Source organism: Phenylobacterium sp. (assembly GCF_004299445.1).
Classification (GTDB): domain Bacteria; phylum Pseudomonadota; class Alphaproteobacteria; order Caulobacterales; family Caulobacteraceae; genus Phenylobacterium.
The window spans coordinates 1-53,769 of sequence record NZ_SCTC01000052.1 but is presented as its reverse complement, the minus strand read 5'-3'; the positions used below and the strand labels follow the sequence as shown (position 1 = coordinate 53,769).

The 53,769-nt window shown below is 66.9% G+C and carries 59 protein-coding genes, 1 tRNA gene and 1 riboswitch (1 of these 61 only partly in view); of the genes, 29 read left to right on the top strand and 31 right to left on the bottom strand.

The window, feature by feature from the left end; translation table 11 throughout:
• Window positions 1-820 carry the 3' portion of an MFS transporter gene (locus EPN98_RS14355; protein WP_293363520.1) on the top strand. The gene continues 446 nt to the left of window position 1, outside the view, so only the last 820 of its 1,266 coding nucleotides appear in the window; its start codon lies off the left edge, out of view; its stop codon occupies window positions 818-820.
• On the opposite strand, the gene EPN98_RS14350 is transcribed toward EPN98_RS14355, so the two are convergent.
• Complete coding sequence (locus EPN98_RS14350) at window positions 805-1,992, bottom strand: calcium-binding protein (protein ID WP_293363518.1); 1,188 nt, start codon at window positions 1,990-1,992, stop codon at window positions 805-807. The genes EPN98_RS14355 and EPN98_RS14350 overlap by 16 nt on opposite strands.
• Before the next feature lie 154 nt (window positions 1,993-2,146).
• Window positions 2,147-3,811, bottom strand: coding sequence for an energy-dependent translational throttle protein EttA (gene ettA / locus EPN98_RS14345; protein WP_293363517.1), 1,665 nt, complete (start codon window positions 3,809-3,811; stop codon window positions 2,147-2,149).
• A 135-nt stretch (window positions 3,812-3,946) separates the two neighbouring features.
• Here ettA and EPN98_RS14340 point away from each other — a divergent pair, with 135 nt between their 5' ends.
• Window positions 3,947-6,343 (top strand): PAS domain S-box protein, encoded by a 2,397-nt coding sequence (locus EPN98_RS14340; protein WP_293363516.1) that lies wholly within the window; start codon window positions 3,947-3,949, stop codon window positions 6,341-6,343.
• Between the two features lie 163 nt (window positions 6,344-6,506).
• Here the strand turns inward: EPN98_RS14340 and EPN98_RS14335 are convergent, their stop codons facing one another.
• The gene (locus tag EPN98_RS14335; RefSeq protein WP_293363515.1) at window positions 6,507-6,854 is read right to left on the bottom strand and encodes a hypothetical protein; all 348 of its coding nucleotides are present in this window, start codon (window positions 6,852-6,854) and stop codon (window positions 6,507-6,509) included.
• An 87-nt stretch (window positions 6,855-6,941) separates the two neighbouring features.
• Here EPN98_RS14335 and EPN98_RS14330 point away from each other — a divergent pair, with 87 nt between their 5' ends.
• Both EPN98_RS14330 and EPN98_RS14325 read left to right on the top strand, forming a co-directional pair.
• The gene (locus EPN98_RS14330; RefSeq protein WP_293363513.1) at window positions 6,942-7,544 is read left to right on the top strand and encodes a TetR/AcrR family transcriptional regulator; all 603 of its coding nucleotides are present in this window, start codon (window positions 6,942-6,944) and stop codon (window positions 7,542-7,544) included.
• A gap of 56 nt (window positions 7,545-7,600) precedes the next feature.
• Window positions 7,601-7,783, top strand: a complete 183-nt coding sequence (locus EPN98_RS14325; RefSeq protein ID WP_293363512.1) for a CsbD family protein — start codon at window positions 7,601-7,603, stop codon at window positions 7,781-7,783.
• 8 nt (window positions 7,784-7,791) lie between these two features.
• On the opposite strand, the gene EPN98_RS14320 is transcribed toward EPN98_RS14325, so the two are convergent.
• Complete coding sequence (locus EPN98_RS14320) at window positions 7,792-9,177, bottom strand: MFS transporter (protein ID WP_293363511.1); 1,386 nt, start codon at window positions 9,175-9,177, stop codon at window positions 7,792-7,794.
• A gap of 151 nt (window positions 9,178-9,328) precedes the next feature.
• Here EPN98_RS14320 and EPN98_RS14315 point away from each other — a divergent pair, with 151 nt between their 5' ends.
• Complete coding sequence (locus tag EPN98_RS14315; protein WP_293363509.1) at window positions 9,329-9,883, top strand: DUF882 domain-containing protein; 555 nt, start codon at window positions 9,329-9,331, stop codon at window positions 9,881-9,883.
• A gap of 15 nt (window positions 9,884-9,898) precedes the next feature.
• Here the strand turns inward: EPN98_RS14315 and EPN98_RS14310 are convergent, their stop codons facing one another.
• Window positions 9,899-10,813 carry a mechanosensitive ion channel family protein gene (locus EPN98_RS14310; protein ID WP_293363508.1) on the bottom strand — a complete coding sequence of 305 codons (915 nt, stop codon included), beginning with the start codon at window positions 10,811-10,813 and terminating at the stop codon, window positions 9,899-9,901.
• A 152-nt stretch (window positions 10,814-10,965) separates the two neighbouring features.
• On the opposite strand from EPN98_RS14310, the gene EPN98_RS14305 reads away from it, so the two are divergent.
• Entirely contained in the window at window positions 10,966-11,493 is a 528-nt protein-coding gene (locus EPN98_RS14305; RefSeq protein WP_293363507.1) for a DUF1993 family protein, read from the top strand.
• Here EPN98_RS14305 and EPN98_RS14300 read toward each other — a convergent pair whose 3' ends face one another.
• Entirely contained in the window at window positions 11,494-11,661 is a 168-nt protein-coding gene (locus EPN98_RS14300; protein WP_293363506.1) for a hypothetical protein, read from the bottom strand.
• A 78-nt stretch (window positions 11,662-11,739) separates the two neighbouring features.
• A complete protein-coding gene (locus EPN98_RS14295) occupies window positions 11,740-12,687 on the bottom strand; it encodes a hypothetical protein (RefSeq protein ID WP_293363505.1) in 948 nt (315 codons plus the stop codon).
• Between the two features lie 198 nt (window positions 12,688-12,885).
• Between EPN98_RS14295 and EPN98_RS14290 the strand changes: the two genes are divergently transcribed.
• The 3 genes from EPN98_RS14290 (at window position 12,886) to EPN98_RS14280 (ending at window position 15,506) form a co-directional block, all read left to right on the top strand.
• On the top strand, window positions 12,886-13,239 hold the full coding sequence (locus EPN98_RS14290) for a hypothetical protein (protein WP_293363504.1): 354 nt from the start codon (window positions 12,886-12,888) through the stop codon (window positions 13,237-13,239).
• 517 nt (window positions 13,240-13,756) lie between these two features.
• Window positions 13,757-14,140 carry a glycine zipper 2TM domain-containing protein gene (locus EPN98_RS14285; RefSeq protein WP_293363503.1) on the top strand — a complete coding sequence of 128 codons (384 nt, stop codon included), beginning with the start codon at window positions 13,757-13,759 and terminating at the stop codon, window positions 14,138-14,140.
• 805 nt (window positions 14,141-14,945) lie between these two features.
• The gene (locus EPN98_RS14280; RefSeq protein WP_293363502.1) at window positions 14,946-15,506 is read left to right on the top strand and encodes an HNH endonuclease; all 561 of its coding nucleotides are present in this window, start codon (window positions 14,946-14,948) and stop codon (window positions 15,504-15,506) included.
• Here EPN98_RS14280 and EPN98_RS14275 read toward each other — a convergent pair.
• The 6 genes from EPN98_RS14275 to EPN98_RS14250 form a co-directional block, all read right to left on the bottom strand.
• The gene (locus EPN98_RS14275; RefSeq protein ID WP_293363501.1) at window positions 15,503-16,960 is read right to left on the bottom strand and encodes a cobyric acid synthase; all 1,458 of its coding nucleotides are present in this window, start codon (window positions 16,958-16,960) and stop codon (window positions 15,503-15,505) included. The two genes, EPN98_RS14280 and EPN98_RS14275, sit on opposite strands and share 4 nt — an antisense overlap.
• Window positions 16,960-17,736, bottom strand: coding sequence for an ABC transporter ATP-binding protein (locus tag EPN98_RS14270; protein WP_293363500.1), 777 nt, complete (start codon window positions 17,734-17,736; stop codon window positions 16,960-16,962). The genes EPN98_RS14275 and EPN98_RS14270 overlap by 1 nt, the downstream gene beginning before the upstream one ends.
• Window positions 17,733-18,722 carry an iron ABC transporter permease gene (locus EPN98_RS14265; protein ID WP_293363498.1) on the bottom strand — a complete coding sequence of 330 codons (990 nt, stop codon included), beginning with the start codon at window positions 18,720-18,722 and terminating at the stop codon, window positions 17,733-17,735. The genes EPN98_RS14270 and EPN98_RS14265 overlap by 4 nt, the downstream gene beginning before the upstream one ends.
• On the bottom strand, window positions 18,719-19,546 hold the full coding sequence (locus EPN98_RS14260) for an ABC transporter substrate-binding protein (RefSeq protein WP_293363496.1): 828 nt from the start codon (window positions 19,544-19,546) through the stop codon (window positions 18,719-18,721). The genes EPN98_RS14265 and EPN98_RS14260 overlap by 4 nt, the downstream gene beginning before the upstream one ends.
• A 128-nt stretch (window positions 19,547-19,674) precedes the next feature.
• Entirely contained in the window at window positions 19,675-21,681 is a 2,007-nt protein-coding gene (locus tag EPN98_RS14255; protein ID WP_293363495.1) for a TonB-dependent receptor, read from the bottom strand.
• 191 nt (window positions 21,682-21,872) lie between these two features.
• A riboswitch (cobalamin riboswitch) is annotated at window positions 21,873-22,085 on the bottom strand.
• Between the two features lie 76 nt (window positions 22,086-22,161).
• The gene (locus EPN98_RS14250) at window positions 22,162-22,773 is read right to left on the bottom strand and encodes a TetR family transcriptional regulator (protein ID WP_293363493.1); all 612 of its coding nucleotides are present in this window, start codon (window positions 22,771-22,773) and stop codon (window positions 22,162-22,164) included.
• A 100-nt stretch (window positions 22,774-22,873) separates the two neighbouring features.
• Here EPN98_RS14250 and EPN98_RS14245 point away from each other — a divergent pair, with 100 nt between their 5' ends.
• The 3 genes from EPN98_RS14245 to EPN98_RS14235 all read left to right on the top strand — a co-directional run bounded on the left by EPN98_RS14245 (window position 22,874) and on the right by EPN98_RS14235 (window position 24,921).
• Window positions 22,874-23,776 (top strand): haloalkane dehalogenase, encoded by a 903-nt coding sequence (locus EPN98_RS14245; RefSeq protein ID WP_293363492.1) that lies wholly within the window; start codon window positions 22,874-22,876, stop codon window positions 23,774-23,776.
• Window positions 23,777-23,895: 119 nt separating this feature from the next.
• Window positions 23,896-24,312, top strand: a complete 417-nt coding sequence (locus EPN98_RS14240) for a DUF1330 domain-containing protein (protein WP_293363491.1) — start codon at window positions 23,896-23,898, stop codon at window positions 24,310-24,312.
• Window positions 24,313-24,408: 96 nt separating this feature from the next.
• Entirely contained in the window at window positions 24,409-24,921 is a 513-nt protein-coding gene (locus EPN98_RS14235; RefSeq protein ID WP_293363489.1) for a hypothetical protein, read from the top strand.
• 6 nt (window positions 24,922-24,927) lie between these two features.
• On the opposite strand, the gene EPN98_RS14230 is transcribed toward EPN98_RS14235, so the two are convergent.
• The 5 genes from EPN98_RS14230 to EPN98_RS14210 form a co-directional block, all read right to left on the bottom strand.
• Window positions 24,928-25,347 (bottom strand): hypothetical protein, encoded by a 420-nt coding sequence (locus EPN98_RS14230; protein WP_293363488.1) that lies wholly within the window; start codon window positions 25,345-25,347, stop codon window positions 24,928-24,930.
• A 2-nt stretch (window positions 25,348-25,349) separates the two neighbouring features.
• Window positions 25,350-27,029: a sulfatase-like hydrolase/transferase gene (locus EPN98_RS14225; RefSeq protein ID WP_293363487.1), complete on the bottom strand. Its 1,680-nt coding sequence runs from the start codon at window positions 27,027-27,029 to the stop codon at window positions 25,350-25,352.
• A gap of 129 nt (window positions 27,030-27,158) precedes the next feature.
• Window positions 27,159-28,637: a HAMP domain-containing sensor histidine kinase gene (locus EPN98_RS14220; protein WP_293363486.1), complete on the bottom strand. Its 1,479-nt coding sequence runs from the start codon at window positions 28,635-28,637 to the stop codon at window positions 27,159-27,161.
• A gap of 13 nt (window positions 28,638-28,650) precedes the next feature.
• Entirely contained in the window at window positions 28,651-29,382 is a 732-nt protein-coding gene (locus EPN98_RS14215; protein ID WP_293363485.1) for a response regulator, read from the bottom strand.
• A 69-nt stretch (window positions 29,383-29,451) separates the two neighbouring features.
• Entirely contained in the window at window positions 29,452-29,997 is a 546-nt protein-coding gene (locus tag EPN98_RS14210) for a Spy/CpxP family protein refolding chaperone (RefSeq protein ID WP_293363484.1), read from the bottom strand.
• Between the two features lie 621 nt (window positions 29,998-30,618).
• Between EPN98_RS14210 and EPN98_RS14205 the strand changes: the two genes are divergently transcribed.
• A complete protein-coding gene (locus EPN98_RS14205; protein WP_293363541.1) occupies window positions 30,619-31,431 on the top strand; it encodes a PEPxxWA-CTERM sorting domain-containing protein in 813 nt (270 codons plus the stop codon).
• A gap of 73 nt (window positions 31,432-31,504) precedes the next feature.
• Here EPN98_RS14205 and EPN98_RS14200 read toward each other — a convergent pair whose 3' ends face one another.
• The 4 genes from EPN98_RS14200 to EPN98_RS14185 form a co-directional block, all read right to left on the bottom strand.
• Window positions 31,505-31,792: a hypothetical protein gene (locus tag EPN98_RS14200; protein WP_293363483.1), complete on the bottom strand. Its 288-nt coding sequence runs from the start codon at window positions 31,790-31,792 to the stop codon at window positions 31,505-31,507.
• Between the two features lie 123 nt (window positions 31,793-31,915).
• Complete coding sequence (locus EPN98_RS14195; RefSeq protein WP_293363482.1) at window positions 31,916-32,476, bottom strand: demethoxyubiquinone hydroxylase family protein; 561 nt, start codon at window positions 32,474-32,476, stop codon at window positions 31,916-31,918.
• Entirely contained in the window at window positions 32,473-32,985 is a 513-nt protein-coding gene (locus EPN98_RS14190) for a disulfide bond formation protein B (protein WP_293363481.1), read from the bottom strand. Before EPN98_RS14190 ends, EPN98_RS14195 begins: the two co-directional genes overlap by 4 nt.
• A 30-nt stretch (window positions 32,986-33,015) precedes the next feature.
• Window positions 33,016-33,594 (bottom strand): YqaA family protein, encoded by a 579-nt coding sequence (locus EPN98_RS14185; RefSeq protein WP_293363480.1) that lies wholly within the window; start codon window positions 33,592-33,594, stop codon window positions 33,016-33,018.
• Window positions 33,595-33,769: 175 nt separating this feature from the next.
• On the opposite strand from EPN98_RS14185, the gene hppD reads away from it, so the two are divergent.
• The 6 genes from hppD to EPN98_RS14155 are packed head-to-tail and all read left to right on the top strand — an operon-like array spanning window position 33,770 to window position 38,819.
• A complete protein-coding gene (gene hppD, locus EPN98_RS14180; RefSeq protein WP_293363478.1) occupies window positions 33,770-34,876 on the top strand; it encodes a 4-hydroxyphenylpyruvate dioxygenase in 1,107 nt (368 codons plus the stop codon).
• Between the two features lie 3 nt (window positions 34,877-34,879).
• Window positions 34,880-35,872, top strand: coding sequence for an isoaspartyl peptidase/L-asparaginase family protein (locus EPN98_RS14175; RefSeq protein WP_293363477.1), 993 nt, complete (start codon window positions 34,880-34,882; stop codon window positions 35,870-35,872).
• Window position 35,873: 1 nt separating this feature from the next.
• Complete coding sequence (locus tag EPN98_RS14170; RefSeq protein WP_293363475.1) at window positions 35,874-37,007, top strand: homogentisate 1,2-dioxygenase; 1,134 nt, start codon at window positions 35,874-35,876, stop codon at window positions 37,005-37,007.
• Window positions 37,004-37,273 carry a hypothetical protein gene (locus EPN98_RS14165; protein ID WP_293363474.1) on the top strand — a complete coding sequence of 90 codons (270 nt, stop codon included), beginning with the start codon at window positions 37,004-37,006 and terminating at the stop codon, window positions 37,271-37,273. The genes EPN98_RS14170 and EPN98_RS14165 overlap by 4 nt, the downstream gene beginning before the upstream one ends.
• Complete coding sequence (locus EPN98_RS14160; RefSeq protein WP_293363472.1) at window positions 37,270-38,274, top strand: fumarylacetoacetate hydrolase family protein; 1,005 nt, start codon at window positions 37,270-37,272, stop codon at window positions 38,272-38,274. The genes EPN98_RS14165 and EPN98_RS14160 overlap by 4 nt, the downstream gene beginning before the upstream one ends.
• Entirely contained in the window at window positions 38,271-38,819 is a 549-nt protein-coding gene (locus tag EPN98_RS14155) for a MarR family winged helix-turn-helix transcriptional regulator (protein WP_293363471.1), read from the top strand. Before EPN98_RS14160 ends, EPN98_RS14155 begins: the two co-directional genes overlap by 4 nt.
• On the opposite strand, the gene EPN98_RS14150 is transcribed toward EPN98_RS14155, so the two are convergent.
• From EPN98_RS14150 to EPN98_RS14140, 3 genes are all read right to left on the bottom strand, one after another.
• Window positions 38,816-39,139 (bottom strand): hypothetical protein, encoded by a 324-nt coding sequence (locus EPN98_RS14150; RefSeq protein WP_293363470.1) that lies wholly within the window; start codon window positions 39,137-39,139, stop codon window positions 38,816-38,818. The two genes, EPN98_RS14155 and EPN98_RS14150, sit on opposite strands and share 4 nt — an antisense overlap.
• Before the next feature lie 106 nt (window positions 39,140-39,245).
• Window positions 39,246-41,120, bottom strand: coding sequence for a ferrous iron transporter B (locus EPN98_RS14145; RefSeq protein WP_293363469.1), 1,875 nt, complete (start codon window positions 41,118-41,120; stop codon window positions 39,246-39,248).
• Complete coding sequence (locus EPN98_RS14140; RefSeq protein WP_293363468.1) at window positions 41,117-41,437, bottom strand: FeoA family protein; 321 nt, start codon at window positions 41,435-41,437, stop codon at window positions 41,117-41,119. The genes EPN98_RS14145 and EPN98_RS14140 overlap by 4 nt, the downstream gene beginning before the upstream one ends.
• 285 nt (window positions 41,438-41,722) lie before the next feature.
• Here EPN98_RS14140 and EPN98_RS14135 point away from each other — a divergent pair, with 285 nt between their 5' ends.
• The 6 genes from EPN98_RS14135 to EPN98_RS14110 all read left to right on the top strand — a co-directional run bounded on the left by EPN98_RS14135 (window position 41,723) and on the right by EPN98_RS14110 (window position 46,541).
• Window positions 41,723-43,009, top strand: coding sequence for a site-specific integrase (locus tag EPN98_RS14135; protein ID WP_293363466.1), 1,287 nt, complete (start codon window positions 41,723-41,725; stop codon window positions 43,007-43,009).
• Window positions 43,010-43,065: 56 nt separating this feature from the next.
• Window positions 43,066-43,150, top strand: a tRNA-Leu gene (locus EPN98_RS14130).
• A 187-nt stretch (window positions 43,151-43,337) separates the two neighbouring features.
• Window positions 43,338-44,543, top strand: a complete 1,206-nt coding sequence (locus EPN98_RS14125; protein WP_293363465.1) for an HNH endonuclease — start codon at window positions 43,338-43,340, stop codon at window positions 44,541-44,543.
• A gap of 778 nt (window positions 44,544-45,321) precedes the next feature.
• Complete coding sequence (locus EPN98_RS14120) at window positions 45,322-45,543, top strand: hypothetical protein (RefSeq protein WP_293363463.1); 222 nt, start codon at window positions 45,322-45,324, stop codon at window positions 45,541-45,543.
• Window positions 45,540-45,848, top strand: coding sequence for a DUF3768 domain-containing protein (locus EPN98_RS14115; RefSeq protein ID WP_293363462.1), 309 nt, complete (start codon window positions 45,540-45,542; stop codon window positions 45,846-45,848). Before EPN98_RS14120 ends, EPN98_RS14115 begins: the two co-directional genes overlap by 4 nt.
• 219 nt (window positions 45,849-46,067) lie before the next feature.
• Entirely contained in the window at window positions 46,068-46,541 is a 474-nt protein-coding gene (locus EPN98_RS14110) for a hypothetical protein (protein WP_293363461.1), read from the top strand.
• On the opposite strand, the gene EPN98_RS14105 is transcribed toward EPN98_RS14110, so the two are convergent.
• Complete coding sequence (locus tag EPN98_RS14105; RefSeq protein WP_293363460.1) at window positions 46,496-47,692, bottom strand: hypothetical protein; 1,197 nt, start codon at window positions 47,690-47,692, stop codon at window positions 46,496-46,498. The genes EPN98_RS14110 and EPN98_RS14105 overlap by 46 nt on opposite strands.
• A gap of 243 nt (window positions 47,693-47,935) precedes the next feature.
• Between EPN98_RS14105 and EPN98_RS14100 the strand changes: the two genes are divergently transcribed.
• Window positions 47,936-48,787: a hypothetical protein gene (locus EPN98_RS14100; protein WP_293363459.1), complete on the top strand. Its 852-nt coding sequence runs from the start codon at window positions 47,936-47,938 to the stop codon at window positions 48,785-48,787.
• Between the two features lie 6 nt (window positions 48,788-48,793).
• Here the strand turns inward: EPN98_RS14100 and EPN98_RS14095 are convergent, their stop codons facing one another.
• On the bottom strand, window positions 48,794-49,174 hold the full coding sequence (locus EPN98_RS14095; protein ID WP_293363458.1) for a hypothetical protein: 381 nt from the start codon (window positions 49,172-49,174) through the stop codon (window positions 48,794-48,796).
• Between the two features lie 49 nt (window positions 49,175-49,223).
• Between EPN98_RS14095 and EPN98_RS14090 the strand changes: the two genes are divergently transcribed.
• A complete protein-coding gene (locus EPN98_RS14090; RefSeq protein ID WP_293363457.1) occupies window positions 49,224-49,976 on the top strand; it encodes a tyrosine-type recombinase/integrase in 753 nt (250 codons plus the stop codon).
• Between the two features lie 3 nt (window positions 49,977-49,979).
• Here EPN98_RS14090 and EPN98_RS14085 read toward each other — a convergent pair whose 3' ends face one another.
• The 3 genes from EPN98_RS14085 to EPN98_RS14075 are packed head-to-tail and all read right to left on the bottom strand — an operon-like array spanning window position 49,980 to window position 50,759.
• Window positions 49,980-50,174 (bottom strand): hypothetical protein, encoded by a 195-nt coding sequence (locus EPN98_RS14085; RefSeq protein ID WP_293363455.1) that lies wholly within the window; start codon window positions 50,172-50,174, stop codon window positions 49,980-49,982.
• 28 nt (window positions 50,175-50,202) lie between these two features.
• Window positions 50,203-50,469 (bottom strand): hypothetical protein, encoded by a 267-nt coding sequence (locus tag EPN98_RS14080; protein ID WP_293363453.1) that lies wholly within the window; start codon window positions 50,467-50,469, stop codon window positions 50,203-50,205.
• A gap of 20 nt (window positions 50,470-50,489) precedes the next feature.
• Window positions 50,490-50,759 (bottom strand): hypothetical protein, encoded by a 270-nt coding sequence (locus EPN98_RS14075; protein ID WP_293363452.1) that lies wholly within the window; start codon window positions 50,757-50,759, stop codon window positions 50,490-50,492.
• A gap of 130 nt (window positions 50,760-50,889) precedes the next feature.
• Here EPN98_RS14075 and EPN98_RS14070 point away from each other — a divergent pair, with 130 nt between their 5' ends.
• Together EPN98_RS14070 and EPN98_RS14065 are read left to right on the top strand one after the other, a co-directional pair.
• A complete protein-coding gene (locus EPN98_RS14070) occupies window positions 50,890-52,461 on the top strand; it encodes a hypothetical protein (protein ID WP_293363451.1) in 1,572 nt (523 codons plus the stop codon).
• Entirely contained in the window at window positions 52,458-52,997 is a 540-nt protein-coding gene (locus EPN98_RS14065) for a hypothetical protein (protein WP_293363450.1), read from the top strand. The genes EPN98_RS14070 and EPN98_RS14065 overlap by 4 nt, the downstream gene beginning before the upstream one ends.
• Window positions 52,998-53,048: 51 nt before the next feature.
• Here the strand turns inward: EPN98_RS14065 and EPN98_RS14060 are convergent, their stop codons facing one another.
• Window positions 53,049-53,468: a hypothetical protein gene (locus EPN98_RS14060; RefSeq protein WP_293363448.1), complete on the bottom strand. Its 420-nt coding sequence runs from the start codon at window positions 53,466-53,468 to the stop codon at window positions 53,049-53,051.
• Window positions 53,469-53,769 lie beyond the last annotated feature (301 nt).

Sequence of the window (53,769 nt, the reverse complement as noted above, 5' to 3'; positions counted from 1 at the left end):
GGCGACGGAATCCGTGGCCGAAATCGGCGGCCCGGCGCTGGCGGGCGTGCTGTTTCAGGGGTTGGCCGCGCCCCTCGCGATCGCCGCGAACGCTGTCACCTACCTGGTCTCGGCGGGCTTCCTGTTCGGCATCCGCAGGACGGAAGCCGCGCCGCATCCCGAAGCGCACGCGCGCTGGGCGGACGACGTGCGGCTGGGCTTCGGTGTGGCGCTGCGCGATCCGCTGGTGCGGCCGGTGTTCCTGAGCTCATGGATGCAGTCGCTGGGCGGCGGGTTCTTCAGCGCGCTCTACATTCTGTTCTGCGTCGAGGTGGTCGGCCTCACGCCGGCGCTATTGGGCCTGACCATCGCGGCGGGCGGCGTGGGCGCGCTGGCGGGGGCGGCGGTCGCCGGACCGGCGTCACGGCGCTTGGGCGTCGGGCCCACCTTCGTGGGGGCCCAGGTGCTGGTGGCGCTGTCGGTCGCCATCATCCCGCTCTCGCCGCCGAACCCGGGCGCGGGAATGGTTTTCCTGGTGACGTCGCAGATCCTGGGCGACCTGCTGGGCGTCACCACCATGATCCTGGGGACAACGCTGATCCAGACCGTGATGCCGGTCCAGGTGCTGGGACGAGTGAACGCGGCCTACAAGGCCGCGACCGGCGGGCTGGTCGTGCTCGGCGCGCTGCTGGGCGGAATGCTGGGCGAGGTCATCGGCGTGCGCGGCGCGATCTGGGTCGGCGTCGCGGGGCTTGCGGCCGCGCCATTGCTGTCATTGCCGGGTCCGCTCCGGCGCCTGCGCGACATGCCGGACGGGCCGGCCGATCAGCCCGCGACGTAGATCCAGCCGTCCGGCAACAGCGAAAGCTGCACGCCTTCGACGATGATACGGTTGGTGAAGCCGAGGTTCACGATCACGTCGGCGCCCTCCTGAATGACGGTGAACGTCGTCCCGGGCTCCAGCTGCAGTCGGTCGCCTTCGCCGGCGTTGAAGCCGATGATCTTGTCGACGCCCGTCGTCGCAAACGACAGGAACAGGTCCGCGCCGAGGCCGCCGTCCAGGGTATCGTTGCCCAGGTCGCCCGAGAGGGTATCGCGGCCGTCGTCGCCGCGGACAAGGTCGTCGCCCTGGCCGCCGCGCACGATGTCGTCGCCGACGCCGCCGCCCACGGTGTCGTTGCCGATGTTGCCGTAGACGAGGTCATTGCCGGACTCGCCGAACAGGATGTCGTCGTCCTTCCCGCCCACGACCCAGTCGTTCCCAGCGCCGCCGGAGAGCGTGTCGCGGCCCATGTTGCCGTTGATGTCGTCGAAGCCGGCGCCGCCCGTGACGATGTCGTCGCCCTCATCGCCGCGCAGGTAGTTGGAGCCGTCGCCGCCGGTGATCGAGTCCGCCCCGATACCGCCAAATACCTGATCGTCGCCCGCGCCGCCGCTTAGGGTGTCGCCGCCGTCACCGCCCGTCACGGTGTCGTTGCCCGCGCCGCCTACGAACTGATCGGCGCCGCCGGTCAGCTGGCGCAGCACGCCACCTTCCGAGCCCGTTTCCACGAGGCCGCCCGAGAGCGATCCGGTGACGAAGTTGATGCGCTGTACGTCGGCCAGGTTGGCGTTCAGCAGCTTCACCGCCTGGCCGGTGCGGATCGCGAACATGAAGACATCGGCGCCCACGCTGGCGGCGAAGTACTCGCGGCCCTGGCCGCCGAAGGCCGCGACCGCTTGATTGTAGGCCTCCTCGTAGCTGTCGGCGACGCCCTGTCCGACCGAGCCGAACACCGCCGGGTTCGCCCCGACGAAGAGAATCCGGTCCTTGCTGCTCCAGTCGGTAATAACGTCGATCGCCGCCGGCGTGCTGATGGCGGTCGCCGCAGGGCTGTGGCCGTTGTCGATGACGAACAGGTCGAAGCCGACGCCGCCCGTGATCGTGTCGCCGCCCGCCGCCCCGATGAATGTGTCGGGCGAACCGTCGCCGACAAATACATCCGCGCTGTCGCCGCCGTTGAACGCAGGCATGTGCTGGACCCCTCAGGTGTGCGCCGAGGCTGGCCCCGGCACGCCATAAGGTCAATCGCAGGCTGTTAAGCTGAGGTTATGCCCCGAAGATCCAGCCCGGCGTCAGCGAGCTGAGCTGCACGCCGACACCCCTTGCTTGCAACGGCCGGGGGCCCTAGCGCGTGAACTTCTGGAACTTGATGCGGTGGGGGATGAGGCTGTCGGCGCCCAGGCGGCGCTTCTTGTCCTCCTCGTAGGCCTCGAAGTTCCCCTCGAACCACTCGACCTTCGAGTCGCCCTCGAAGGCCAGGATGTGGGTGGCCAGGCGGTCCAGGAAGAAGCGGTCGTGGCTGATGACCACGGCGCAGCCCGGGAAGTCCTCCAGCGCCGATTCCAGGGCGCCGAGGGTTTCCACGTCCAGGTCGTTGGTCGGTTCGTCGAGCATCAGGACGTTGCCGCCCGAGGCCAGGGTCTTGGCCAGGTGGACGCGATTGCGCTCACCGCCCGACAGCAGGCCCACCTTCTTCTGCTGGTCGCCGCCCTTGAAGTTGAAGCTGCCGACATAGGCGCGGGACGGAATCTCGCGGCTGCCCACCTTCATGACGTCGAGACCGCCCGAGATCTCCTCCCAGACGTTCTTGTTGGGGTCGAGGTTGTCGCGGCTCTGGTCGACGTAGGCCAGCTTCACCGTTTCGCCCAGGCGCACGCTGCCGGCGTCGGCGGTCTCCTGGCCGGTGATGATCTTGAACAGCGTGGTCTTGCCGGCGCCGTTCGGACCGATGACCCCGACGATGCCGCCGGGGGGCAGCTTGAACGACAGGTTCTTGAAGAGGAGCTTGTCGCCATACTCCTTCTCGAGATTGTCGGCCTCGATCACCACCTGGCCCAGGCGCGGGCCGGGCGGGATCTGGATCTGGGCGAAGGTCTGCTTGGCGTTGTCGGCCGCGTTCTGCAGGTCTTCGAAGGCGGCCAGACGGGCCTTGGACTTGGAGCGGCGGGCCGACGGCGACGAGCGCACCCAGGCCAGTTCGCGCTCGATGGTGCGCTTCTTGCCGGCTTCCTCGCGCTCTTCCTGGGCCAGGCGCTTGGTCTTCTGCTCGAGCCACGACGAGTAGTTGCCCTCGTAGGGCAGGCCCTTGCCGCGATCGAGCTCCAGCGTCCACTTCGTGACCTGATCCAGGAAGTAGCGGTCGTGGGTCACCAGGATCACGCAGCCCGGGAAGGCTTCCAGGTGGTGCTGCAGCCAGGCCACGCTCTCGGCGTCGAGGTGGTTGGTGGGCTCGTCCAGCAGCAGCATGTCGGGCTTGGCCAACAGCAGGCGGGCCAGGGCCACACGGCGGCGTTCACCGCCCGACAGCTTGTCGACCGGCCAGTCGTTGGGCGGGCAGCGCAGGGCGTCCATCGCCATCTCGATGCGGCTGTCGATGTCCCAGAGATCGCCCGCGTCCAGCTTCTCCTGGAGTTGGGTCATCTCCTCCATGAGCTCGTCGGTGTATTCCTCGCCCATCTGGGCGGCGACGGCGTTGTAGCGGTCGAAGATCTGCTTTTCCTCGCACCACGAGATGACGTTGCCCCAGACGTCCAGCTTCTCGTCAAGCTTGGGCTCCTGCTCGAGATAGCCGCGCTTGATGCCGTCGGCCGCGAAGGCCTCGCCGGTGAAGTCCTTGTCGATCCCCGACATGATCTTGAGCAGGGTCGACTTGCCCGACCCGTTGACGCCGACGACGCCGATCTTCGCGTCCGGATAGAACGACAGCCAGATGTTCTCGAAGAGCTTCTTGGGGCTGCCGGGGAAGGCCTTGGTCAGGCCCTGCATCTGGAAAATGTACTGCTGCGCCATGGGGCGTGCTGCTCGCTGGTCGGTGTGTCGGGAAAGTCGGGCGAGCAGATAGCGGCGAGGAGGCCGGCGTGCAACGGCGGAACCCTGCGCCAATCCGCGCGTTGGCCGCATGAGGGGTGTGAGGGGAACTCGCTGGTGCGGGCCAAGGACAAGCCGCCGACGGGCTACCCGCCGGGCGTGCGTATCGACAAGACGGCCGACAGCGTGCTGCGCGGCCTGGTCGACGCTGTGACCGACCACGCTATCCACCTGCTGGATCCCGACGGCTGCGTGGTCACCTGGAACACCGGCGCCGCGCGGCTGAAGGGCTATGCCCCGGCCGAGGTCGAGGGACGGCACATCTCGATGTTCTTCACGCCCGAGGATCGCGCGGTCGGCGCTCCGGAGAGGCTGCTGGCTACGGCTGCTGCCGAGGACCGGGTTCAGGCTGAAGGGTGGCGGGTCCGCAAGGACGGCACGCGGTTCTGGGCCGTCGACACCCTGTACGCGGTCCGGGCCGAAGATGGCGAGCTGATCGGCTACGCGATGGTGACGCGTGACATGACGGCCGAACGCGACGCGCAACTGGCCCTGGCCCAGAGCGAACGCCGGTTCCGATTGCTGGTGGGGGGGATCACCGACTACGCCATCGTCATGCTCGATCCGAACGGCGTCGTGACCAAATGGAACCGCGGCGCCCAGCAGATCAATGGGTACGCCGACGGCGAGATCATCGGTCGGCATTTCAGCGTCTTCTACACGGCCAAGGATCGCCAGGCCGGGGCGCCCGCCCGGGCGCTGGAAACGGCGCTCCGCGATGGTCGCTTCGACGCCGAGGGCTGGCGCGTGTGCAAGGACGGGCGGCGCTTCTGGGCCTCAGTGGTGATCGATCCCATCTATGACGAGGACGACCGCTTCATCGGCTTCGCCAAGATCACGCGCGACGTCTCGGCGAAGAAGGCGGCGCAGGAAGCCCTGATCCAGAGCGAGCGGCAGTTCCGCACCCTGGTGTCGGGGGTGACCGACTACGCGATCTACATGCTGGATCCGAACGGGGTGGTGGCCAACTGGAACACGGGCGCCCAGCACATCAAGGGTTATGCGGCCGACGAGATCGTGGGCCGGCACTTCTCGATCTTCTACACCCGCGACGACCGGGCGGTCGGCACGCCGCTGCGGGCGCTCAAGACCGCCGCCGACCAGGGCCGCTACGAGGCCGAGGGCTGGCGGGTGCGCAAGGACGGCAGCCTGTTCTGGGCGTCGGTGATCATCGACGCGATCCGCGAAGAGGGCGGCGCCCTCATCGGCTTCGCCAAGATCACCCGCGACATCACCGACAAGCGCCGCGCCCAGCTGGACCTGCAGCGGGCGCACGAGCAGTTGGCGCAGAGTCAGAAGCTCGAGGCGTTGGGCAAGCTGACCGGCGGGGTGGCCCATGACTTCAACAATCTGCTGATGGTGGTCAGCGGCCAGGCCCAGCTGTTGCGCCGCCACCTCAAGGACGACCCGCGGTCGCTGCGCGCCCTGGATGCCGTGGAGGCGTCCGCGCGCCGGGGCGAGGAGCTGACGCGCCACCTCCTGTCCTTCTCGCGCCGCCAGCGGCTGTCGCCGGCGCCCGTGTCGCTTTCCGACCGGGCGACGGGACTGAGCGAGCTGCTTTCGGCCAGCCTGCCGCGCAGCATCCAGCTTGAGATGGACCTGCCCGGCGACCTCTGGCCGATCGCCGTCGATATCGGCGAGTTCGAACTGGCCGTCCTGAACCTGACCGTGAACGCGCGAGACGCGATGCCCAGGGGCGGGGCCATTCAGCTGCGCGCCCAGAACCGCTCGCTGAACGGGACCGAGACGCCGGACCGTCTGCAGGGCGACTTCGTGGCGCTGTCCGTGGAAGACACCGGCTCGGGCATCCCGCCCGACATCCTGCCGCGCATCTTCGACCCGTTCTTCACCACCAAGGATGTGGACAAGGGCACGGGCCTTGGCCTGAGCCAGGTCTATGGCTTCGCCCAGCAGTCAGGCGGCCAGGTGACCGTCGCAAGTCAGCTGGGCGCTGGCGCAGCCTTCACTCTCTATCTCCCGCGCGCAGACCGCGCGCCACAGGCGCAGGATGAACCCGAAGCTGCAGAGTTGAGCCGCCGCGGCCGCATCCTGCTGGTCGAAGACAACCCCGACGTCGCCGACGTGGCGGCGCGGATGCTGGAGGAGCTTGGCCACGAGGTGGTCGCCGCGTCGGGCGGGCTCCCGGGCCTGCGCAAGCTGGAGTCGGAAGGCCCGTTCGACCTGGTGCTGAGCGATATCGTGATGGCCGGCGAGATGGACGGGCTGGAGATGGCCCGCAAAATCCGCGTGCGATCCCCCGCGACGCCCGTGTTGCTGGCCACGGGCTACAGCGAAGCCGCCGCACGCATCGGCGCCGAGTTCCCGATCCTTCGGAAGCCCTACAGGCTGGCGGACCTCAACCGTTCGATCGCCAAGCTGCTCGCCCGGCCGCGGGCCAGCGTGGTGCGACTGGAAGAGGCGCGCCGGGCGCGGGACCAAAAGCCCGAAGCGTAGCGGCTCGCCGAAAAGACCGCGGGAGAGGCGGCCAGCGCCTCCCCCGCGAGTGATCCCTTGGCCGGCCGAGAACGAAAGCGCCGCGCCGAGGGGAGGACCTGTGCGCCCGTCCTCAGGCGAATTGGAAGCCGTTCGCCGCCTCAAGGACGCGCCGATAGAGCGTTCAGTTGCGGGCGGTCTGCACCTGGATCGCACCCCTGTTGCAGGCGCGGATCTGGCCGTCGGTCAGTTCGCGGGCGCCCGACTTGTAGCTGGCCACGGGGCCGATCACGGCCACCACCTTCCGGCACTCGCGCACCACGCCGTCGACGTTGTTCTTGCGCGCCGCCTCACCCTGGCAGGCGTCGCCGTCGCAGCGCCAGGCCACCCCGGCGATGGTCTGCTGGACTGGCGCCGTCGCCGGGTTCGCCAGCCGGGCTTCGCCCTTGTATCCCGTCGTCTGGGCGAAGGCGCCGCCCGCCGCGAACACGGCCATCGCCGCAATCGCGCTCACACACCTGAAGTTTTGCATTCTCGTGTTCCTTTCGGTAGAAAAGAGCACGACCGGTCGCTAAGCTCCAAAAAGGGCACGATCGGTCACTTTGTCAAGCAGGGAGGCTTGGCCGTATTGAAAAAAGGCGAAGCGACGAAGGCCCGCATCCTCGAAGAGGCGACGCGCCAGGCGGCGCTGCGTGGCCTCACGGGCGTAAGCCTGAACGACGTGGCCGAGGCCGTCGGCCTGTCCAAGAGCGGACTTTTCAAGCACTTCGAGTCCAAGGAAGACATGCACCTGGCCGTGGTGCAGATGGTCACGGACCGCTTCAGCGAGCTCATCAGGCTTCCGGCGTCGCAACTGCCCCCCGGTCGCCCGCGGCTGGAGAAGATCTTCGAGCGCTGGCTGCAGTGGTGCGAGGACGACTGGGCCGAAAGCGGATGCCCGATCATGCAGCTGTCGGTCGAGCTGGACGACCAGCCGGGCCCGCCGCGCGACCTGCTGCACAAGCAGTTGCAGGGCTTCCGCAAGACCGTGACGCGCGAGTTCCTGTCGTTGCGTGACCCGCCGCTCTCGGATCGCGAGGCCCAGGCGGCCTACTTCCAGATGAAGAGCTTCGTCCTGGGCCAGTCGGACGCGCGCCGCATGATGGGCGACGCAGACGCCCGCCGGTCGGCCCAGGCCGCCTTCGAGGCGCTGCTGGATCGCACGTCGCGGGCCGCCGCCTAGGAACCCTTCCGCGCGCCCCGCGTATGGCCTTCCTGATCAATCGGAAGGACCAAGCCATGCACAAGGACGAAGCCAAGGGCGCCGCGAAGGACATCAAGGGCTCGATCAAGGAAGCGGCCGGCAAGGCCACGGGTGATCGTGACCTGCAGGCCGACGGCGCCGCCGACCGCGTCGAAGGCAAGGTTCAGAAGGGCGTGGGCGCCCTGAAGGACGCCGCCCGGGACGTGCTGAAGAAATAGCCCCGGGTCTACGCCTCGGCGTCGATCTCGTCGAAGCTCTTGCCGCGCGTCTCCCGCGCGGCGAGGGCGGCGATGCCTGTGACCAGCGAGGCGGCTGCGACGTAGAGAGCGATCGGGAAGCCGGAACCCGTGGCCGCCAGCAGCGCGGCTGCGATCAGCGGCGCCAGCGAGCCCGCGAAGATCGAAGTGGCCTGGTAGGCCAGCGAGACGCCCGAGTAACGGTATCGCGTCGGGAACATCTCGGCCAGGAACGCCGCCTGTCCGCCGTACATCGCCGCATGGAACACCAGGGCGCCGCAGCAGGCGGCGACGATCATCGTCGGGTCGGCCGTGTCGAGCAGGCGGAAGAACGCGAACGCCCACAGCATCATCCCGAACGCGCCGAAGGCGTAGACCGGCCGCCGACCGATCCTGTCCGAGAGCCAGCCGAAGGCCGGGATGAGGATCACGTGGAGGGCAGAGGCGACGAGGATGGCGTTCAAGGCCACCTGCCGCGACAGCCCCACGGCCTGGGTCACGTAGGTGATCGTGAACACCGAGACGATGTAGTAGCTGATGTTCTCGGCGAACTTGAGCCCGCCGCCGATCAGCAGGCGCAGGGGCCGCTTGCGGATGGCCTCCAGGGCCGGAGCCTTGGGCAGGGCCTGGACCTCGGCCGCCACGGCCTTGAACGTCGGGCTCTCGTCGACCGTCGCGCGGATCCACCAGCCCACCCCGATCAGCACCGCCGACAACAGGAACGGCACGCGCCAGCCCCAGGCCAGGAAGTCGGCCTCGGTCTGCAGCGCCGCCATCACCGCCAGCAGGCCCGAAGCCAGCAGGCTGCCGGCCGCCACGCCGGCCTGTGGGAAGCTGGTCCAGAAGCCGCGGCGGGCGGCGTCGCCATGCTCGGCCACGATCAGCACTGCGCCGCCCCACTCGCCCCCCACAGCGAAGCCCTGCACCAGGCGCAGGACGATCAGCAGGACAGGCGCCAGGAGCCCCACCTGATCGAAGGTGGGCAGGCAACCGATCAGCACCGTCGCCACGCCCATCAGGATCAGGCTCAGCATCAGGAGCCGCTTGCGCCCGATCCGGTCGCCGTAGTGGCCAAAGATCACGCCGCCCAAGGGCCGGGCGACAAAGCCCAGCGCATAGGTCGCGAACGCCAGCATCGTACCGACCAGCGGCTCGGAGGCTGGGAAGAACAGCTTGTTGAACACCAGCGCCGCGGCGGTGCCGTAGAGAAAGAAATCGTACCACTCGATGGTGGTGCCGATCATGCTGGCGGCCACCACCTTGCGCAGCGTGGCAGGCGACGAGACCGGAGAGGCGGCCGCGGTCATCGGCGGCCGCGTGGTGCGGCGGACGGGCGCATGGGCATTGAGGAAACCTCCCAGGCCGGCGTCTCTCACGCACCGGCTCGACGGGACTGTCCGCGAACGCTCGCCGCCGCTCAAGGCCTAAGCTGCCGGCGACCGTCGGTCGCACCCTGTCGGCTATAGGGTTGACGTTAACGATTGGCCCGCCATCTTGCCGCCTTCGTTTCGACGGCCTGGAGGCGCTATGCCGAACCTCGTCCGCCGCAGAGAGCTGCTCACCTTTGGGGCCGCCGCCGGCCTCACCGCGATCGCCGCCCCCGCTTGGGCTCAGCGACTCGACATCTGGGAACCGCGCCGCGCGGTCCTGCACAACCTCCACACGGGGGAGGCCTTCAACGAGGTCTACTACGCCAACGGCAGCTACCTGCCCGACGCCCTCGCCGAAGCGAACCGCGTCATGCGCGACTGGCGCACCGGCGATCAGACCTTCATCGACCCAGCGCTTTTCGACGCGCTGCACTCGATCCAGCTGAAACTCGAAACGACGCAACCTTTCCAGGTGGTATCGGGCTACCGCTCGCCGAAGACGAACGCGATGCTGCGCTCGCGGTCGAAGGGCGTGGCCGAGCATAGCCAGCACACGGTGGGCAAGGCCGTCGACATCGTCGTGCCGGGGGTGGACCTCGCAAACCTGCGTGACGCCGCGCTGGACCTGGGCGCCGGTGGGGTGGGCTACTATCCCGTCTCCAACTTCGTCCATGTCGACACCGGCCGCGTCCGCCAGTGGCGCGGGGCCTGACGCCGAGCCGATCTCCTAGCCCGTGCGTTGCGCCTGCGGCCGTACGTCGGCGCGGTCAACCACCACTTGGTGAGGGTAGGGGAAGCTCAGGCCCCGGGCCTCAAGCGCTTCCTTCGCCTGCTTGGTCAGATCGAAGCGGGTATCCATCCAGTCGTCTGGCGTGGCCCAGCAGCGAAGGGTGACGTTCACCGACGAGTCGCCCATGGCGGTGACCTTGGCCCAGGGCGCAGGCTGCTTCAGAACTCGCGGGTCGCTTTCGGCCAGATGGGTCAGGGTGGCCAGCGCCACGTTCAGGTCGTCCTCGTAGTCGACCCCGAACACGATCTCGATGCGGCGTCGTCCGGCCTGGCTGATGTTGACGATCATGTCACCGAACACCTTGCCGTTGGGGAGATAGAGGGTCAGGCCGTCGTAATCGAGCAGCTTGGTGTTGAAGAGGTCCATCCCCACCACCTTGCCCTGGCGGCCGTTCAACTCGACACGGTCGCCGGCGCGGTAGGGCCGCAGCAAGAGGATCATGACGCCCGCGGCGACGTTGCCCAGGGTCCCTTGCAACGCCAGGCCGATGGCCAGTGAGGCGGCGCCCAGCACCGCCAGCACCGACGTCGCCTGAACGCCCAGCTGCTGCAGCACCGCCACCAGGCCGATAGCGATCACCACGTACTTCACCAGCGTCGACACGAAGATCGCCAGCGTCTGGTCGGCCTGCTGATGGTGGCCTGGCAGGCGGCTCAACGCCCGCTCGGCCAGTTTTCCCAGCCGCCCTGCCAGCCAGAGCGTCGCGGCCAGGATCACCAGGGCGACCAGCAGGCGAATGGAAAACGAGCCCAGTGTGGCGGCCATGCCGCGCAGCATCACGGGATCGCCGGACAGGGCCATTCCGACCATGTCGAAGAGGGGCGTGACGGGGTCTTCTGTTTTCGGGGCCAAGCGGGATCTCGCGTCAACGACCCCCGAGGCGAGAACTCGCAAAGCGCCACGGCGATGCGAGGTGTCAGAAAAATTCGAATGCTCTGGTCGGCGCCCACGGGCCGACAGGGCCCATATGTGACGCATCAATCCTGAAACTGGAGTCCTGTCTGATGGCCTTGTCGCTCTATGACGCCTCGATCCCCGGCTTTGTGCTGATGCTGAAGAACCTCGCCGCGCTGCTGGCCAAGGCCGAGGCGCACGCCAAGGCGACCGGCGTGGATCCCCAAGTCTATCTCGAGAAGCGCCTGGCGCCCGACATGGGCACGTTCACGGCCCAGATCCAGCTGGCCAGCGATGCGGCGAAAGGCGGCGCGGCTCGCCTGGCGGGCGTCACCCCGCCCAGCTTCCCTGACACCGAGACGACCTGGGATCAGGTCAAGGCGCGCGTGGCCAACACCATCGCGTTCCTGGAGTCGGTGGAGCCGGCCAAGGTCAACGGCGATCCCGAGCGGACGGTCGAACTGCCCATCCCCGGCCGGACGCTCACGTTCACGGCCCGGGACTTCCTGTTCACCTTCGCGCTGCCGAACTTCCACTTCCACGTGGTGACGGCGTACGGCCTGCTGCGGGCGGCCGGCGTGCCGCTGGGCAAGATGGACTACCTGGCCGGCGGCCGGCCTGAGGCGCTCGCCGCCTGACTAGGCGGCTTTGCGGTATTCCATCGCGGGCGCCCTTTCGGCGCTCGCAACCTTCTGAGGAGCGCGTGCGGGAAGGTTAGTCCAGATCCAGACGGACCCCAGGACGACCATGAAGAGACCGAACATGGCGAAGACGACGGTCAGGACGACGACGGTGGCGGCGGGCATTTGGCTCTCCCTTGAAACACCCGCCGGATAGCTGCGGCCGCAAGGCGCAGCTTTGATCCAGGTCAATCGGGCCGCGTCTCAACAGACGCGGAACTCCTGGCTCATCTGGATCTGGTAGGTGCGGGCGACCCAGCCGGCGACTTCCTTGTCGATCGCCAGCGCCGCGCAGCGGTCGGCCTTGCTGGCCGCCACGCCGGCAAGGTTGCCCCCGGTCCGCATCCCGGTCATCAGGCTTCGCCCGTAGATGGCCACCGCGTTCCGCGGATCGTCTGCCAGCACCTTGGCGAAGTCCGCCGCAGCCTCGCCGTTGCGGCCGATTTTCAGGAACAGGTAGGCGCGGTCCAGCCGCCCGTCGACGTCGTCGGGGCGCAGCGCCACGGCCTTGTCGCAGTCGCCGGGCGCCTGTGCGCGCCAGGTCCCGCGGGCAGCGGCGGCGCAAAGCCACGCCCAGTTGTGGTGATCCGTCGGGTTGGCCTTGGCCCTGTCCGCGATGTCCACGGGCAGCGCCTGCGACTGGCGAAGCGCGGCCTTGATGTTCTCGACCACATGGCCCTTCTGGCCGTGGCACAGCGCCGGGACCTGATAGTCGCCCGCTTCGACCACCCGGCCACGCTTGCCGGAGTAGCCGGCCGCCGCGCTCAGCAGCTTGCCGTCCAGGGTGAAGGCGCCGGACTGGCCGTCGAAGATGCGGTTGGCGGCGCAGTCGACGGTCGCGACCTGGCTGACCAGGGGCCCGGCGTCCTTGATCGAACTGACCGTGCGGCCAACCTTGACGACCGTCGCGGTGACCAGGCCTTCAGGACTGCGCTTCACAGTGTCCAGCGCCACATAGGTGACGTCGGTGGAGTTCGACATCGCGAACTGCAGCGGGCCGGCCGGGAGGGTGGGCGGATTGGCGGCGGCTTCGGCGGCCTCCTGCTTGGCGCGCGAAACGTCGCTGAGCAGCCAGAAGCCCACGCCGCCCGCCACCAGCGCGCAAAGGCCCAGGAATACGAACAGGACCGTGTTCGGTGTTTTCCGCGCCATCGCAATCTCCCCCCAGTTGCATGCGTGCGATACTCGCGTTCATGCCGACCGTACCGGCGGATCGCAGTGCTCGTCCATATGGCCAAGCTTGGGCTGGGCGGCCCGACGCAATGTTGAAAGGCATCCGCCGGCCCCCACGGTTGCGTAGCTGTCAGGCGGCGCTCGGGTTAGAGTGGGCGCGCAGCGATGGAGCGATCGATGTTGGTCAGGTCAGTTGGATTGGCGCTGGCGGCCGCCAGCCTCGCCGGTGCGGCGCAGGCTGAAACGCTGACGCCGTCGCAGGCGCTGGCCCAGGCCGTGCGGCCCGAGTTGGCCCGCGCGCCGGTGGTCAAGCTTTCGCTGGACCCCCGTTCCGCCGAGGCCCACGCGCTGAAGCGCGCCGGCATCGCCCGCACGGCCATTGATCGGCGGCTGGATGACGACGTGACCGGAGCTCTGGGCTTCCTGTGCGGTATCCAACCCGGCGCCGAACGCAGCGGCGCCGCCGCTGCTCGAGGCGTGGACCCGTCGGGCCGGTTCGTCGGCGCAAAGCTCAGCCTGGCCTTCCGCTAGGCGCTGACGCCGTCTGCGGACCCTCACGTCACGATGTGCAGGGCGGATGCACGGGCTCTGTGCAGAAAACGCATAGCGACAGTGCGAAATCGCTGACCATTAAGTAACCGAAGCAGTGCTATCAGATGGGCGTCCGAAGCACGGACGGCCCCGCCCCCACCGGGGTCTCCCCAGACTAAGAAGGCCCTCGCCATGATCCTCTCGTCCCTGCGTAGCCTGTTCCAAGCGGCGGCCGCCCCGGCCCTGCTGACGGCGATGCTGGGCCTGGTGATCGGTTTCGCGACCATCGGGGTTGTCGGCGCCGTCTAGGCGTTCTCCCCGCTCGCGGCTCCTCCCCAGGCCGCAGCCCCAAGCGCACGTCCCCGGCGTGCGCTTTTTCTTTGCCCGCAGGCCTGGCGGCTGGCTGTCGCCAACATGAACGACCGGCTCCAGGGGCGTTCAGGCGCGGCCCTGCACTCTCAGTCTCAAGATGCCGGCGCTTCCCCGTCCGGCGAATGAACGCTGAAGGAGCTGAGCCATGACCAAGATCCTGACCAAGGCCGTTCTGGCCCTGACCGTCGCCGGCGCGGTGGCGCTCCCCGCGAGTCAGGCCGCGGCGGCCTCGAAGACCGAAAGCGCGCTGCTGGGCGCTCTGATCGGCGGCGTCGCCGGCGCAGCGATCGGCAACGGCAAGACCGAAGGCGTGGTCCTGGGGGCCGTGGCCGGCGCGGCCGTGGGCGCGGCGGTCGACAACGACAACGACAAGCGTCGTTACCGCAACGGCTACGCCTATCGTACGAGCCGCCCCTATTACAGCGACAGCCGCTACCGCACCTACGATCGCGGCGACTACGGCCGGGATGGCTACGACGGACGCGGCTCGTATGACCGCTATGACAATGGCTACGGCTATCGCCGCTAGGTCCTGATCTTCGGGACACACACACGCCAGGGGCGCTGCGCGAGCAGCGCCCCTCTTTTCGCATGTGCGAAATCGCAGAGCTGCAGTGCAAAATTGCTGATCTATGCAGCGTTCAGATTCTGGTATCCATCATTCGTCCCAAACGGACGCCCCGCTCCCCCGGGGACCCCAGAACTGAAAAACTAGGTGTGTGTTATGTCTCTTATGAAGAATTTCGACCGGATCGCCCCTCTCTACCTGCTGGCTCTCGGCGCTTTCGCTGCGATCTCCACGGCGGGTCTGGGCATCTGACGCCTCCCCATCCTCACGGTCGAACCGAGGAGGGGCCCTTTCGGGCCCCTTTTCGTTTTTGGACGTTCGCAGGTGCGTCATACGAAAACTAATGCCGACCACCAAAAAACAACGATTGAACACTGCTTAGATTGTGCTATCTAAGCATTGTCCAGATGGACGGGGCCGGATGGGCCGGCCCCGACTGCAAGTAAGGAGAATGCCTATGTCGCTCCGGATGAACCGGGTGCTCGACATGGTCGTGACGTACGCGGTGCTGGGTCTGACCCTGACCGTCGCCGGCGCCACCGCCATCCTCGGCGCCTGACCACATGTCGCTCGACTAGAGACCTCGCCCCCGCAATGCGCTGGGCGGGGTCCAAGAGCTCAAGATCCAGGCCCGTGCCGTCGTAGAGTTGTCTCCGAATCGGGCCTATAGTTTTCCTCGGTAACGTCGATCTCTCGCATTGGGGTGCTGTCTTCAGTCCCACTCTGATCGTCATTCACGCCGCGAAGCGACCCGGGAGGATCCGCCATGCAGATCCTTAAGGCTCCGCCGTCTGGCTGGCCCTGTCTGGTGCTCAACGCCGACTTCCGGCCGCTGTCCTATTATCCGCTGTCGCTCTGGCCCTGGCAGGAAGTGATCAAGGCCGTCTTCCTGGATCGCGTGGACGTGGTGTCCACCTACGACCAGGAAGTCCACTCGCCGTCCTTCGCCATGAAGCTGCCCAGCGTGGTGTCGCTGAAGCAGTACGTCGCTCAGGACCGGCCGCCGGCCTTTACGCGGTTTAACCTGTTCCTGCGCGACAGCTTCACCTGCCAGTACTGCACCGCCGACCACGAGCTGACGTTCGACCATGTGATCCCGCGGTCGCGCGGCGGCCGCACGACGTGGGAGAACATCGTCACCGCGTGCGCGCGCTGCAACCTGATGAAGGGCGGCCGCACGCCGCACGAGGCGCACATGCACCCCCGGCTGAAGCCGCGTCGGCCCAGCGCGCACGAGCTACAGGAACGGGGGCGGAAGTTCCCGCCGCACCACCTGCACGAAAGCTGGCTCGACTACCTTTATTGGGACATCGAACTGGAGGCTTAGCCGGCTTCCACGTCGCGTGAGCGGAGGCGAGCGATGCGCAGCAGCGCCTCGACGTTAAAGCACTGCGTCAGTCTCTCGGCGATCTCGTCCAGGGCGGCGTCTACCGCATCCGTATGATCGCCGGCGTGTGTGCTCGCGCTAAACTGCGCCAGGAACGCCGCACGGGCCCGGGTCTTCGCGAACAGGCCGTGGACGTAGCAGCCGGCGATCCGGCCATCTGGAGAGACGGCGCCGCCGGAGCTGAGGAATGGGCGGGCGAGCGCGGGGCCGGTCGTGCGGCCGACGTGCATCTCGTAGCCTTCGAAAGCGCCGCCGAGGAGCTGGCCGCGGACCGGCTTCAGCACCTTGTCGCCGGTGAGGACAGTCTCGACGTTGAGCAGGCCCAGCCCCGGCGCCTCGCCGGGCGAGCCCTCGATCCCGTCGGGGTCGGCGATGCGATGGCCCAGCATCTGGAAGCCGCCGCAGATGCCCAGGACGCGGCCGCCGCGGCGGACGTGGCCCATCAGGTCGATGTCCCAGCCCTGGGCGCGGAGGAAGGCGAGGTCGGCGAGGGTGGCTTTCGTGCCGGGCAGGATGACGAGGTCGCAGACCGGCAGCGGTTGGCCGGGTGGCACGAACCGCAGGTCGACCTCGGGCTCGGCGCGAAGGGGGTCGAAGTCGTCGAAGTTGGCGATGCGCGACAGCATCGGGACCGCGATCGTCACCCGGGCGGCCGGTCCATCGGCGGCCCGCTCCAGAACCACGGCGTCCTCGGCGGGAAGGCGGGCGGCGGCCGCCAGCCAGGGCGCCATGCCCAGGTCGGCCCAGCCCGTGCGGCGAACGATCTCGGCCCGGCCCTCGTCGAACAGCGCCGGGTCGCCGCGGAACTTGTTGATCAGGAACCCCTGGATGCGCCCGCGGTCGGCGGCGTCCAGCACCTCGTAGGCGCCCACGAGGCTGGCGATCACGTGGCCACGGTCAATGTCGCCGATCAGGACGACAGGCACGTCGGCCGCATGGGCGAAGCCCATGTTGGCGATGTCGTTGGCGCGAAGGTTGGTCTCGGCCGGACTGCCGGCGCCTTCGACGATCACGAGATCGGCCTGCGCCTCCAGATGGCGGAAGTTCTCGACCACGACCGGCAGCAGCGAGCCCTTGCGGTCCTGGTAGGCGGCGGCCTGCCATGTGCCTTCCATGCGGCCGCGCACGATGAGCTGGGCGCCGGTGTCGGACTGGGGCTTCAGCAGCACAGGGTTCATGTCGACGGTGGGCGGGGTGCGGCAGGCGATGGCCTGCAAGGCCTGGGCCCGGCCGATCTCGCCGCCGTCCGCCGTGACCGCGGCGTTGTTCGACATGTTCTGCGGCTTGAACGGGCGAACCGTCAGGCCGCGGGTCGTGAACAGACGGCAGAGACCGGCGACCAGCACCGACTTGCCCACGTCCGACCCGCAGCCCTGCAGCATCAGCGCGGCCATCAGGCGGGCCCCAGGTAGTCGACCAGCGCCTCGGACCCCGCGCCAGCGATACACGCGCGGACGTCGAAGACTTCGGCAAGCAGTTCGGGCGTGAGGGTCTCAGCCATAGGACCGAAGGCGACGAGCCGGCCCTCGCGCAGCGCGATGACGTGCGTGGCGTGGCGCAGCGCCAAGGTCAGGTCGTGCAGGGTCGTGACCACCAGGCGTCCCTCGTTCACAGCCAGCCGGCGCAGGCGTGTGATGGTGTCCAGGCGATGGCGAGGATCGAGCCCCGAGATCGGTTCGTCGGCCAGCAGCACCTGCGGATCGCCCACCAGCGCGCGGGCCAGCATGGCGCGGGCCAGCTCACCGCCCGATAGCGTAGTGGCGGGCTGGAAGCGCTGCGGGATCAGGTCGAAGGCCTCGAGCGCCTGGGTCAGCCGCGGCTCGAAGCCGCCGGCCAGGCCGCCGAACGCCGGCAGTTGCGGCGTCAGCCCAAGAGCCACGACGCGCTCCACCGAAATCGGCCACTCGGCCCGCAGGCTCTGCGGCAGGTAGGCCCGACGCCGCGCAAGGTCGCGGCGATCGATGGTCAGCACGGGTTTGCCGTCGAGGGTGACGTCGCCGCGCTCCGGCTTCATGAGGCCGGCCAGGCAGTTGAGCAGCGTCGACTTGCCAGCCCCGTTCGCCCCGATCAGGGCCACGAACATGCCGGCCTCGAGGCGCGCCGACACGCCGTCGACAATGGCGCGGCCGCCGCGCTGGACAGTGACGTTGCGGGCCTCCAGCACGCTCATGGCGCCAGCCTCCGCAGGCGCACGACCAGCCAGAAGAAGAATGGCGTGCCGATCAGGCTGGTGACAACGCCCAGGCGCAGCTCCGAGCTGGTGTGCAGCACGCGCGTCAGGATGTCGGCCAGCAACAGCAGCGCGGCGCCGAACAGGGCCGAGGGCAGCAGCGTGCGGCTGGGCTGGTAGCCTACGAACGGCCGCACCAGGTGCGGCGCGATCAGGCCAATGAAGCCCACCGAACCCGTCACTGACGTGGCCGCGCCGACGGCCAGCGCCGTGCCCAGCAAGGCCAGCGCCCGGGTGCGGTCGAGATCGACGCCCAGGCTGGAGGCCTGGGCTTCGCCGAGGGAGAGCGCGTCGATGGCGCGGCCCATGGTGGCCAGGATCGCGAGGCCTACCAGGATGAACGGCCCCGCCAGCAGGATATGGTCCCAGCTCTTCTGCGAGAGCGAGCCCAGCATCCAGATGCTCATTTCGAACGCGGCGTAGGGGTTGGGCGCGAAGTTGAGCGCCATTGCGAGGAAGGCGCCCATCAGCCCGGAGACCGCGGCGCCGGCCAGGATCAGGCTGAGCGTCCCGCCGCGGCCCAGCGCGAAGGTCAGGGCGCCGGCCCCGAGGGCGCCGGCCAGACCCAGGATCGGCGTGGCCAGGGCGAAGGCCGTCGCCAGGCTGAAGTAGATCGAGACCACGGCGCCCAGGGCCGCGCCGCTGGAGACGCCCAGCAGCCCTGGCTCGGCCAACGGGTTGCGGAGCAGCCCCTGCAGCACCGCTCCCGACAGGCCCAAGGCCGCGCCGACCAGGATCGCGAGCACGGTGCGCGGCAGCCGAAGCTCCAGGACAACGAGGCGGGTCAGGCTGACGTCGGGCGAGGTCAGAGCGTGGAGGATCTCCTGGGGGCCGATGTTGACGCGGCCGAGGAACAGCGAGGCGGCCGCCGCCACGATCAGCAGCAGGACGGCCAGGGCGCTCATCGGCAGGGGGCGCGAAGTCATCGGGCGGCGCCGTTCGGCAGGGCGTCGAGCTGGCGACGGAGGTCCACGGCGGCCTTGGCCGATTGGGGCAGGCCGCAGTTGAAGGCCACTTCGGGGTAGGCGAGGCGGCGGCCTTCGAAGACGCGGCGGACCACGCGGTGGCGGGCCTCGTCGTTCTGCAGCAGGGGCTTGGCCCCGCCGGCGTACACGAGGGCGTCGGGCCGCGCCTCCAGCAGCCGCTCGACGTCGAAGCCCGTGTAGAGCCCGCCCGGCTGGGCTGCGATGTTCACCGCGCCCGCAGCGCGGATGATGCGGTCGGCGAAGGTGTCCGAGCCCGGCACGGTCGCACCGCCATCCCAGACGACGATCCGGTTCGGGCGTTTCGGAGCCTGGGACGCGAGCTGCGCGAGACGGGCGTCAAGTTCCCGCACCAGCGCCTCGGCCCGCGCCGGCTCGCCGACGGCGGCGCCCACCTGGCGCAGGGTCGTCCGCACGTCGTCGAAGGTGCGCGCGCTTTTCACCTCGACCAGCGGCGCGCCGACCTCGTGAGCGAGGCGGCGCGTCACCGCCAGCGAGAAGTCGCCGGTCAGGATCAGGTCGGGCCGAAACCTGATGATGTCTTCCGGGGTCCCGTAGTTGATCGCGATCCCGTCGGCGGCGCCTGGAAAGAGCGCCGCCGATCCGTCGCGGGCGAGATAGGTCACGCCCGCGATCCGCGACTTTGGAACCAGCTGCAGCAGCAGGAGGTCGGTGCACTGGTTCATTGAGAGGATGCGGACCGGCTTGGCCGGAGCGGCGTGGGCGGGGAGGGCCAGGAGAACGAGAGCCGCAAAGGCGGAGCCCAACGCCAGAAGCCCTCTCCCCCTTGCGGGGAGAGGGTTGGGAGAGGGGGTGTCAGCGTCGCGCTTGCAGGCTCGCACCCCCACCCCCGACCCCTCCCCGCAGGGGGGAGGGGAGAGGCGTGTCCCTGTCCTCAGAACTTCACCCTCGCGCCGACGTAGGCCGCCCGCCCGTCGGTCGGGAAGGCGAAGACCTCATAGTAGTCATCCGACAGCAGGTTCTCGACCCGCGCATAGACCTCGACGTGGTCGTCGATGTCGTAGCTGGCCGCGACGTTCACCAGGGTGAAGGACGGCAGCACCACCTTACCGGCATTGGCGCCGGTCGCCGGCTTCACATCTGGCAGCGAAGCCGGGAAGGGCGCGGCGATCCCGGAGAAGTTCGAATCCAGCTGGCGGCCATTGTAGCGGACGTTGAGGTTCAGCGTGGCGCGGCCGTCCAGCGGTCTCCAGGTCAGGTTGGCGCTACCGATGTGGGGCGCTCGCCGGATCTCCTCCAGCCCGTTCTCCTTGGCCGACAGGTCGGTGTAGCTGCCGGAAAGCGTCAGGCTCTCCACGATCCGGACGTCGCCGTAGAGCTCGACGCCGTGCTGCTTGGACTTGAACTCGCGGTTGCACGCCGTGCTGGCGTTGGCGGGCGGGGCTGGGCAGGTCGTGGGTCGGCCCGCGCCGCCGAAGTAGGTGAAGATCTCGTCGTCCAGCCGGGCGTCGAAGTAGGTGGCGCCCAGCCGCACGCGGCCGTCCGCGAACGACAGGTCGGCTCCGACCTCCCAGCTCCGCGACGTCTCGGGCTTGAGGTTGGGGTTGCCACGGAAGGGGAACGGCCCCGTGGCGTTGAACCCGAACAGCTCGGTCTGAGACGGGTTCTTGATGCCCGTTCCGGCCGCCGCACGCAGGCGGATCATGTCGTTGAACCGGTAGAAGGCGTGCGCCTTCCACGTCGTGGCGTCGGCGAAGAAGTCGTTGGCGTCGTGGCGCACCGCCCCGCCCAAGCCAGCGTTGTCGCCGATCTCCAGGTCGTACTGCGCCACCAGCCCGGTGTTCTCGATCGAGCGGCGCGTGGTGTCGGCTCCGGCGCTGGGCGGCGAGGTGTTCTGGTAGGTCTCCTTCTCCCAGTCGGCCGCGCCTGTCAGGCGATGGACGAGGTCTCCAGTCTCGACCCGCCAGGTTGTGGCGTACGAGGCCTTGGTGCGGACGCCCTCGTTGCCACTGCTTCGACGATTGGCGCTATAGCCGTTGCGCTCGGCGTCGAGCCCCTGGATCGACAGACTGTGTGTCCAGGCGCCCTCCAGCAGCTTCAGGTCCGCGCCGCCGAACCAGAACAGGCTGACCGCGTCGGAATAGCTGCCGAAGCTGTCCACCTGGCCGCGACCGAAGCTGGAGCTGTTCGTCTCGGCGTGGGTGTTGGTGTAGCGGACAACGCCGCGCAGGCGCAGTGCGTCGCTGACGTCATAGGCTGCTTTCGCCCCGAAATTCTCAAGCTCTGAACCTACCTTGCGGCGACCACCCGGCAGGGTCTGCATGACGTAGCCATCGGTGGTTTGCACGTCGGCGTTCAGCACGAGGTCCAGCGGTCCCAGAACTACGCCATACCGGGCCGCGCCGCCGAACGTGCGGTGCGAGCCGGCCTCGACGCGGATGCGGCCCCCCGGCTGCTCGGCCGCCGTGGGGGTGATGTAGTTGATGACGCCGGCGATGGCGTCCGAGCCGTAGAGCGCGCTCTGCGGCCCGCGCAGGATCTCGATGCGGGCGACGTCGTCGCTCAGCAGCTGGCCGAAGTCGTATTCGCCCTGGAAGGGGTCGGCGGCCTCGATGCCGTCGATCAGGGTCAGGACGTGGTTGCCCTCTGCGCCGCGCACCCGAACGGCGGTCAGGCCGCCGATGGCGCCGGTGCGGCTGACGGCGAAGCCGGGCACATCGCGCAGCACGTCCGAGACCAGGCGCACCTGACGGTCCTGCATCTGCTCGGGCGTGATGACGGTGACCGATGCGCCGACCTTCGCCGCATCGACGCCCTCTGGAGAACGCGTGCCGGTGACGATGACGCCCTCGACGCCCCCATCATCGACCTCGGCGGCCCAGGCGGGCTGGGGGATCAACAGCGCCGCGACAGCGGCGCCCAGGAAGTATTTCGTGGCCATGCGAAGGGCCCTCTCTGTCTGCGTCCTTGCGACAGGGCGGAGGGCCTCCTTCAGCGCGGGACCCGCGCAGAGGTCGACGGATCGGCGGACGTGGACGCATGCGCGGGCCGTCCGATCGATCGAAACGGCCCTCGCCGTTTCTCGTCGTCGCCCTGACGGAGATCCGCGCCCTGGAGGTCCACTGCCCCAAAGCTCGAGCGACACGCGCCGACCGGTTTCCTGGCTCGCGGGTCATCACGGCATGCGCCCTACCTTCCCAGGCCCGAGGGCCCAGTGGCTGGCGGGGAAGACTCCGCCCGGCGCACGCGCTCACCGCTCACAGTTGCAGGGACAGCCGCAGATCGGGGCGAACCCCTACTGCGTTCCCGATTAAGCCCGAAGGCTTCGGCGCGCATTGCAACGCGGCCAAGCGAACCCGCCCACGTCACGCGGCGCCTATTGCGCCGCTCCGGCCGCAAAGTCCATGGGCGGGCGGGCCGTTTATTCCCTTGGGGAACCCGCGATCAGCGCCCGCACGGTGGCCTCGACGACGGCCTGGGCGCGGTGCGGCGTCAGGCCTTGCTGGTTGCGGAGACGGGCCCAGCCTTCGAAGCTGAGGAGGAGATCCAGAGCCTCGACGCGGTCGCGGTCGCGCGCCAGTTCGCCCGGTAGTTCGGCTTCCAGGATCGATCGCTGCTCGGCCACCAGCTTGACGTAGTCGGTGCCCAGGAACTTGGACCGGTGCTGGAACGCGTCAGCGGCGCGCTTGTAGGGGGACATCTTCTCGTAGGCGAGCGCGAAGCGGCCCGCGCGTTCAAGCAGTCGATCCTGCCAGGTCGCGCCGGTGAGCGGACGCTCCAGCACCGCGCGCACCTCGGCGCCAACGACCGCGGCGATCTCGCGATACAGGCTGTCCATGTCCTGGAAATGGCGAAAGACCGTGCGAAGGCCGACGTCCGCGCGAGCGGCCACCTGCTCGGCGCTGGGGGCGATTTCGCCGCCGTGCACGATCTCCATCATCGCCGCCACGATCCGGGCGCGGTTGTCCTGTCCGCGACGGCGGCGGCCATCGGCGATGTCGAGGATGGGGGCAGATTCGATGGGACGAGTCATTGTCGGTGAGTCTCGCGCGTCGGCGACGCAACTGTCGAGGGCCTGGGTTGACGCGGACATATAGTGACACGCATACTGTCACTATATTCAGGAGGTTTCCATGGACGTTCTGCGCACACCCGACGCCCGGTTCGAGGGGCTGCCCGACTGGCCCTATGCGCCGTGCTATCACGAGGTGACGGATGCGGACGGCACGCGCCTGCGCATGCACTATGTGGACGAGGGTCCGCGCGATGCGGCGCCGGTGCTGCTCATGCACGGCGAGCCGTCCTGGGCCTATCTCTACAGGCATATCATCGCGGGACTGGTCGCCAAGGGACATCGAGTCCTGGCGCCTGACCTCATCGGCTTCGGCCGTTCCGACAAGCCGGCCAGCCGCAATGACTACACCTACGAGCGGCACGTCGACTGGATGAGCCAGTGGCTGAAGGGGCTGGACCTGAACGGCCTCACGCTCTTCTGCCAGGATTGGGGCGGGCTGATTGGCCTGCGGCTCGTGGCGGCGTTCCCAGAGCGGTTCGCGGGCGTCGTGGCGGGCAACACCTTCCTGCCGGTCGGCGGCGGCATGACCGACGGCTTCAAGGCCTGGCTCGATTTCAGCCAGCGCGTTCCGGAACTGCCGGTGGGGTTCATCGTCAACGGCGGATCGGGTCGCAACCTGACCGACGCCGAGGTCGCCGCCTATGACGCGCCGTTCCCGGACGAGAGCTACAAGGAAGGCGCGCGGCAGTTTCCGGCCCTGGTGCCGGTCACGCCCGAACACGCCTCCGTGGCCGAGAACAAGGCCGCCTGGGAGGTGCTGGAGCGCTTCGACAAGCCGTTCGTCACCGCTTTCAGCGACGGCGATGCGGTGACCCGCGGCATGGACGTCCCGCTGCAGGAGCGGATTCCAGGCGCGAAGGGCCAGCCGCACGTGACGCTGAGCGGCGGACATTTTCTGCAGGAAGACAGTCCGCAGGGGATCGTGGACGTCATCGACGCCCTGATCCGCCGGCGCGGCTAGGCCCGTTCAGATCAGGCGCAACGGCCTGATCTGACGAAATAGGCTCTCAATCAAATGCTTGAGGCGTTTCGGCGCGGGGCGCCCATTTCCTTGCCGCGCGCTCTAGGAGAGGGACGAGGATGAAGGTCGAAAATGCGGTGATGCCGTCGCCCGAGCAGGCGATGGGCTTCTTCGGGATGGAGGAAGATGGTCCGTTCGTGATGGTCAACCTGCTGCGCTTCAAGGAGAAGGCCGAATACGCGGACGGCTCGGACAGCCATCTGACCGGCGCCGAAGCCTACGCCCGCTACGGCGAGGAAGTGCGCAAGCTGGTCGAGGGGCTGGGTGGCAAGATCCGCTACCAGGGCCGGGTCGCCGGGCTGCTGCTGGGCGAGGTGGAAGACCTGTGGGACGTGGTGGCGCTGGCCGAGTACCCGTCGTTGGCGGCGTTCCGGGAGATGGCGATGTCTCCGGCGATGCACGCGATCGAGCACCATCGGAAGGCGGGGTTGGCGGGCCAGCTCAACATCCGCACCAAGCCGGGCGAGGGCTTCTAGCAAAACCGCAGAACGGTTTGCGAAATCGCTGATTGGCTGGGCGGCGCGGCGTCGGCATGTAGCGCGCCTGTCCGATCAAGAGAGTGAGTTCGTCGTTTGCGTCTGTTGCCACTTGCCATCGCCCTGAGCCTGTTCGCGGTTCCCGCCGCCGCCCAGAACACGTCCCAGCAGATGCTGGACCTGGCCCGCCAGCTGCGCGCGCAGGCCGCGCAGATGAAGGATCAGCTGCCGCCCGAGGACGTCGCCGACCTGATCAGCCAGGCCGAGCAGATCGAGAAAGACGTGCGCGAGGGCGGCTTCTCGGTCCCAGTGGCGAAAGAGCCGGTGAGCGTGTCCAAGCGCATCGCAGACGCGCACCAGGGCCGGCTCGACTGGCTGGACGGCGAGGCTGCCTGCGTCGGCTACGGTTGGGAGAACCACAAGCGGTTCGTCTCGAACTACGGCGATCCTGAGCGCGACCGGCTGTGCCGAACGGCCTTCGCCCACTACGAAACCTACTTTCTGACCGCCCGCAATGGCGCTGGCTCGGCCACGACCGATCCACTCCTGGAGGCCTACGACCACGCGGCCCAGGCGGCCGTAGACTACTACGCGCGGAAGGGTCGCTAGCGGGAGCTATCTGGTCCGCAGCGACAGCGCCAGGAACACCGCGGCCAGGACCACGGTGACGGGGCTGGCGTAGTGCTCGGGAGGGTGGTGCGGGCCGGGTTTCAGCACCCAGGCCTGCAGGGTCATCAGGCCGCGCTCCAGGATCAGCAGCGCCAGAAACAGCGGCGTCAGCGGACGATAGCGCAGGGCTACGGCCAGCATGGCGAAGCCCAGCGCCAGCTGGGTCGCGCCCTCCCAGGCGAAGACGCTGACGACCAGGTCGCGCTTGTCGCCCATGTCCAGGCCCGCGATCACCCCGGCCCCGCCGTCGGGCAGGAAGCTGTGGATCAGCCCCGGGACGATGGTGAGCACCGCCGCCAGGGTCAGGAACCAGGCGGCCGAGCGGGCGCCGCGATAGTCTGCGTTCGTCGAGGGGGGCAGCAACATCGTCAGTTGTCCCAGAGGATGTATTCGTCGCCGGGCTTGTGCGTGCGCCCGCCGGGCGCGTCGATGTAGACCGGCCCCTGCAGCAGGGACGGCCAGATCGGCTTGGCGCTCTCGGCATCCTGCGCCTTCAGCAGCGCCTTGAGACGCGCGACGACCGCAGGTTGGGCGGCCGACAGATCCTTCTTCTCCAGCGGATCGGTGGCGAGGTCGTGCAGCCACACCTTGTTCTGGGCTTCGCTGACCTGCAGCTTCCAGTCGCCTGCGCGAACGGCCTTGTACTGGCCCGAGCGCCAGTAGAGGGCCTCGTGCGGGCGGCCCTGCGCCTTGCCGGTGACGAAGGGCGTCAGGTCGACCCCGTCGATCTTGCGGTCGGTGGGGATCGCGGCGCCCGCGGCCCCGGCGGCTGTGGAGAAGATGTCCACGTGTCCCACGGGCGGGGCATAGCGGGTGCCGGCCGCGATCTTCTGCGGCCAGCGCATCAGGAACGGCGCGTGGATGCCGCCCTCGAAGAACGTCGCCTTGAAGCCGCGATAGGGCCGGTTCACCTCGGGCAGGCCGATGTAGGCGGCGCCGCCGTTGTCGGTGGTGAAGATCACGAGCGTGTTCTGATCGAGGCCCTCGTCCTTAAGCGTCTTCAGGATGCGGGCGACGTTGTCGTCGAGGTTCTTGGCCATAGCGCCATAGACGCGCAGGCGGTGATCCTTGATGCCGGGTAGGGCGTCGTAGTCGCTCTTCTTGGCCTGCAGCGGCGTATGGATGGCGTTGGGCGCGAAGTAGAGGAAGAAGGGCCGGTTCTTGTTGGCCTTGATCGCCTTCACGGCCTCGTCGGCCAGATAGTCGGTCATATAGCCCTTGGGCTCGAACATCGGCGAGCCGTTGAACTGCACCGCATAGGGCAGGTTGGGCCACAGGAAGCGATCGATCGGGTCCCAGTCCTGCTTGGCGTTGACGACGTTGGGGTCTTTCTCGGGCAGGAACATCGCGCCGCCGGCGATGAAGCCGAGGCTCTCATCGAAGCCCTGATCCTCGGGCCGCGAGCCCTTCTTTCCGCCCAGGTGCCACTTGCCCAGGTGGACCGTGTGGTAACCGCGGGTCTTGAGCACCTCGGCCAGGGTGATTTCGGTGGCGGGCACGCTCAGCACATTGACCGCCTGCGGGCTGCGCTCGGTGCTGCCGGGCGGCATGTCAGCCAGCCGTTCCTTGAAGAACTTCGGCTTCACGGTCGAGCCAGGCTCGGCTTCGGTGCCGACGAGGCGCTGGAAGGCGACCGGGGCGGGGGTGAACTCGAAGCCGAAGCGGGTGGCGTTTCGGCCCGTCAGCAGGGAGGCGCGCGAGGGGGCGCAGGTGGCGTTAGCCGTATAGCCGTTGTCGAAGATCGCACCGTCGTGGCCGATGGAATCGATCGCCGGCGTCTTCACCATGCCGCCGGCGACGCCGCCGCCGTTCAGGCTGATGTCGTTGTAGCCCAGGTCGTCCGCCAGGATCAGGATCACGTTCGGGGGCCGCTCGCCGGTCGGCGGCGTCGCAGGCCCCGCGGCCCAGGTCACGGGCCGGTTGGGCTCCACAGGCGGCAACTGGGCGCGGGCCGCCATCGAAAGGAGCGTCGTGCGGTTCATGTAGGCGAGGCCCCCGGCCGCCGCCAAGGTGATCGCGCCGGCCGCCAGCCAGGTGCGCAGCTTCATGTGGTCCCTCCCGCGCCGTCCGGCGTCTGGTTTGAGGAACATATATAGTGACACTATGCGTGTCGATAGTTTGCGTTACTCACCGTGTGGGCGGCAGGCTTGATGGTCCGAAAACGGTGTGAGCGCGCTCTAAGCCACCGGGAGCGTAACCCGGGCGATCAGGCCTTTGGCGGCGGGGATGAGTTGGACGTCGCCGCCGTGGGCGCGGGCGGTGGAGCGGGCGATGGGCAGGCCCAGACCCATGCCGCCGTCGTCGAGATTCCGTGCGGCGTCCACGCGATAGAAGGGCAGGAACGCCTTCTCGCGCTCCTCGGCCGAGAGGCCGGGACCGTTATCGATGACGTCGACAAAGGCGTGGTTGTCGTCCCGGCTGACCCGCAGACGCGCCTGGCCCGCATGTTTCACCGCGTTGTCGACCAGGTTCACGAACAGGCGCTGCAACGCCACGGGGTCGCCCTCGACGGTGACCGGCTGGCCGGCCAGGATTTCGACGTCGCCGCCGACCAAAGCTGCGTCATCGACCACACATTCCACCAGCGACAGGAGGTCCAGCTTCTCGCGGGTGCGCGGCGTCGACTCGTCGCGGATGAAGGTGAGCACGCCCTGGATCATCTGCTCCATCTGGGTGACGTCAGAGAGCACGCTGTCGCGCACCTTGGGGTCGGCGCCCTCCAGCTTGAAGCGGATGCGTGAGAGCGGCGTGCGCAGGTCGTGGCTGATGGCGCCGAGCGTGGCGGTGCGGTCGTCGATGTAGCGGCGCAACCGGGCCTGCATATTGTTGAAGGCGTCGGCCGCGGCGCCGATCTCCGCGGGCCCGGCGAGGGTGACGGGCGGAGCGTGAGGATCGCGGCCCAGGCGCTCGGCCGCCTCGGAGAAGCGCTTCAGCGGCGCGGTGATCCGGCGGGCGAACAACAGGCCTGCGGGCGCCACGACGACGAAGCCGGCCAGAAGAATCAGAGATGCGCGCTTCTGCCAGTCGGTAGGAAACGGCTCGAGGCTGGAGCGCACCACCGTCCATTGGCCGTCGGGCCGGCGCAGAGCGGCGGTGAAGTCGCCCAGCACCATCTCGCGCGGCCCAATGGCGTGGTCCAGATCGCGGAAGGCCGTCGCTCCCGGCGGCGGCGGAACATGGACCCGGTCGGGGCCAGGAGGCGGGGGTGGGGGCGGCTCGGACGCATCCGGGGCGCGCCCTTCGCGGTGCGCGATCACGAACTGGCGAACGCCGCGCTCGGGGCGAAAGAGGCGCTCCACCGCCGACGGCGGCGTCGAGGCGAAACGGACGTCCTCGCGCGGTCTGCCCAGGGTGGTCGCCAGCGCCTCCGTCATGCGACCCGACCGGCGGTGGCCCGGTGGACCGCCTTCATGGGCCCGGATCGTGGGGGGCGTCGCCGAAACCGTCCGCAGCATGGGTCGACCGAAGCGGCTGTCCAGCGATCCCCCTTGCAGGGCGCTCGCAATCTCGCTCAGCCGATAGATCGGCGGTCGGGGCGGCGGCAGCAGCGCGATCGCGACGAACACCAGGATGTGCGTCGCCGCCAGGCAGGCCAGAATAAGCAGGACGAGCTGCAGGCCGATCGACAGCCGGGGCCCGCCGGTCCCGCGGCTCATCGCGAAGGGGCGATCATGGGCGGGTGACCGCCACGTCGAACATGTAGCCGGCGCCGCGGACCGTCTTGATGATCTCGCCCTCCGAGCAAGCGTGCAGCTTGCGGCGCAGGCGGCTGATCTGCACGTCGACGGCCCGGTCGAAGACATCGCTCTCGTTGCCGCGGGCGATATCCAGCAGCTGGTCGCGCGAAAGAATCCGCTGCGGGTGGTCGAGGAACGCCGACAGCAGCGAGAACTCGCCCGAGGTCAGGAGGATCGTGGTGCCGTTGGGCGCGCGCAGTTGGCGGCGCAGCACGTCCACCATGAATCCCTGGAACTGATAGCCCTTGCCGCGCTTGGGCGCGCCGCCACGGGCCTCCTCGAGTCTCCGAAACACGGCGCGCACGCGCGCGAGGAGCTCGCGTGGGCTGCACGGCTTGGCCAGATAGTCGTCGGCGCCGAGTTCCAGCCCCAACACCCGATCGATCTCCTCGCCCATCGCGCTGACCATGATGATCGCGGGTCCGCCGTCGGCCGAGAGCCGACGGCAGATCGACAGGCCGTCCTCCCCGGGCAGCATCAGGTCCAACACCACGAGGTCGATAGGAGCGGCGCTGAGCGCCATGTCCATCGCCTTGGCGTCGGCGGCGGCATGCACCTGGAACCCGTGCTCGGTGAGGTAGGCGACGATCTGCGCGCGCAGCTCGGTGTCGTCGTCGACCACCAGGATGTGGCGCGCGGGCAGAACCGAAGGCGCAAGTGTCATGGCGGGTCCTCTCGCCGTGAACTGTGGCGCCGTCATAGCGACTTCGCCACATTCACGCAGGCTGACCGATCAGCGCGGGCCATCGTCATCCGGACCGCCTGGGCCGTGACGACGCATGATCATGATGCCCGGGCCGCCGTGGCCGCCCCTCATGTGATCACCCGGACCGCCGTGCATCATCATGCGTCGACCGCCCGGACCGCCGGGGCCATGGCCTTTCAGGCGATGGAGAGCGTCGAACACCTTCTGCTGCTCGGGCGACAGGGCTGCGTAGAACTTGGCCAGGGCGTCGCGCGACGCCTTCTGACGTTCTGCCATCTCGGTTTCGACCTTGGCCATCTCTTCCAGGCGCTGGGGCGTGGTCAGCGAGGCCGGGTCGGGCATGCGGCGGGTGAACATCTTCGGCTCGTGCGCGGCCAGGAAGGCCGCCAGGGCGGGCTCCTGGTCGGGGCGCAGGCGCAGGACGATCTTCAGGTCCTCCATATGCTGCTTCGCCATCGCTTCGTGATGCGCCTTCATCTCGGCGGGGGGCGCGGCGGGCGGACCGGGCGGCTGAGCCACGGCGGCGGTCGCGAACAGCGCGGGCGCCAACGCCAGGATCATGCGTCGCTTCATGGGACGGAACTCCTTCTTCTTGATGTCCGCCACCCTGACACGGCCGTTCAAGTCCCTGATGGCCGCGGGCGCGGCGCCATTGAAATGTTCACGCAACAGCGGCCCACACAAAACCGCCTCCCGATACCTTTTCGGTCACCGCTGCGCCCTATCCCTGCCACACCGGACCTCCAGGTTGAGCTTGTTGCAGCGACGCGGGCATCCCCTCCCCCAGTCCGCCTCCTGCCACCGGCGTCCGCCAAAGGGCGTTCGGAACGCGGCTCCCCCTATCCCCCACCGGGGGAGCCGCCATTCCGCCGGGATCGATGGCCTGACGAGGGCGTCCGTTTCGCCCGGCCAGGTCGTCTGTTGGACTTGCGCCGCGGACTGCGGGCGACCGCCAGGCACACTTTGGAGGGCACGTTAACCCCGGCGTTGCGGAGTTCGCGGGCATGTCTCGCCGGTCACTCGCCGCACGGGCGAGTTGCATTGCGTGCGCCTTCGCAATTGGCTTAACAGTAGATTCCGAAGGCACAGGTTCGCGGCACGCGTCTTGCACGTGTGGGCGAAGTTGGCCCGTGTGGGGATAAGAACGTGTTTCAAGCGCTTACAAAATCTGTCCGAAGCGGGCCCGTGTTGGGCATGCTGAAGGCTGCGGTCCCGGCGGTCGCGCTGGCGTTTGGCGCGCTCACGATGGCGCCGGCGGCTCATGCTGCGACCTACGTCTTCGACGACGGCGAGATGTACAGCTACCGGACGGTCAGGCTGTCGGGCAGCGGCTTTACGACCGTGACGGTCAAGGCGGCTCCGGTTCTGTTCGACGGCTACATCAAGGGCACGCCGAACGAGCCGTTCGAGAACCTCGTGGCCTTCTGCGTCGACGTCTATCACTCGATCTCGCTGGCGGACTACAAGCCCGACCTGACCTACACCGACGACATCGAGCTTGAGCACAACTCCCACTGGGACCCGAACAAGCGCGACTATCTCTCGGACGACGAGATCGTGCAGATCGGCAAGCTGGTGAACTACGGCACCGAGGTCTGGTACAACCACAACATCAGCACCACCGCGAAGACCAACGAACTGGCCAGCGTCCAGGGCGCGATCTGGAAGGTTGTCAGCGGCCTGACGGTGACGGCCACGGGCAACACCACCAGCATCAACAATATTCTCAACACCCGTATCGCGGCGCTGTCGAACGCCAGCACCTACACGAGCGCGTTCACCTACGCCGAGGGGCCGGTCTACTCCAGCATCAAGCTGCTGACGCCGTTCAAGGACGGCAAGTACCCCAAGCAGTACCCGCACAAGGATCTGACCCAGTCGTTCGCCATCGGCGACGCGGTGCCGGAGCCCGGGACGTGGGTGATGATGATCGGCGGTTTCGGCCTCGCCGGCGCGATGCTCCGTCGCCATCGCCAACAATTCCTAGCCGTGAAGATCAACAGCTGATCGGCCAACCGACGAACGCTTTTCGCAGCCCCGGACCCCTGGTCCGGGGCTGTTTTCGTTTGTGGGCCTACGCTCAGCGGAAGACGTGGATACCGCCCGAACCGCCGCCGGGCGCCTCGGCGAGGCCGCGGATCTCGAGGCTGGCCTGCCGCGCGCCGCAAACGCAGCGCAGGCGGTGTTCCAGGTCGTGCAGCGTCTGTCGGCTAAGACCCTGGGCCAGCCAGGGGCGCGGATCGACCGCCGCCTCGCGCCCGCAGCCGCAGCGCGCCCAGAGGCTGGACCTAGCCGCCGTAGCCCAACCCAGTCGGGCCTCGCCATAGGTCCAGTCACGGGTCAGTTGTTGTCTGCTTCCGTCCGCCATCTTGGTGACTCCCTGACATGAACAAAAGCAGAACTTTTGGGCCGTGACCACTCCATAGCGGATGTTTTTTTGAGTCGCCTCAACCCGTCCGAGTTGTCCCCGGAATTGTGGGCTTTGGGGCGGCTAGACCTTCTCGCTGATCTTGATGGCCGCGCGGCAGCCGGCGCCGATAATGGCCGACAGCAGGCGATAGCCGGGCGCCTCGCGCGCGCCTTCCTCCACCGCCTGATCGCGGTGCGCCAGTTCCTCGTCGCGGAACTGGGCGAGTTCGGCGGCCAGGTCGGGATCGCGCTGAGCGAGTTCCGCGATCTGGTCGGCGTAGTGCCCCTCGATCACCGTTTCGACGGCTTCGGTGCAGGCGTGCGCCGCCTTTTCGCCCATCAGCGCCGTGCCGGCACCCAAGGCGAATCCGGCCAGCCGCCAGACGGGCGTCAGCACCGTGGGCCGCACCCGGCGCTCCGTCAGCAGCTTGTCGAATCGGGCCAGGTGCTCGGCCTCCTGGGCCTCCAGCTCGGCGAAGTGTCCCGCGAGCTTCGTCTGGCCGGACGAGGCCCCCATCACAGCGCGCTGTCCGCGATAGATCTGCACGGCGGCAAGCTCGCCCGCGTGATCCACGCGCAGGATCTCGGCCATTCGCGCCGCCTGGGCGCCACGGCCTGGGCGCGGTGGAATGGGCTTGCTCATCGCTTGCTCCGCTCGCGGATCGCCGCCACGGCGCTCAGGCCGGCCAGGCCCAGTGAGATCAATGCATTCCAGCCCGCCATGGACAGCCCGGCGAAGACCCATGGGGCCTCGTCGCAGGCCGGCGGCCGGATCTTCGCGTCCAGCGCCGCCGATAGATTCGTCAGGTCCAGACCGCCGCCCGCCGAGGCGCACGCCTGCGGTCCGGGCCAGAACTTCCACTCGGCGCCGGCGTGATAGACCGCCAGGCCGCAGCCTACGAGGAACGCCAGCCCCAGCACCCAGCAGGTGGCTTCGCGCCACCGCGGCCCACCGGGCAGGCGCACGACGACCATGAACACCGCGCCCAGGCCCAGGATGGTCCAGTAGACCTCGCGTTGGCGCAGACAGAGCGTGCAGGGCGCATAGCCGCCGAACGTCTCGAAGGCGTGCGCCGTCGCCAGCATGGCGGCGGCGACCAGGACGGCGACAAGCCGCCAGCGGTCGAGGAAGGGGCGAAGCACGTTCGTCATCGGCCCGCTCTTATGGCCTAAGGCGCAGCGTTAGAAAATGAACTTGAGCGCCACGATGCCGCCGACCAGCAGCACCAGCAGGATGACGCTGTAGAGGTTCAGCCGACGCTCGAACTCCTTCAGCATGGCCTCACCGAAGTATTTTAGGATCGCGGCTACCGCGAAGAAGCGGAACCCGCGGGTCAGGATCGAGGCCCACACGAAGGTGAAGAGATCGAACCGGGCCAGACCCGCGGTGATGGTCACCAGCTTGTAGGGGATCGGGGTGGCCCCCTTTATCAGGATCACCGCCAGCCCGTACTGGTCGAACCAGCGCTTGAACTCGGCCTCGCCCTCGGGGTGGCCGAAGATCTTTAGGATGGTTTGGCCCAGCGGCTCCAGCCAAACGCCGATCGCGTAGCCCAGCAGCCCCCCGGCCACGGAGGCCAGCGTGCAGATCCCCGCGTAGATGAACGCTTTGTCCCGCCGCGCCAGCACCATCGGCGCCAGCATCACGTCGGGCGGGATCGGAAAGAAGGAACTCTCGGCGAACGAGATCGCAGCCAGTGAGGTCGGGGCATGGCGCGAGGCGGCCAAGCCCATCACCCACTCATACATCTTTCGAAACATGCCGGTCCCAACGCGAGAAATGTGGAGCCTGCCTAGCAGCGCCCGAGGCGAATGTCGCGTGGAGCGTCAGCTCGCACCCCTTGGCGCACACATCCACGCGCGCCTTCACGCCCACGGGCTATCGCTATATAGTTTCATATGATACTACATCGGTATCCCTGGACCGGAGACCGTCATGAGCGTGCAAGCCCCCCAAAAGACCGGCGAGCCCCGGGACCTGTTCGACAATCCGCTGGGAACCGACGGCTTCGAGTTCGTGGAGTTCACCTCGCCTGAGCCCGAGCGGCTGAAGGACCTCTTCGAGAAGATGGGCTTCACGGCCGTGGCCAGGCATCGCTCCAAGAACGTGCTGCGCTTCCGCCAGGGCGACATCAACTTCATCCTGAACATGGAGCCCCAGGGCCAGGCGGCCGACTTCCGCGAGGCGCACGGCCCCTCGGCCAACGCCATGGCCTTTCGTGTCCGCGACGCCGCAAAGGCCTTCAAGCTGGCCGTCGAGCGCGGTGCGAAGCCGGTACAGGGTCCGGTGGGCCCGATGGAGCTCAACATCCCGGCCATCGAGGGGATCGGCGGCTCGAACCTCTATCTGGTCGACCGCTACGGCGCGCAGGAGATCTACGACGTCGACTTCCTGCCGATCGAAGGCGCCGAGGAAGCGCGGGCCGGGAACGAGGTGGGTCTAACCTACCTCGACCACCTGACCCACAACGTCCATCGCGGCCAGATGGCCAAGTGGGCCGAGTTCTACGAGCGCATCTTCAATTTCCGGGAGATCCGCTACTTCGACATCGAGGGCAAGCAGACGGCGCTGATCTCGAAGGCGATGACCAGCCCGGACGGCAAGATCCGCATCCCGCTGAACGAAAGCCAGGACGAGCACTCGCAGATCGAGGAATTCCTCAAGGACTACAAGGGCGAGGGCATCCAGCACATCGCGCTGGGCACGGGCGACATCTACGAGTCGGTCGAGACGATGCGCGACCGGGGCGTGAAGTTCCAGGACACCATCGACACCTACTTCGACGGCATCGACGCGCGCCTGCCGGGCCACGGCGAGGACGTGGAGCGGCTGCGCGCCGACCGCATCCTGATCGACGGCGCGCCCAGCGAGGGCCAAGGCCTGCTGCTGCAGATCTTCACCGAAAACATGGTCGGCCCGATCTTCTTCGAGATGATCCAACGCAAGGGCAACGAGGGCTTCGGGGAGGGCAACTTCAAGGCCTTGTTCGAGAGCATCGAACTGGATCAGATCCGTCGGGGCGTGCTGCCCGCGAAGGACTGAGCCATGCCGCAACCGACGCAGCCGAAGTGGGCCCTGGTCGCCCACGGCGGCGCGGGCGCGATTGTGCGGGGCGACCTGACGCCTGAGCAGGAGGCGGTCTACCGCGAGGCCATGGCCACGGCGGCGAACGCCGGGGCCGCGGTGCTGCGGGCGGGCGGCTCGGCGATGGACGCTGTGGAGGCGGCGATCCGGGTCCTCGAAGATGATCCCCTGTTCAACGCGGGCCGCGGCGCGGCCTTCACCGCCGAGGGGCGCAACGAGCTGGACGCCTCCATCATGGACGGCCGAAACCTGGCGGCAGGCGCGGTCGCGGGCCTGACCACCACGCGCCATCCGATCTCGGCGGCGCGGGCGGTGATCGAGGGTTCGACCCATGTGCTGCTGGGCGGGGAGGGCGCCGACGCCTTCGCCCGCAGCCAGGGGCTGGAGCAGGTGGAGCCGGGCTACTTCTTCACCGAGGAGCGGTGGCGGAGCCTGGAGAAGGCGCTGGGCAAGTTGGGGCTGGCGGTTCCGCCCAAGCCCGCCGGCGCCGCGCCGCCCTCCGGCAAGGCGGCGCTGGTTCACGAGGAAGGCAAGTACGGCACGGTGGGCGTCGTGGCCCGCGACCACCGTGGCGATGTGGCCGCCGGCACCTCCACCGGCGGCACGAACGCCAAGCGCTGGGGGCGAGTGGGCGACAGCCCTCTGATCGGCGCCGGAACCTATGCGTCCAACACCGCGTGCGCGGTCTCGTGCACCGGGGCGGGCGAGTACTTCATCCGCCTGGGCGTGGCGCATCGGATCTGCGACCTGGTCGAGCACGCGGGCCTGACGCTGCAGGCGGCCTGCGACCGGGTGGTGCAGCACCAGCTGACCGCCCTGGGCGGGGCGGGTGGCGTGATCGCTGTGGCGCCCGACGGCGCCATGGCCTGGAGTTTCAACACCTCGGGCATGTACCGGGCCCGCGTCGCCGACGGCGAGCCGCTGGCCGTGAGCATCTACAAGGACGAGATCTGACATGGCGAAGGGCGACTGGATTCCCGTTCGGGGCGCGCAGGGAGAGCACTCACGCCAGGCGCACGCCGACCTGCCCGAGGGCGCCTACGAGCGCGAGATGAGCAAGGAGGGCTTCTTCGGCCCCGCCGCCTTCCTCTATCACCCTCGGCCACCGACCGGCTGGACCAGCTTCGAGGGCCCGCTGCGCCCCCGCGCCTTCGACCTCGCCCGGCTGAACGCCGCCGACCCGTCACCGTGGGCCGCGGGTGTCATCCTGCAGAACGCGGCCACCGAAATGCGCTTCTGGAAGCCGGCGACGCCCATGCCGGCGCTGGCGCGCAACGCCGACGGCGACCAGCTGCTGTTCGTCCATCAGGGCGTCGGAGACCTGTTCTGCGATTTCGGCCGGATCGCCTACCGCGCCGGCGACTACCTGTACCTGCCGCGCGGCACGATGTGGCGTCTGACGCCGTCCGAGCCGACGGCGATCCTGATGATCCAGGCCACCAACACCCATTTCCGGCTGCCGGATCGCGGCCTGATGGGCCCGCATGCCCTTTTTGACCCGGCCATCCTCGACACGCCGGAGATGGATGACGTCTTCCGCGCCCATCAGGCCGAGGCGGGCGACGTCCGGGTCGAGGTGAAGAAGCGCGGTCAGGTCTCGACCGTGACCTATCCGTACAACCCGCTGGACGCCGTGGGCTGGCATGGCGAGCTCGCGCCCGTGCGGCTGAACGTGAAGGACATTCGCCCGGTGGTGAGCCACCGCTACCACCTGCCGCCGTCGGTGCATTCGACCTTCGTCTCGGACCGGTTCGTCGTCTGCACCTTTGCGCCGCGCCCGTTCGAGACCGATCCGGGGGCGTTGAAGATCCCCTTCTTCCACAACAACGACGACTACGACGAGGTGCTGTTCTACCACGCAGGCGATTTCTTCAGCCGCGACCATATCGAAGCGGGCATGATGACGTTCCACCCGTCGGGCTTCACCCATGGCCCGCACCCGAAGGCGCTGAAGAACATGCTCAGCCAACCGAAGCCGGCCACGGACGAGTACGCGGTGATGATCGACACCCGCGACCCGCTGGACGTGGGCGAGGCGGCGGCTGCGGTGGAGAACCCGGCCTACGTCGATAGCTGGAAGAGCGCGTGAGCCTGCAGGACGACCTGATGGACGCCGCGGTCGACGAGTTGGACCGCGCCATGACCCTGGGCTGGCGCGACCTGGCCGCCAGTACGCCATGGGGCGACACGTTCGAAGGCTTCACACCGGACGGCCGCGATGTCTGTTTCGAGCGCGCCTACATGTGGGAGCATGACGCGGGCGGTGACATCCGTGTCGAAGTGAGAGTGTATGAGCCTCGGTCCTACGAGGACGGGGTCACGGTGACCCGGGTGATCACGAAGGAGAGCGCATGAAGCTGGCGTCGTTGAAGGGGGGCCGGGACGGCCGCCTGGTGGTGGTCTCGAACGACCTCGCCTGGTACTCGCCGGCCGACCGGATCGCGCTGACGCTGCAGGCGGCGCTGGACGACTGGGAGCGCTGCGAGCCCGAGCTGCGCGGCCTGGCAGAGAGCCTGGAGCACGGCTCGGTGCCAAAGGCGCGGTTCCATGAGCATGACGCCATGAGCCCGTTGCCGCGCGCCTACCAGTGGGCGGACGGCTCGGCCTATGTGAACCATGTAGCCCTGGTGCGGCAGGCCCGCTCCGCCGACATGCCCGAGAGCTTCTGGACCGATCCCTTAATGTACCAGGGCGGCTCGGACGGCTTCCTGGGCCCGCGCGACCCGATTCCGCTGAAGGACGAGGCCTGGGGCTGCGACATGGAGGGCGAGATCGCCGTCGTCACCGGCGACGTGCCGATGGGCGTGACGCGCGAGGAGGCGCTGGAGCACATCCGTCTGGTCATGCTCTGCAACGACGTCAGCCTGCGCAACCTGATCCCCGGCGAGCTCGCCAAGAGCTTTGGCTTCTTCCAGTCCAAGCCCGCGTCGGCGTTCTCTCCGGTGGCGGTGACTCCTGACGCGCTGCCGAACTTCAAGGACGGCAAGCTGCATGGGAAGCTGGAGGTCGAGCTGAACGGCAAGCCGCTGGGCGAGGCCGACGCCGGCGTCGACATGACCTTCGACTTCGGCACGCTGATCGCGCACGCCGCCAGGACCCGGAACCTCGCGGCCGGGACCATCATCGGTTCAGGCACGGTCTCGAACCGCGATGATGACGGCGGTCCGGGCAAGCCAATCGACCAGGGCGGGCTGGGTTATTCGTGCCTGGCCGAGGTGCGAACCGTCGAGACGCTGCTCGGCGGCAAGCCGGTGACGCCCTTCATGAAGCACGGCGACACCGTGCGCATCCAGATGGTCGACGCCCGGCGCCACTCGATCTTCGGCGCCATCGAACAGCAGGTCGCTCCGGCATGAGCCTGCTGCGCTCCGGCGGGCGGGGTCCCCAGGGCGCCGCGCAGGACGGCCTCACCCTGCACAGCGTCGAGGCCGAAGGCGGGCTGAAACTGGACGCCTATCTGCCTTACCGCCTGTCGGTGGCGTCGAACGCCGTGTCCGGCCTGATCGCGCGGGCCTACGAGGACCGCTTTGGCCTGACCGTCCCGCAATGGCGGCTGATCTGTGTGCTGGCGGAAGACGGCGGCATGACTCAGGTGCAGATCGTCGCGCGTACGGTGATGGACAAGGTCACGGTCAGCCGCGCCGCTCAGGGACTGGTGAAGCGCCGCCTGATCAAGCGGGCGGAGAACAAGACCGACGGCCGCAGCCATGTGCTGACCCTGACGCCAGAGGGCAGGAGCCTGCATTCCGAGATCGCGCCGCTGGCGTTGGCCTATGAGGCGGCGCTGATCGCGGGCCTCTCGCCCGAGGACGTCACGCTGCTCAAGCGTCTGCTGACCCGGCTGCAGGCTGCCGCGGGACAGCTATCGGGCGAAGGTGAGCCGCCGAAGATCCCGGGCTAGGCCGCGAGCGCGTCTTCCATGCGGACGCCCCAGCGGTGCGAGCCTTCGCCGAACGGCAGGTGGAAGCCGTAGGCCGCTCGCTTGCGCTCGTCGCGCCACGTCTGCTCGAACGAGACGATGACCTCGAGCTGCAACTCCTCGGGGATCTGACGGACATCGTGGCCGAGATTTCGGGCCACCTGCTCAATCACGATCGATCGGTGCGCTTCGCCGCCGAGCGAAAGGAGGGCCTCGCGGACGCGCTTGCACAGGGTCTTCTTGACCTTGATCGGCCTTTTCCCCGTGGGCGCGTCCCGGGCGATTTCCAGCTGGTTCTGCATGGCGGACACAGCTTTCCCCCCACTCCTTTATCGGCGGGTTAAAACGCACGGAAAAAGCGAAATTAACGCAACCCGGGGGCGATCTCCCGACTCGACCCCGTGGTGCCTATCCCCAGCCCAGGGCGACCGCCCCATGGTAGACCAGGAACGAGGCCAGGTAGGCCAGGGTGACCATGTAGGCGAACATCACGCCCATCCAGAGCCACGAGTTGGTCTCGCGCTTCACGACGCCCAGGGTTGCGGCGCACTGCGGGGCGAAGATGTACCAGGCCAGAAACGACAGGCCGGTGGCCAGGCTCCACTGCTCGGCCAGTCGCGCGCCCAGGGCGCCCACATTGGCTTCGGCGTCGCCGACCGCATAGACGGTGCCCAGAGCGGCAACGGCCACCTCACGGGCGGCGAAGCCGGGGATGAGCGCCACCACCATCTGCCAGTTGAACCCGATTGGCGCGAAGAGCGGCTGGATCGCGTGCCCGATCATGCCCGCGAAGCTGTAGTCGATGGCGGGCAGCGTGGCGTTCGCCGGTGGGCCGGGGAAGGTGGACAGAACCCACACCAGAACCATCAGCGGCAGGATGATGCGCCCGGCGCGGCTCAGGAAGATCTGCGCCCGCAGCAGCAGGTTGCGCGCCACGTTCTCGAATGAGGGCAGCTTGTAGGTGGGCAGCTCCATCAGGAACGGCTCGACCGCGCCGCGCCAGAACACCTTGCGGATCACGAACGAGACCGCCAGCGCCGAGAGGATGCCCGTGGCGTAGAGGCCAAACATCACCAGGCCCTGCAGGTTGAGGCCCGGTCCTACGGTTCGGTCGGGGATAAACGCCCCGATGATCAGGGTGTAGACCGGGATGCGCGCCGAGCAGGTCATCAGAGGCGCCACGAGGATCGTCGTCAGCCGGTCACGCTTCTGGTCGATGACACGGGCCGCCATGATCCCGGGGATCGCGCAGGCGAACGATGACAAGAGCGGGATGAACGCCCGACCGTGAAGTCCTGCGCCCCCCATGATCTTGTCCATCAGGAACGCGGCCCGCGCCATGTACCCGAAGTCCTCGAGCAGGATGATAAAGAGGAACAGCACCAGGATCTGCGGCAGGAACACCAGCACGCTGCCGACGCCGGCGAACAGGCCGTCGACGATCAGGCTCTCCAGCAGGCCGTCCGGCAGCAGGAGACCCACCTGCGTCCCCAGCCAGCCGACCCCGGCCTCGATCGCGTCGGCGGGCGGCCCGGCCCAGGTGAACACCGCCTGGAACATCAGGAACAGCAGTCCCAGCAGGATCGCCAGCCCGGCGACCGGGTGCAGAAGGACAGCATCGACGCGCCCCGTCATCGTGTCGGGACGCTCGGGCGGACGGACGTACGCCTTCAGGATGCGCTGCGCCTCGCGGTGAGCGTCGCGGATCTCGCCGGCCGATGGCTCGCGCCAGACGTTGTCGGTGGCCAGCTGGCCCGAGGCGATCAGGGCGTCGACCTTGGCGGTCAGCTCATCGATGCCGCGCTTGCGGGTGGCCACTGTGGTGACGATCGGGCAGCCCAGCTCGCGCTCCAGGCCCTCCAGGTCGATGCGCAGACCCTGGCGCTGGGCGATGTCGTACATGTTGAGCGCCAGCACCATCGGCCGGCCCACCGCCTTGAGCTCCAGGATCAGCCGCAGCACGAGGCGAAGATTGGTCGCGTCGGCCACCGCCAGCACCACGTCAGGCGCGACCTCGCCCTCCAGCCGGCCAAGCACCGCGTCACGTGTCACCACCTCGTCGGGGCTGCGCGCGCGCAGGGAATAGGTTCCGGGCAGGTCCAGGATCGAGAGATTGCGGCCGCCGGCCGTGGTGACGAAGCCTTCCTTCCGCTCGACGGTCACGCCGGCATAGTTGGCGACCTTCTGGCGGCCGCCGGTCAGGGCGTTGAAGAGGGCGGTCTTGCCGGTGTTGGGATTGCCGACCAGCGCCACGCGGGCAGGTCGCGCCACAGCTTCACTCATTTGTCTTGCAGCCGCACCCAGACGTCCGAAGCGTCGCGGCGACGCAGCGCCACGCGCATGTCGTCCAGCTTCACGGCGATGGGGTCCGCGCCGAACAAGCCCTGATGCAGGATCTCGAAGCGGGCGCCCTCGACGAAGCCGAACTCGAGCAGGCGGCGCTCCAGTTCATGGACATCGACCCCGCCATGGTCGTTGGCGTGGTCGGCGCGCACCTCGGCGATCACGCCCCGGTCGCCGGCCTGAGCCTGGCTGAGGCGGGAGAGCCCGTTCGCTTCCATCGTGGCGGCGTCAGCGACCTCGGCCAGCATCTCGTGCATCGAAGATTGATCCCTGCGCCCGCCGTCTTGCGAACGATTATCAGGTACGACCTCGACCGCCTCGGCGCAAGGCTCGCGTTGACGGACGCGATGCGGCGCCTATGTTCACCCGCCGCTGCCCCAGTGGCGAAATGGTAGACGCGGCAGACTCAAAACCGAGTAAAATCAACGCGATGCCAACAAAATGCTTGTAAAAACAATGATCTAACTATATGGTGAAGGTTCAGTTGGCTAGCGCACTCCAAGCGCACTAGCGCACTTTCCACCCTCACGGTGCAGGTCACCATGGACGCCACGAGACACTCGCTTCTCGACAACAAGGTTCAGCTTTTCCAGCGTCCGCGCAGTCCGTTTTGGCAAGCGTCCTGCACCTTCGGAAACAAGCAGCACAAGAAGTCCACTGGCGAGGAGAGCCTGGCGCGCGCCAAGGACGTTGCGCGCGACTGGTATCTTGAGCTTCTCGGCAAGTACCGAGGCGGTGACCTCAAGACCGGCACGACCTTCCGCAAGGCGGCCGATTACTTCCTCAAGGAGTATGAAGTCATCACTCAGGGCGAGCGCAATCCGCTCTATGTGGCGAGCCACGGCCTGAGGCTGCGGGTGCATCTGCTCCCGTTCTTCGGTGACACCATCGTCACCGAGATCACTCCAGGTATGGTCCAGGACTACCGCATCCATCGGATGACGTCTCGAAAGGACCCCGCCACTCAGACGATGTTGCTGGACGCGAATGGGCAGCCGGTGCGCGATCCGAAGACCGGGCGGATCATGAAGGATCCGAAGTCAGGATCGCCGAAGCGCCCAGGTCGGACAACGCTGCATCACGAGATCATCACTCTCCGGCATGTGCTGAAGACGGCCAACCGTCACGGTTGGCTGCCGTACCTTCCGGACCTCTCCGCGCCCTACAAGGCCTCGGGCAAGATCAGCCATCGCGCGTGGTTCTCGCCCGAGGAGTACAAGCGTCTCTACGAAGCGACGCGCGATCGCGCCAAGAACCCGAAGAAGGAGCGGTGGCGTGGGGCGTGCGAAGACCTGCACGACTATGTGCTGTTCATGGTCAACACCGGTTTGCGGCCAGACGAGGCCGCGCGCATCGAATTTCGAGACGTTGCCATCGTTACCGATGAAGCAACGGGCGAACGCATTCTCGAAATCGAGGTCCGGGGGAAACGCGGCGTGGGCTTCTGCAAGAGCATGCCCGGCGCAGTGCTGCCATTTCAGCGCATGGTCAAACGCCACAAGCTCCAGCCGAAAGACCGGGTGTTCGGTCTGCCGCAGCGCGAGCTCCTGAACACCATTCTGGACGAACTGGACCTGAAGTTTGACCGGGAGGGAAACCGCCGAACAGCGTACAGCCTCCGTCATACCTACATTTCCATGCGCCTTATGGAAGGCGCGGACATCTATCAGATCGCCAAAAACTGTCGAACCAGTGTTGAGATGATCGAGAAGTATTATGCTTCTCACATCAAGAACATGATCGACGCATCTGCTATCAATGTCAGGCGGGAAGCGCCGCGGGCTAAGCCGAAGTCAGCAATGCGAAAGCGTACGCGACTGAATTCTTGACGTTGCCATCGAAACCGGTTGGCTTCTGGAATCCGCCTCGCTATAGAACGGCTCGGGCCCCTGTGGTGGAATTGGTAGACGCGCCGGATTCAAAATCCGGTACCGCGAGGTGTGTCGGTTCGAGTCCGACCGGGGGCACCACCTTCAGCGAGGAACCGCGCGCTCGCTGCGCTCGCGAGTGCCGCCGACACCGGCGGCACGTTGGCCGAGGTATCCCTGACGGGAAACGGCCACGCGTTCGAGGGCTATCAAATCACGCTCCTCATCCCCACGTCGTGACACGACAATCCGGTCAATCGAAACGACACGCCTCGGGACGCTCACAGCGATGACCTGCCTGTTCTGCGATAACAAGCTCGATGCGGCGACTAAGCCGGAGCACGTGCTCCTCAATGCGCTGGGCGGCCGCAAGACCTCCAAGAAACTGATCTGCTCCGTCTGCAACAATGAGTTCGGAGGCTCCATCGACGCGGCTCTCGCGAACCAGGTCCCGCTGCTGCGAAACTTGCTTCAGCTCTACTCGGGCACGGGCAAGCCTCCGCCGACGATCAAGGGAGTGAAGGCCGGCGATGAAGTCGTCGATTTCCTCCCCAACGGCACTGCAGACAGCCGAGCGAGCCCGTTCCGCATCATTCGCGAAGATGAAGGAATACGGCTTGAGGTGGACGTTCGCTCACCGGAGCATCTGGCAGAAATGATCCCTCACATCGCGGCGCAGGTGAAAATGCCAGAGGATCGCGTGCGGCAGCTACTTCCCGACGGGGAAGCCCGAGCAATTCAACGGCGGGTCGGGTCGATGCACGGTCGCTTCTCCTTCGGAGGAGAACTCGCCATCCGATCGATGGTCAAAGCATGCCTGGAGATCACGGCGCTGGCCGTTGGCAACGACGTGACGCGAAGCACTCCCTTCGACCTTGCGCGCAGTTTCGTGAACGTCGGCAGCGAAACCTTCGTGCGCGAGAGAACCCATCTCGATGACCGCTTGCTGCCCAATGTCGCCCAGCTGATCGAGCTCTACGGCACCGCGTTCAATCTCGTATGCGTGCGTAGCGACGAGCACGGTCGGGTGCTGGGGCATTTCACGCTCTACAACATGTTGGCCTGGCAGGTGGTGCTCGCCGAGGAAGGTGGTCCGCCGAATTTGCAGCTCGCGCTGGTCTCCGATCCGATGAACCAGGCCAACTGGTCGGAAGAGCCGTCGGTCATCGATGACGTTTCCTGGGCATGGCTAGCGTCGCCCAGCCATGCCGATTTCGCGACGGTCATGCCCCAACGCGTCGGCGCGATCCTCAAGCTTGCGAACGACATCGGCACATCGAGAGCGATCGAACGGATCGTGGGCGACGTGTTCGAGCGGCACGGCGTTAGCGGAGATGTCGTCGTGGAAGATGAGGCCATGAAGGAAGCCATTCTTTCCGAGGCCATCCATCGCGCCGCCCATCTTTTGCTCAAGGTGCCGTTGGAACAGGTTGTCTCGCAGGACGAGCTGGCTCGCTGGCTCGCCAATCCGTCGGCTGACGAGAACGCCGGGTGACCCATACGACTTTTCAAGCGCTGATTGCCCGCCTGACCTAACGCGCTGACGGAGGCGTTGGAGGTCTGCTTGAAGCCGCGGGCTTGGCCGCTGTTCACTACCGCCTCCGGCGGATGCTCCAGACAAGCTTGGCGAGCGCTGCGAACATGGCGGCCAGAGATGCGATCAGGGTCGTGATGTCGGGGCATGTCATAAGTCCTCCTTCGTTGCCCGCGCGCGGCATGCGCGACGGATGAGGATTTCCTGCCGGCACTGAGCGGCCCCGGAGCGGACCGCACCCGGGGTGCGCCGCGCGTCGCGGGGCGGAGCTGCACAAGGACATTCTCGTCCGCGGAAGCGAGCCGTCTTGCAGGGGCTACCTGCCGGCTATCCTTCCTCACCCGTCGTCGCTGCTGCGTGGGCTGACGAAGGCGGCTGCGTGGCCTGCATGATGCTTATGACCCTCGCCCGGGCCTTGTCCTGAGCGGCCGGTCGCCAGGTGAGCCGATCGTCGAGGTGGAGGCGTCGCTTGGTGTCTCCACGAGCAGGCGTCTGGGCCTGACCGGCGGCTGGGTTGGTCAGAGGTCGTCTGACGTAGCGCTTAGCGAACCATCTCCACCGGCTTCCTGGTCCTGAGGTCTGGCGCCGGCCCGGCGCCGTTCAACCCGGCTTGCTTCCTGGCGTGCAGCTTCACCCCCTCCGGGCGCGGGGCGGGGTGTGACCGTCCCCTCGGCGGCCGTCGCCGTCTCCTCCCCACGAAGCGGCGGGATGGTCCCGCAGCGAAACGAAGGAGACGAACATGACCGACCAATCCACCAAAACCACCGGCCAGAAACCGACCCACCGCATCTACGTGGTGACCGGCGAAGGCGAGAAGTCCACCTGGACGCCGATCGCCGCGGCCTGGCCCCACAAGGACGGCAAGGGCTTCGCGATCAACTGCACCGCGATCCCCATCCAGGGCCGCATCGTCATGCGCGCGGTCAGCGAGCGCGACGAGCAGGCGGGAGGTCAGCAATGACTCCCGCCATCGCCACCCGCCAACGCATCCGGGATCTGAACGATGCGTTCCGCGCCGGGAACCTTCGCGTCCCCGGCCAGTGGTTCCTCACTTGTGGCGTGCAGGCGCAGGGGCCGGAGTTCATCCAGATGGCGTTGGCCGCGGTGCGGAGCTTCTCAGACTTCACCGAGGACAATGACCCTTACGGCGAGCACGATTTCGGCTCGATCAACCTCGCGGGGCAGAACCTGTTCTGGAAGATCGACGCCTACGACCGTGACATGGTCCACGGCTCGGAGGACCCTCGGACCCAACCGTCACCATGAGGGTGATGACCCTTATGCTGGCGTCGGAGTATTGACGCGGAACGGGGCGGCGAAGGCCGCCTCGATAAAGCCAAATTCACGCACAAATGCGCAACCGCAATTATACATCGACAGTGTCCTAGAAATGTTATAGTATTACAACAGTAATTATCGCTAATATGCAACTATATGCATGTGAATTACATATTTTGCCTATCGATATTAACTGTGGCGGGTTTCATGGGCGCGGGCAGCAGGGCTGCTGCATCTGGTCTTCCTTTGGTTCAATGTGAAAGCCTGACCGTTTGGAGCGCCGAGGTGCGCGCTCGCCCTGATCCGCGAGGTCGCTCTGCTGCTTTCAAGGATCCGCCCAGCGGCGAACGCGACTTACGACTTGTGGAGGTGGAGGGGCCCACGATGGGCCTCATGGACAACTGGGAGGGCATGGAAACCAAGCTTGGCTGCCAAAGCGGCTACCCGGTGGCGCGGGTCTATATTGTCAGAAGCTCCGAGTACAAAGGCTTTCAGGCCAACTCTCTGTTGTGGCAGCCGATACTGCGTCTCACCGTAGAACTGCCGCAGGGTGCGATCAAAGCTCGCGTAGGGACCGAGTGGCACTTGCGCGACGACAAAGGCAAGGAACTGACCGTAGATTTGCACGAGCCCTCTCAGAAATTTCCCTTGCGACGAGTCTTGGTTGTGAGGGCGAAATAGACGCTAAACCGGCGCTGCCGCGCGCGCCGTAGGAACAATCCTACTGCCCCGAAGCCACTCACAGCGGTCACCCAGGCTAGGGGCTCGGGTACCGCCGAAGTGTCCAGCAGGAAGGCGCCACCGGTGCCGCTTCCCGGGTCCGCTTCCAGCAACCCTCGGAGCTGCCATGCCCCGCCACCCACAGTGCCGTTGTAGTTTGAGGCCCATCGAAATTCACTAAACGTATCATAGTGTCCATTGGGTTTAACTCCGACGAATTTAGTGGTGAACTCCATGTATTCACCCGCAGCAGCTGTTTGGCCCCCGCACTTTGAATCTATGATGTCTTGATGGATGCTGCCAAATAGGCAGGGGTTTGATGGGCGGTCTTCAAAAAATATACTCGGACCCTGCGACTGATTATTGACGAAATCCTGATAGTAATATCGAGGGTATGGATCGTAGACTGGGGTGTCATATGTCCATCCGCCTGGGTACGGATCCTTGATGGGATCAATTCCGTTGGTGCATACCATAGTATCAGGTGAGCGATTCCCGCGAAAAGGACTCGGGCAAGGCAAATTATCTATGACTTGAAGCCAATTGAAACCGGTATATCCACCCAGCTTTGCGATGTCTATCACTCTACGGCCGTAGGGTGAATTGTACTCGGCGTAAATTCGAGTCGGGTCTTCGCGGTCAATGTTCACGCTAAAGTAATCAGAAACAAGAAACTCGACGAACGAATCTGACGTTCTTGAAATCGGGAGACGTACGAACTCGTCGTCCGGATTCAATCTTAGCGACATGAATCCCTCGACGAGAAAATCTTTCTCGGGACTAGTGTCTATATGTATGTGATCTGACTTTACGACAAATCCTTGGCGATCGGAGCGGATAGTTAATTGACCGAATTCATCCGTAACTAACGTGTTTCTATAGTCAATGGCGGATAGTGATGTTACCGAGTAGGTCGTGATTCGATATGAATTCGATATCTCCGTCGCGTCCACCACCGTGTCGTCGACAATCTCTCCGAGGACGTAGGAGCTTATGCTCCCATAAGCATCAGAGGCATAAAACTGTCTTTGGGCCAGTACGCTTGTTGGGGTGAGCCCTAGGATCGATATGATCGCGCATGACCAGAGATGTTTCCATTGCGGCTTGTGCATGGCTAGCTCCGTCGGCTGCGTTATCAATTTCGCGGGCCAACATGACCAGCGCAAGCCGCCTCGGAAGAACGTTTTTGTTACATGTGGGTCGCTGGCACCGGATTCTGGAGCCGAGGTAGGTGTAAAAGCATCGATGCCTGCTCCATGAGTTCCCCACCGGAGGGAGTTTTAACGAAATCTTAACTATGACATACTATCTTTAGTTGTATAATAACTCACCAGGATTAGTCTATAGCGCCCGAAATGACAGTTGAGGGTCGGCCGGCGAAGCCGGGCGACCCGGAGGCTAGCCTCCGCGAAAATCTCGCGGCGCAGGTATCGGCCGCTCAGAGCGAGCTTTCCGCCAATCTCATCGAGCTTCGCAGCCAGGGAGGTGACCCCGCGCTGATCGGCCAGGCCGACGCGCAGCTTGGCGCGCTGCTCGCCCTCAAGTCTCAGATCGAACGCGCCGGCTCCGGTGCGCTCGCGACCATGGGCACCAGGGTCGCCGCCTGTGTCGCCACCGCAACCACGCTCGCGCAGCATGCCCAGGCGGCCAGCTCCGGAGTCGCCGCACGCGCCGCCACCGAACTAGGGTCCGCCAGCGAGGCCGCACGCGCGAAGGTGACCAGCTTCGTCACCGACTTCTACGAGCGGAAGATCTTCGACCCCTACCTCGAGTTCTCGTCGGAGGCGGAGAAGGAAGCCTACCGTGAGCGCGAGGCCGCGCGACGCAAGGCCATCGAGGAGGCGCAGGCGCTGCGCACGCCGCAGGGCGACCTGCGCGCAGCCAACCTTGCGATCGAGCAGTTGGAAGATGCCGGAACGCACGGCGCCGATCGAAGTCCCGAGTACGGTTCGATGCTGAATGGGATGAAGCAATCCCGGCAGTCTCTCGCCGCGCAGTTGCAGCAGCACTCGCAGTCTCGCGGAGAGCCGGCGCCACACAGTGAGGCGGATCCAATTGGCGCGGACGCACCGAAGGGGTCAGCTGTTGGCTTCCCGCCGGATGTCATCGCCGCGCTGGGTCGTGTTCAGGTAGCGGAGGCGCTGCATGCCGATCATGGCCTCGCTCCTTCCCGGTCACCAGGACCCGCACCGACACGCGCGATCTGACGGCGCTTACATCAGCCCGATGGCGCGGCAGGTGGCGGCAGCATTTCGGTTGTAGGTCGCATCTGCGACCAGTTTCGGGAGCTCGCGCGTCTGCGCGAGTCCAAAGTCCTGGTTGATCCGACTTCCAGAGTAGCCCAGCACCTCGCCCAGCCGTGATGCGGTGTCGAACGACCTGCGGGCCGCTTGCTCGTATCGCGCAGCGGCCGCTCGATCACCGGCGTCCTCGCGTTCACCAGAGGCGGCACCGGCGGTCACAAAGCACTTCATCGCGGCTTCGTAGGCCATGCGGTTGGCGCGTTGCACGGCTGCATCGCGGGTCTGTGCCGCCGCTGCGCCTGCATTGGTCGCCAAGAACATCGCGATGACTGCGATGAGATGCATCCGCATGGTAAAATCGCCTCATGCCTTAGAATAGACACGCGCAAAATGTAACCGAATGCGGAGTTCTGTTGCGTCGAACGCCTTGATTGATCGAATCTATGTTCGCTTTGAACATGGAAGAACAGTCTTTCGTCACGCCACCAATTCGCACCTGCAGCGCCCTGGTTTCTGCGCCTGCGCGCGCGATACGGCCTTGCACCACTTCTCCGCATTCTGTTGCAGCGGGAGGAGCGCGATGACCCGCCCTGCAAACGGGGTCGAGGCGCTCTACGACGCAGGCGGCAGCCGCAAATATCTCTGTGCGAGCGAGCGGCAACGCTTCCTGAAGGCCGCGGCGCGCGAGCCTCTGACGGTGCGGGCGTTTGCGGAGCTGCTGGCCTTCACCGGGTGCCGGATCAGCGAGGCGCTGTCCGTCACCCGCGCCAGCCTCGACGCAGAGACCAACCGGGTGATCTTGCGCACACTCAAGCGGCGCAAGCGGGTGTTTCGCGCGGTGCCGGTCCCGGTGGAGTTGATGGCGCGGCTTGAGGAGATCGCACGCGAGAGGGATCTCGACGCGCCGCTATGGACCTGGTGCCGCCAGACCGGCTGGCGGACGGTGAAGCGGTTGATGTGCGAGGCCGGCGTGTGCGGAACGCAGGCGACCGCCAAGGGCCTGCGCCATGGCTTCGGTATCGCCAATGCCGAGCACAATGTGCCCCCGGCGCTCACCCAGCGCTGGATGGGCCATGCGCGGCTTGAGACCACGGCGATCTACCAGCACGTTCTCGGCCCCGAAGAGCGGGCCTTTGCGCAGCGGTTGTGGTGAGTCCTACGACGGCCGCCGCCAGACGCCGACTTTGATGCAGCGCTGAATCCAGCCGCCGATGTCCATGGCGGCCCAGCCGAAGCCGACCGTACCGAGCAATCCAAGGATGAGCTCGTCGTCTACATGAACCGCGTCAGCCAGCAATGCGACCGTCACGCCAGCAAGGAATATCCAAGCGCCGAAGCTTGGCGGTTTCATCTCCGCGTTCCACATCTCCGAACGCTTCCTACGTTTGCTGATGCTTGCGGTGCGCCGCCCAGGCGATCAGCGTGTTGCTGGGCACGAAGCCGTCGAACTGCTCGGTGACGTCGGCCGTCTCCCAGATGGAGAGCAGGCCGAGCGGCCCCCACAGCAGGAACATGATCAGGGCGCTGCCGACATCGGTGAGGATGCTGACGCCCAGCATCAGCCGGCCGAAGGTCATGTCGAACAGATCGGCAAGCACGCAGATCGTGAACTTTGCCCAGATGGGCAGCGGGATTCCCTCGAACATCTTCGTCCCCCCTTCTCGCGCTAGCGGTCGATGCCGTGGTCCGGGTCAGCGTCGCCGCCCGGTGGGCGTGGCGCCCATTGTTCGTCGAATGTGGTCCTGGGCGCGTCGGGCGCGTGAGCGCGTGCCTCGGCGTCGTGCTCGGTCACCCAGCCGAGCGCGACGTCGGGGCTTCGCGGCGCGGCACTGCGCCTGCCAAACCAGGCCTCGTCGATCAGCTTGGCGCGGACGTCTTCAATTGCCTCGCGCCCCTGACCGAACAGGAACTCGCCGAGATCGAACCTGCGTTTCACGCCCGCCTCCCTGGCCGTGGAGTGAGGTAATCGCGCTGGAGTGTTTAGGCATAGCAAAGACTCCTCTAGGTTGAATCGACTCCGCGCCGTCCTTCTCACGCGCCAAGCTTGGGATGGGTGGGGGAACGTCATGAGCTTCATCAGCGATCTGGACACGCCGCTGCTTCAGCTGAGCGCCAGTGATCACTTCACGCTACGCGATGCAGTCCAGGGCGTGCATGTGTTCGGCGGCATCGGGTCCGGTAAGACCTCGGGTAGCGGCGTGGCGCTGGCCTCGGCCTATCTTCGCGCCGGCATGGGCGGCCTGGTGCTCTGCGCCAAGCCCGACGAGGTGGAGCGGTGGGTTGGGTATGCGCAGGCCAACGGCCGCGCCAACTCGGTGGTCGTGTTCGGCGCGCAAGAAGGCTTCAACTTCATCACCTACGAGCTCGCCCGCCAGGGCGCCGCCGGCATGGGCAGCGTCATCGAATGCCTGATGCGCATCCTGGAAGCCGCGCGGCTCTCCAACCCCAATGCGGGTTCGCAGGGCGAAGCCTTCTGGGAAGACGCCACCCGTCAGCTCCTGCGCAACACCGTGCCCGTGCTCTATGCGGCGACCGGCACGGTCAGCATCCCGGACATCATCCGCTTCGTCGGTGCCGCACCCAAATCGCTGGAGCAGCTCAAGGACCCGGACTGGCAGTCCTCATCCTTCATGTTCCAGGCGCTGTCAGCGGCGCGTCGTGGCGTCGTCTCGCCCATGGCTGAGGACGACTTCCAGAAGACCGCCGCGTACTGGCACGACGAGTACGCTCAGCTCGACAACCGCACGCGCGGCAACATCGCGATCTCGCTCTCGACCACGCTCGACCGCTTCAATCGCGGTCGGCTGCACGACGTGTTCTGCACCCGCACCAACGTGGTGCCGGAGCTCACCTTCCACGGCGCGATCATCGTCATGGACATGTCGGCGCTGACCTGGAACGAGGACGGCATCATCGCCCAGCAGCTCTTCAAGTACATGTGGCAGCGTGCGGTGTTGGCCCGCAACGGGCTCGACCCTCAGCACCGTCAGAGGCCGGTGTTCCTGTTCGCTGACGAGGCGCACTACTTCGTCAACTCGTTCGATGCCGACTTTCAGTCGACCTGCCGTTCGTCGCTGGCGTGTACGGTGTTCCTCAGCCAGTCGCTGCCCACCTACTACGCCCGTATGGGCGGGCAGAACGGTAAGCCGCGCGCCGACATGCTGCTCGCGAATTTCCTCACTAAGGTCTTCCACAACAACGCCGACCCCGAGACCAACCGCTTCGCGGCTGAGACGATCGGCCGCTCGCTGCAACGGCGGGCGAGCTACAGCGAAGGCGAGTCGCAGGGCTATTCGCGCGGCATGAACAGCGGCGCGGGCAGCAACCGCGGCGGCAGCTCGGGGAGCAGCTGGTCGAGCGCCGCCAATGGGCAGGGGAGTAGTGGCGGCCACAGCGGATCGAGCTGGGGTTCGAACGAGAGCTGGGGCCGCAATCGTGGCGTGAACAGCGGAAGCACCTACAGCGACGGCTACAGCGAGGCCATGGATTACGAGATCGAACCCGGAGACTTCGGGCGCATCCTTCGCACCGGCGGGGCCGCCAACGCGGGCAACGTCACCGGCGTGTGGTTTCAGGCGGGGCGGCGCTTCAAGGACAGCGATCGCAACTACCTGCTGGCCAGGTTCACGCAGTCATGAGCCGCCCCAGCCTTCTCACCTACCTGGTCGGCAACATCGCGAGTCTGGTCGCCGTGTTCTGCTTGATGCTGTGGTCGATCTACGCGGCCTTCACCGGTCAGGTCGGATGGTGGATCGCGCTCGCCGCGATCGTCGTCACCAGCATGAGCGTCAACGCCGGCAATCGCCTCACCGAGTACCGCAACTGGAAGCGCGATTGGGATGCCATGTCCGGCGCGTCGCCGAGGCAGCAGCTGCGCATCCCGGCATGGCGGCAGATGCTTGGCGCGACGATCCTCGGTGTCGGCGCGTGGGGCGCGCTCAAGTACGGCGCGCAGCCGGGGATGGAGATCCCCGCCCTGCTGTTCTGGATAGGCTTGGCACTGTTGCTCGGGCGTTGGGTGTTCATGGCCGCGTGGCGCAAGCGGGCGAACGCCAAGGCCGTGGCGGCGCGAGACGCGCCCGTAACCGTGGTGCTGCCGATACCGCGCCAGTCACCCGATGCCGTAGCGGCGATCGCGGCGCTGCCGTGGTACTGCGAGCGGCTGCTCAAATAAAAGGGGCTGCGCCTGGCCAGGGCGCAGCCCAGTCGTAGACTCCATCATGCGTCAGTGACGGTGGCCCGGTGGCGAGAAGAGGCGAATGATCGCTCGGATCATCTCTTCGACCGACGTCCCGGCGTCCGACGCAAGAAACACACGCGCCGCAGAACGTCCGATGATGTAGGTCATGCCAGCGTTGGTTCCAGCGTTGCAGATCATCGCCGGAATGGTCCCGACACCGGTGTAGGCGAGCCAAGTGTTGGCCACCTTCACTCCAGCAGCAAGGCCACCGATCCCGACGATAACGCCGGTGGCGACCTTGAGGCAGGTGTCCTTGTTCATCGAATGCCCGGCTTGACTGCCGAGCTTCACGAACATGCCCGCCCACGCTGCGGTGATGACCGCAACATCGGCATGAGCCGTGAAGGCGCCGAACAGGCCAACAACACCAAGGCCGCCTGCGGCGACCACGATGGTGGTGTGCATGTTGTCCGGGATGGGGTCTCGCCAGCTTCCGGCAGAACTTAGGGTCGACATCGAATTTGGTCTCCGCGAGGGCCGGAGCACGGCGGGGCCGGTTCGGGCACAAGGCAGCGTCTACCGCCCCCTCATGCGAAACCGTGGCACGGCCTTGCAGGCCAATCAACATCAAATCATGTTGCACAAACGATGTGATCTAGCGGTGCTGGGACGGATCCGACCTGCGGCGTTGAAGTAGGCCAGCGAGACGACCTGCTTCTCGTGCGCTCAGAGTGCCAAAGGCCGGGCGCTCACCGGCCTTTAGCTC

Excerpts from the sequence above, each read along its gene's own strand:
- EPN98_RS14265 (WP_293363498.1), bottom strand. The coding sequence starts at position 18,722 with ATGACTTCGCGCCCCCTGCCGATGAGCGCCCTGGCCGTCCTGCTGCTG.
- EPN98_RS14255 (WP_293363495.1), bottom strand. The coding sequence starts at position 21,681 with ATGGCCACGAAATACTTCCTGGGCGCCGCTGTCGCGGCGCTGTTGATC.
- EPN98_RS14215 (WP_293363485.1), bottom strand. The coding sequence starts at position 29,382 with ATGACACTTGCGCCTTCGGTTCTGCCCGCGCGCCACATCCTGGTGGTC.
- EPN98_RS14210 (WP_293363484.1), bottom strand. The coding sequence starts at position 29,997 with ATGAAGCGACGCATGATCCTGGCGTTGGCGCCCGCGCTGTTCGCGACC.
- EPN98_RS14295 (WP_293363505.1), bottom strand. The coding sequence starts at position 12,687 with ATGGCGCGGAAAACACCGAACACGGTCCTGTTCGTATTCCTGGGCCTT.
- EPN98_RS14185 (WP_293363480.1), bottom strand. The coding sequence starts at position 33,594 with ATGTTTCGAAAGATGTATGAGTGGGTGATGGGCTTGGCCGCCTCGCGC.
- EPN98_RS14105 (WP_293363460.1), bottom strand. The coding sequence starts at position 47,692 with ATGCACAAGCCGCAATGGAAACATCTCTGGTCATGCGCGATCATATCG.
- EPN98_RS14065 (WP_293363450.1), top strand. The coding sequence starts at position 52,458 with ATGAGCCGCCCCAGCCTTCTCACCTACCTGGTCGGCAACATCGCGAGT.
- EPN98_RS14170 (WP_293363475.1), top strand. The coding sequence starts at position 35,874 with ATGGCGAAGGGCGACTGGATTCCCGTTCGGGGCGCGCAGGGAGAGCAC.
- EPN98_RS14150 (WP_293363470.1), bottom strand. The coding sequence starts at position 39,139 with ATGCAGAACCAGCTGGAAATCGCCCGGGACGCGCCCACGGGGAAAAGG.
- hppD (WP_293363478.1), top strand. The coding sequence starts at position 33,770 with ATGAGCGTGCAAGCCCCCCAAAAGACCGGCGAGCCCCGGGACCTGTTC.
- EPN98_RS14070 (WP_293363451.1), top strand. The coding sequence starts at position 50,890 with ATGAGCTTCATCAGCGATCTGGACACGCCGCTGCTTCAGCTGAGCGCC.
- EPN98_RS14060 (WP_293363448.1), bottom strand. The coding sequence starts at position 53,468 with ATGCACACCACCATCGTGGTCGCCGCAGGCGGCCTTGGTGTTGTTGGC.
- EPN98_RS14250 (WP_293363493.1), bottom strand. The coding sequence starts at position 22,773 with ATGACTCGTCCCATCGAATCTGCCCCCATCCTCGACATCGCCGATGGC.
- EPN98_RS14315 (WP_293363509.1), top strand. The coding sequence starts at position 9,329 with ATGCCGAACCTCGTCCGCCGCAGAGAGCTGCTCACCTTTGGGGCCGCC.
- EPN98_RS14305 (WP_293363507.1), top strand. The coding sequence starts at position 10,966 with ATGGCCTTGTCGCTCTATGACGCCTCGATCCCCGGCTTTGTGCTGATG.
- EPN98_RS14160 (WP_293363472.1), top strand. The coding sequence starts at position 37,270 with ATGAAGCTGGCGTCGTTGAAGGGGGGCCGGGACGGCCGCCTGGTGGTG.
- EPN98_RS14125 (WP_293363465.1), top strand. The coding sequence starts at position 43,338 with ATGACCTGCCTGTTCTGCGATAACAAGCTCGATGCGGCGACTAAGCCG.
- EPN98_RS14145 (WP_293363469.1), bottom strand. The coding sequence starts at position 41,120 with ATGAGTGAAGCTGTGGCGCGACCTGCCCGCGTGGCGCTGGTCGGCAAT.
- EPN98_RS14140 (WP_293363468.1), bottom strand. The coding sequence starts at position 41,437 with ATGCACGAGATGCTGGCCGAGGTCGCTGACGCCGCCACGATGGAAGCG.
- EPN98_RS14225 (WP_293363487.1), bottom strand. The coding sequence starts at position 27,029 with ATGAAGCTGCGCACCTGGCTGGCGGCCGGCGCGATCACCTTGGCGGCG.
- EPN98_RS14135 (WP_293363466.1), top strand. The coding sequence starts at position 41,723 with ATGGACGCCACGAGACACTCGCTTCTCGACAACAAGGTTCAGCTTTTC.
- EPN98_RS14155 (WP_293363471.1), top strand. The coding sequence starts at position 38,271 with ATGAGCCTGCTGCGCTCCGGCGGGCGGGGTCCCCAGGGCGCCGCGCAG.
- EPN98_RS14230 (WP_293363488.1), bottom strand. The coding sequence starts at position 25,347 with ATGTTGCTGCCCCCCTCGACGAACGCAGACTATCGCGGCGCCCGCTCG.
- EPN98_RS14205 (WP_293363541.1), top strand. The coding sequence starts at position 30,619 with ATGCTGAAGGCTGCGGTCCCGGCGGTCGCGCTGGCGTTTGGCGCGCTC.
- EPN98_RS14245 (WP_293363492.1), top strand. The coding sequence starts at position 22,874 with ATGGACGTTCTGCGCACACCCGACGCCCGGTTCGAGGGGCTGCCCGAC.
- EPN98_RS14275 (WP_293363501.1), bottom strand. The coding sequence starts at position 16,960 with ATGGCCGCGCTGATGCTGCAGGGCTGCGGGTCGGACGTGGGCAAGTCG.
- EPN98_RS14220 (WP_293363486.1), bottom strand. The coding sequence starts at position 28,637 with ATGAGCCGCGGGACCGGCGGGCCCCGGCTGTCGATCGGCCTGCAGCTC.
- ettA (WP_293363517.1), bottom strand. The coding sequence starts at position 3,811 with ATGGCGCAGCAGTACATTTTCCAGATGCAGGGCCTGACCAAGGCCTTC.
- EPN98_RS14110 (WP_293363461.1), top strand. The coding sequence starts at position 46,068 with ATGGGCGCGGGCAGCAGGGCTGCTGCATCTGGTCTTCCTTTGGTTCAA.
- EPN98_RS14290 (WP_293363504.1), top strand. The coding sequence starts at position 12,886 with ATGTTGGTCAGGTCAGTTGGATTGGCGCTGGCGGCCGCCAGCCTCGCC.
- EPN98_RS14100 (WP_293363459.1), top strand. The coding sequence starts at position 47,936 with ATGACAGTTGAGGGTCGGCCGGCGAAGCCGGGCGACCCGGAGGCTAGC.
- EPN98_RS14240 (WP_293363491.1), top strand. The coding sequence starts at position 23,896 with ATGAAGGTCGAAAATGCGGTGATGCCGTCGCCCGAGCAGGCGATGGGC.
- EPN98_RS14115 (WP_293363462.1), top strand. The coding sequence starts at position 45,540 with ATGACTCCCGCCATCGCCACCCGCCAACGCATCCGGGATCTGAACGAT.
- EPN98_RS14270 (WP_293363500.1), bottom strand. The coding sequence starts at position 17,736 with ATGAGCGTGCTGGAGGCCCGCAACGTCACTGTCCAGCGCGGCGGCCGC.
- EPN98_RS14350 (WP_293363518.1), bottom strand. The coding sequence starts at position 1,992 with ATGCCTGCGTTCAACGGCGGCGACAGCGCGGATGTATTTGTCGGCGAC.
- EPN98_RS14195 (WP_293363482.1), bottom strand. The coding sequence starts at position 32,476 with ATGAGCAAGCCCATTCCACCGCGCCCAGGCCGTGGCGCCCAGGCGGCG.
- EPN98_RS14095 (WP_293363458.1), bottom strand. The coding sequence starts at position 49,174 with ATGCGGATGCATCTCATCGCAGTCATCGCGATGTTCTTGGCGACCAAT.
- EPN98_RS14080 (WP_293363453.1), bottom strand. The coding sequence starts at position 50,469 with ATGTTCGAGGGAATCCCGCTGCCCATCTGGGCAAAGTTCACGATCTGC.
- EPN98_RS14190 (WP_293363481.1), bottom strand. The coding sequence starts at position 32,985 with ATGACGAACGTGCTTCGCCCCTTCCTCGACCGCTGGCGGCTTGTCGCC.
- EPN98_RS14280 (WP_293363502.1), top strand. The coding sequence starts at position 14,946 with ATGCAGATCCTTAAGGCTCCGCCGTCTGGCTGGCCCTGTCTGGTGCTC.
- EPN98_RS14200 (WP_293363483.1), bottom strand. The coding sequence starts at position 31,792 with ATGGCGGACGGAAGCAGACAACAACTGACCCGTGACTGGACCTATGGC.
- EPN98_RS14335 (WP_293363515.1), bottom strand. The coding sequence starts at position 6,854 with ATGCAAAACTTCAGGTGTGTGAGCGCGATTGCGGCGATGGCCGTGTTC.
- EPN98_RS14300 (WP_293363506.1), bottom strand. The coding sequence starts at position 11,661 with ATGCCCGCCGCCACCGTCGTCGTCCTGACCGTCGTCTTCGCCATGTTC.
- EPN98_RS14285 (WP_293363503.1), top strand. The coding sequence starts at position 13,757 with ATGACCAAGATCCTGACCAAGGCCGTTCTGGCCCTGACCGTCGCCGGC.
- EPN98_RS14085 (WP_293363455.1), bottom strand. The coding sequence starts at position 50,174 with ATGAAACCGCCAAGCTTCGGCGCTTGGATATTCCTTGCTGGCGTGACG.
- EPN98_RS14175 (WP_293363477.1), top strand. The coding sequence starts at position 34,880 with ATGCCGCAACCGACGCAGCCGAAGTGGGCCCTGGTCGCCCACGGCGGC.
- EPN98_RS14090 (WP_293363457.1), top strand. The coding sequence starts at position 49,224 with ATGCGGAGTTCTGTTGCGTCGAACGCCTTGATTGATCGAATCTATGTT.
- EPN98_RS14120 (WP_293363463.1), top strand. The coding sequence starts at position 45,322 with ATGACCGACCAATCCACCAAAACCACCGGCCAGAAACCGACCCACCGC.
- EPN98_RS14325 (WP_293363512.1), top strand. The coding sequence starts at position 7,601 with ATGCACAAGGACGAAGCCAAGGGCGCCGCGAAGGACATCAAGGGCTCG.